This is a genomic window from Blautia sp. AF32-4BH, assembly GCF_003460565.1.
In the GTDB taxonomy this organism is placed as follows: Bacteria; Bacillota; Clostridia; order Lachnospirales; family Lachnospiraceae; genus Fusicatenibacter; species Fusicatenibacter saccharivorans.
Genome location: NZ_QTVL01000002.1, coordinates 243,280 through 300,462, shown reverse-complemented (window position 1 = coordinate 300,462; position 57,183 = coordinate 243,280). Strand labels below are relative to the sequence as shown.

General features: G+C 44.0%; 65 protein-coding genes and 2 pseudogenes (2 of these 67 cut by a window edge). 57 read left to right on the top strand and 10 right to left on the bottom strand.

Features of this window, described 5'->3' with window-relative positions; translation table 11 throughout:
• The 3 genes in view from DWZ44_RS04225 to DWZ44_RS04215 are tightly spaced (each overlapping or abutting the next) and all read left to right on the top strand, a layout consistent with a single transcriptional unit that may run on beyond the window.
• A protein-coding gene (locus tag DWZ44_RS04225) for a DUF3849 domain-containing protein (protein ID WP_117804284.1) crosses the window boundary here: on the top strand, positions 1–2,822 show its 3' portion. It extends 1,921 nt beyond the left edge of the window; the window shows 2,822 of its 4,743 coding nt (coding positions 1,922–4,743); its start codon lies off the left edge, out of view; the stop codon is at positions 2,820–2,822.
• Positions 2,819–3,052 carry a transposon-transfer assisting family protein gene (locus DWZ44_RS04220; RefSeq protein ID WP_117804283.1) on the top strand — a complete coding sequence of 78 codons (234 nt, stop codon included), beginning with the start codon at positions 2,819–2,821 and terminating at the stop codon, positions 3,050–3,052. Before DWZ44_RS04225 ends, DWZ44_RS04220 begins: the two co-directional genes overlap by 4 nt.
• The gene (locus tag DWZ44_RS04215; protein WP_117804282.1) at positions 3,049–3,873 is read left to right on the top strand and encodes a YodL domain-containing protein; all 825 of its coding nucleotides are present in this window, start codon (positions 3,049–3,051) and stop codon (positions 3,871–3,873) included. Before DWZ44_RS04220 ends, DWZ44_RS04215 begins: the two co-directional genes overlap by 4 nt.
• 62 nt (positions 3,874–3,935) lie before the next feature.
• Here the strand turns inward: DWZ44_RS04215 and DWZ44_RS04210 are convergent, their stop codons facing one another.
• Positions 3,936–5,606, bottom strand: a complete 1,671-nt coding sequence (locus tag DWZ44_RS04210; protein ID WP_117804281.1) for a relaxase/mobilization nuclease domain-containing protein — start codon at positions 5,604–5,606, stop codon at positions 3,936–3,938.
• On the bottom strand, positions 5,578–6,015 hold the full coding sequence (locus tag DWZ44_RS04205; RefSeq protein ID WP_117804280.1) for a plasmid mobilization protein: 438 nt from the start codon (positions 6,013–6,015) through the stop codon (positions 5,578–5,580). The genes DWZ44_RS04210 and DWZ44_RS04205 overlap by 29 nt, the downstream gene beginning before the upstream one ends.
• 360 nt (positions 6,016–6,375) lie before the next feature.
• Between DWZ44_RS04205 and DWZ44_RS19455 the strand changes: the two genes are divergently transcribed.
• A complete protein-coding gene (locus DWZ44_RS19455) occupies positions 6,376–6,549 on the top strand; it encodes a winged helix-turn-helix domain-containing protein (RefSeq protein ID WP_117804279.1) in 174 nt (57 codons plus the stop codon).
• A gap of 306 nt (positions 6,550–6,855) precedes the next feature.
• Here the strand turns inward: DWZ44_RS19455 and DWZ44_RS04195 are convergent, their stop codons facing one another.
• Genes DWZ44_RS04195 through DWZ44_RS04170 form a run of 6 tightly spaced genes read right to left on the bottom strand, consistent with a single transcriptional unit; the run spans position 6,856 to position 10,277 of the window.
• Entirely contained in the window at positions 6,856–7,203 is a 348-nt protein-coding gene (locus DWZ44_RS04195) for a response regulator (protein ID WP_117804278.1), read from the bottom strand.
• Between the two features lie 13 nt (positions 7,204–7,216).
• Positions 7,217–7,699 (bottom strand): anti-sigma factor, encoded by a 483-nt coding sequence (locus DWZ44_RS04190; protein ID WP_117804277.1) that lies wholly within the window; start codon positions 7,697–7,699, stop codon positions 7,217–7,219.
• Between the two features lie 10 nt (positions 7,700–7,709).
• Complete coding sequence (locus DWZ44_RS04185) at positions 7,710–8,006, bottom strand: hypothetical protein (protein ID WP_117804276.1); 297 nt, start codon at positions 8,004–8,006, stop codon at positions 7,710–7,712.
• Positions 8,007–8,010: 4 nt separating this feature from the next.
• On the bottom strand, positions 8,011–8,775 hold the full coding sequence (locus DWZ44_RS04180; RefSeq protein WP_117804275.1) for an ABC transporter permease: 765 nt from the start codon (positions 8,773–8,775) through the stop codon (positions 8,011–8,013).
• A gap of 15 nt (positions 8,776–8,790) precedes the next feature.
• Positions 8,791–9,516 (bottom strand): ABC transporter permease, encoded by a 726-nt coding sequence (locus tag DWZ44_RS04175; protein WP_117804274.1) that lies wholly within the window; start codon positions 9,514–9,516, stop codon positions 8,791–8,793.
• A complete protein-coding gene (locus tag DWZ44_RS04170) occupies positions 9,513–10,277 on the bottom strand; it encodes an ABC transporter ATP-binding protein (protein ID WP_117804273.1) in 765 nt (254 codons plus the stop codon). The genes DWZ44_RS04175 and DWZ44_RS04170 overlap by 4 nt, the downstream gene beginning before the upstream one ends.
• A gap of 153 nt (positions 10,278–10,430) precedes the next feature.
• Between DWZ44_RS04170 and DWZ44_RS04165 the strand changes: the two genes are divergently transcribed.
• The 13 genes from DWZ44_RS04165 (at position 10,431) to DWZ44_RS04105 (ending at position 23,831) form a co-directional block, all read left to right on the top strand.
• Positions 10,431–11,132 (top strand): response regulator transcription factor, encoded by a 702-nt coding sequence (locus DWZ44_RS04165; RefSeq protein WP_117804272.1) that lies wholly within the window; start codon positions 10,431–10,433, stop codon positions 11,130–11,132.
• A gap of 4 nt (positions 11,133–11,136) precedes the next feature.
• Positions 11,137–12,495 (top strand): sensor histidine kinase, encoded by a 1,359-nt coding sequence (locus DWZ44_RS04160; protein WP_117804271.1) that lies wholly within the window; start codon positions 11,137–11,139, stop codon positions 12,493–12,495.
• Positions 12,496–13,390: 895 nt separating this feature from the next.
• Positions 13,391–13,534, top strand: coding sequence for a lacticin 481 family lantibiotic (locus DWZ44_RS04155; protein WP_117804269.1), 144 nt, complete (start codon positions 13,391–13,393; stop codon positions 13,532–13,534).
• Between the two features lie 16 nt (positions 13,535–13,550).
• Positions 13,551–13,694: a lacticin 481 family lantibiotic gene (locus tag DWZ44_RS04150; RefSeq protein WP_117804269.1), complete on the top strand. Its 144-nt coding sequence runs from the start codon at positions 13,551–13,553 to the stop codon at positions 13,692–13,694.
• 171 nt (positions 13,695–13,865) lie between these two features.
• Entirely contained in the window at positions 13,866–16,607 is a 2,742-nt protein-coding gene (locus DWZ44_RS04145) for a type 2 lanthipeptide synthetase LanM family protein (RefSeq protein ID WP_158565823.1), read from the top strand.
• Positions 16,608–16,624: 17 nt separating this feature from the next.
• Positions 16,625–18,691, top strand: coding sequence for a peptidase domain-containing ABC transporter (locus tag DWZ44_RS04140; RefSeq protein WP_158565822.1), 2,067 nt, complete (start codon positions 16,625–16,627; stop codon positions 18,689–18,691).
• Between the two features lie 508 nt (positions 18,692–19,199).
• On the top strand, positions 19,200–19,871 hold the full coding sequence (locus tag DWZ44_RS04135) for a DUF6973 domain-containing protein (RefSeq protein WP_117804266.1): 672 nt from the start codon (positions 19,200–19,202) through the stop codon (positions 19,869–19,871).
• Positions 19,872–20,003: 132 nt separating this feature from the next.
• Positions 20,004–20,378 (top strand): helix-turn-helix domain-containing protein, encoded by a 375-nt coding sequence (locus tag DWZ44_RS04130; RefSeq protein ID WP_117804265.1) that lies wholly within the window; start codon positions 20,004–20,006, stop codon positions 20,376–20,378.
• Between the two features lie 16 nt (positions 20,379–20,394).
• Positions 20,395–21,123, top strand: a complete 729-nt coding sequence (locus DWZ44_RS04125) for a LytR/AlgR family response regulator transcription factor (RefSeq protein WP_117804264.1) — start codon at positions 20,395–20,397, stop codon at positions 21,121–21,123.
• Entirely contained in the window at positions 21,110–22,417 is a 1,308-nt protein-coding gene (locus tag DWZ44_RS04120; protein ID WP_117804263.1) for a sensor histidine kinase, read from the top strand. The genes DWZ44_RS04125 and DWZ44_RS04120 overlap by 14 nt, the downstream gene beginning before the upstream one ends.
• 100 nt (positions 22,418–22,517) lie before the next feature.
• On the top strand, positions 22,518–22,952 hold the full coding sequence (locus DWZ44_RS04115) for a hypothetical protein (RefSeq protein ID WP_117804262.1): 435 nt from the start codon (positions 22,518–22,520) through the stop codon (positions 22,950–22,952).
• Positions 22,953–23,092: 140 nt separating this feature from the next.
• Positions 23,093–23,242 (top strand): cyclic lactone autoinducer peptide, encoded by a 150-nt coding sequence (locus tag DWZ44_RS04110; protein ID WP_117804261.1) that lies wholly within the window; start codon positions 23,093–23,095, stop codon positions 23,240–23,242.
• Between the two features lies 1 nt (position 23,243).
• Complete coding sequence (locus DWZ44_RS04105) at positions 23,244–23,831, top strand: accessory gene regulator B family protein (protein ID WP_117804260.1); 588 nt, start codon at positions 23,244–23,246, stop codon at positions 23,829–23,831.
• Positions 23,832–23,987: 156 nt separating this feature from the next.
• On the opposite strand, the gene DWZ44_RS04100 is transcribed toward DWZ44_RS04105, so the two are convergent.
• Positions 23,988–24,350: a helix-turn-helix transcriptional regulator gene (locus DWZ44_RS04100; RefSeq protein ID WP_117804259.1), complete on the bottom strand. Its 363-nt coding sequence runs from the start codon at positions 24,348–24,350 to the stop codon at positions 23,988–23,990.
• A gap of 613 nt (positions 24,351–24,963) precedes the next feature.
• On the opposite strand from DWZ44_RS04100, the gene DWZ44_RS04095 reads away from it, so the two are divergent.
• The 18 genes and pseudogenes from DWZ44_RS04095 (at position 24,964) to DWZ44_RS04005 (ending at position 39,260) form a co-directional block, all read left to right on the top strand.
• Positions 24,964–25,374, top strand: a complete 411-nt coding sequence (locus DWZ44_RS04095) for a sigma factor-like helix-turn-helix DNA-binding protein (protein ID WP_117804258.1) — start codon at positions 24,964–24,966, stop codon at positions 25,372–25,374.
• 7 nt (positions 25,375–25,381) lie between these two features.
• The gene (locus tag DWZ44_RS04090) at positions 25,382–25,621 is read left to right on the top strand and encodes a helix-turn-helix domain-containing protein (RefSeq protein WP_117804257.1); all 240 of its coding nucleotides are present in this window, start codon (positions 25,382–25,384) and stop codon (positions 25,619–25,621) included.
• A gap of 379 nt (positions 25,622–26,000) precedes the next feature.
• Entirely contained in the window at positions 26,001–26,150 is a 150-nt protein-coding gene (locus tag DWZ44_RS04085; RefSeq protein WP_117804336.1) for an SHOCT domain-containing protein, read from the top strand.
• 69 nt (positions 26,151–26,219) lie between these two features.
• Positions 26,220–28,007 (top strand): recombinase family protein, encoded by a 1,788-nt coding sequence (locus DWZ44_RS04080; RefSeq protein WP_117804335.1) that lies wholly within the window; start codon positions 26,220–26,222, stop codon positions 28,005–28,007.
• A pseudogene (locus DWZ44_RS04075) lies at positions 27,943–28,299 on the top strand (23S rRNA (uracil(1939)-C(5))-methyltransferase RlmD); the annotation flags it as partial. The gene DWZ44_RS04080 and the pseudogene DWZ44_RS04075, both read left to right, overlap by 65 nt.
• 119 nt (positions 28,300–28,418) lie before the next feature.
• On the top strand, positions 28,419–29,240 hold the full coding sequence (locus DWZ44_RS04070; RefSeq protein WP_055228680.1) for a ParA family protein: 822 nt from the start codon (positions 28,419–28,421) through the stop codon (positions 29,238–29,240).
• Positions 29,197–30,123 carry a ParB/RepB/Spo0J family partition protein gene (locus DWZ44_RS04065; protein WP_117499051.1) on the top strand — a complete coding sequence of 309 codons (927 nt, stop codon included), beginning with the start codon at positions 29,197–29,199 and terminating at the stop codon, positions 30,121–30,123. The genes DWZ44_RS04070 and DWZ44_RS04065 overlap by 44 nt, the downstream gene beginning before the upstream one ends.
• Before the next feature lie 12 nt (positions 30,124–30,135).
• On the top strand, positions 30,136–30,411 hold the full coding sequence (locus tag DWZ44_RS04060; protein ID WP_006775625.1) for a DUF5720 family protein: 276 nt from the start codon (positions 30,136–30,138) through the stop codon (positions 30,409–30,411).
• A gap of 23 nt (positions 30,412–30,434) precedes the next feature.
• Positions 30,435–30,626 carry a hypothetical protein gene (locus DWZ44_RS04055; protein ID WP_006775626.1) on the top strand — a complete coding sequence of 64 codons (192 nt, stop codon included), beginning with the start codon at positions 30,435–30,437 and terminating at the stop codon, positions 30,624–30,626.
• Positions 30,627–30,693: 67 nt separating this feature from the next.
• Positions 30,694–31,563, top strand: a complete 870-nt coding sequence (locus tag DWZ44_RS04050) for a DUF6017 domain-containing protein (RefSeq protein WP_110104043.1) — start codon at positions 30,694–30,696, stop codon at positions 31,561–31,563.
• Positions 31,564–31,597: 34 nt separating this feature from the next.
• Positions 31,598–32,344: a BRO family protein gene (locus DWZ44_RS04045; RefSeq protein ID WP_117499049.1), complete on the top strand. Its 747-nt coding sequence runs from the start codon at positions 31,598–31,600 to the stop codon at positions 32,342–32,344.
• A gap of 22 nt (positions 32,345–32,366) precedes the next feature.
• The gene (locus DWZ44_RS04040) at positions 32,367–32,678 is read left to right on the top strand and encodes a DUF5720 family protein (protein WP_025487374.1); all 312 of its coding nucleotides are present in this window, start codon (positions 32,367–32,369) and stop codon (positions 32,676–32,678) included.
• 12 nt (positions 32,679–32,690) lie between these two features.
• A complete protein-coding gene (locus DWZ44_RS04035; protein ID WP_055658165.1) occupies positions 32,691–33,110 on the top strand; it encodes a DUF4313 domain-containing protein in 420 nt (139 codons plus the stop codon).
• Between the two features lie 84 nt (positions 33,111–33,194).
• Entirely contained in the window at positions 33,195–33,695 is a 501-nt protein-coding gene (locus tag DWZ44_RS04030) for a PcfB family protein (protein WP_117499047.1), read from the top strand.
• Positions 33,692–35,521 carry a VirD4-like conjugal transfer protein, CD1115 family gene (locus DWZ44_RS04025; RefSeq protein WP_117804255.1) on the top strand — a complete coding sequence of 610 codons (1,830 nt, stop codon included), beginning with the start codon at positions 33,692–33,694 and terminating at the stop codon, positions 35,519–35,521. The genes DWZ44_RS04030 and DWZ44_RS04025 overlap by 4 nt, the downstream gene beginning before the upstream one ends.
• 219 nt (positions 35,522–35,740) lie before the next feature.
• On the top strand, positions 35,741–35,881 hold the full coding sequence (locus DWZ44_RS04020) for a Maff2 family mobile element protein (protein WP_007037419.1): 141 nt from the start codon (positions 35,741–35,743) through the stop codon (positions 35,879–35,881).
• Between the two features lie 641 nt (positions 35,882–36,522).
• The gene (tet(W), locus tag DWZ44_RS04010) at positions 36,523–38,442 is read left to right on the top strand and encodes a tetracycline resistance ribosomal protection protein Tet(W) (protein WP_002586627.1); all 1,920 of its coding nucleotides are present in this window, start codon (positions 36,523–36,525) and stop codon (positions 38,440–38,442) included.
• Positions 38,443–38,492: 50 nt separating this feature from the next.
• On the top strand, positions 38,493–39,260 hold the full coding sequence (locus tag DWZ44_RS04005) for a class I SAM-dependent methyltransferase (protein ID WP_002586626.1): 768 nt from the start codon (positions 38,493–38,495) through the stop codon (positions 39,258–39,260).
• Here DWZ44_RS04005 and DWZ44_RS19450 read toward each other — a convergent pair.
• Positions 39,229–39,765: a hypothetical protein gene (locus tag DWZ44_RS19450; RefSeq protein WP_431833130.1), complete on the bottom strand. Its 537-nt coding sequence runs from the start codon at positions 39,763–39,765 to the stop codon at positions 39,229–39,231. The genes DWZ44_RS04005 and DWZ44_RS19450 overlap by 32 nt on opposite strands.
• A gap of 82 nt (positions 39,766–39,847) precedes the next feature.
• On the opposite strand from DWZ44_RS19450, the gene DWZ44_RS03990 reads away from it, so the two are divergent.
• The 22 genes and pseudogenes from DWZ44_RS03990 to DWZ44_RS03875 all read left to right on the top strand — a co-directional run.
• Positions 39,848–40,045: a helix-turn-helix domain-containing protein gene (locus DWZ44_RS03990; protein WP_001909500.1), complete on the top strand. Its 198-nt coding sequence runs from the start codon at positions 39,848–39,850 to the stop codon at positions 40,043–40,045.
• Positions 40,046–40,176: 131 nt separating this feature from the next.
• A complete protein-coding gene (locus DWZ44_RS18615) occupies positions 40,177–40,368 on the top strand; it encodes a hypothetical protein (RefSeq protein WP_000841357.1) in 192 nt (63 codons plus the stop codon).
• A 573-nt stretch (positions 40,369–40,941) separates the two neighbouring features.
• A complete protein-coding gene (locus DWZ44_RS03975) occupies positions 40,942–41,340 on the top strand; it encodes a plasmid mobilization protein (protein WP_002602094.1) in 399 nt (132 codons plus the stop codon).
• Positions 41,312–42,934, top strand: coding sequence for a relaxase/mobilization nuclease domain-containing protein (locus DWZ44_RS03970; protein ID WP_002602093.1), 1,623 nt, complete (start codon positions 41,312–41,314; stop codon positions 42,932–42,934). The genes DWZ44_RS03975 and DWZ44_RS03970 overlap by 29 nt, the downstream gene beginning before the upstream one ends.
• A gap of 186 nt (positions 42,935–43,120) precedes the next feature.
• Entirely contained in the window at positions 43,121–43,312 is a 192-nt protein-coding gene (locus tag DWZ44_RS03960) for a hypothetical protein (RefSeq protein ID WP_006058351.1), read from the top strand.
• Positions 43,302–44,060, top strand: a complete 759-nt coding sequence (locus DWZ44_RS03955; protein ID WP_117804254.1) for a phage replisome organizer N-terminal domain-containing protein — start codon at positions 43,302–43,304, stop codon at positions 44,058–44,060. The genes DWZ44_RS03960 and DWZ44_RS03955 overlap by 11 nt, the downstream gene beginning before the upstream one ends.
• Positions 44,057–44,914, top strand: coding sequence for an ATP-binding protein (locus DWZ44_RS03950; RefSeq protein ID WP_002605635.1), 858 nt, complete (start codon positions 44,057–44,059; stop codon positions 44,912–44,914). The genes DWZ44_RS03955 and DWZ44_RS03950 overlap by 4 nt, the downstream gene beginning before the upstream one ends.
• Positions 44,911–45,093, top strand: a complete 183-nt coding sequence (locus DWZ44_RS03945) for a transposon-encoded TnpW family protein (protein ID WP_002605634.1) — start codon at positions 44,911–44,913, stop codon at positions 45,091–45,093. Before DWZ44_RS03950 ends, DWZ44_RS03945 begins: the two co-directional genes overlap by 4 nt.
• A 100-nt stretch (positions 45,094–45,193) precedes the next feature.
• Positions 45,194–46,804, top strand: a complete 1,611-nt coding sequence (locus DWZ44_RS03940; protein ID WP_002605633.1) for a recombinase family protein — start codon at positions 45,194–45,196, stop codon at positions 46,802–46,804.
• Positions 46,805–46,891: 87 nt separating this feature from the next.
• Positions 46,892–46,990, top strand: a pseudogene (locus DWZ44_RS19080) (Maff2 family mobile element protein); the annotation flags it as partial.
• Between the two features lie 69 nt (positions 46,991–47,059).
• Complete coding sequence (locus DWZ44_RS03930) at positions 47,060–47,929, top strand: VirB6/TrbL-like conjugal transfer protein, CD1112 family (protein ID WP_004797480.1); 870 nt, start codon at positions 47,060–47,062, stop codon at positions 47,927–47,929.
• Between the two features lie 20 nt (positions 47,930–47,949).
• On the top strand, positions 47,950–48,402 hold the full coding sequence (locus DWZ44_RS03925; RefSeq protein WP_117453430.1) for a PrgI family protein: 453 nt from the start codon (positions 47,950–47,952) through the stop codon (positions 48,400–48,402).
• A complete protein-coding gene (locus DWZ44_RS03920) occupies positions 48,362–50,764 on the top strand; it encodes a VirB4-like conjugal transfer ATPase, CD1110 family (RefSeq protein WP_117804253.1) in 2,403 nt (800 codons plus the stop codon). Before DWZ44_RS03925 ends, DWZ44_RS03920 begins: the two co-directional genes overlap by 41 nt.
• Entirely contained in the window at positions 50,764–51,144 is a 381-nt protein-coding gene (locus DWZ44_RS03915; RefSeq protein WP_431833779.1) for a DUF3851 domain-containing protein, read from the top strand. The genes DWZ44_RS03920 and DWZ44_RS03915 overlap by 1 nt, the downstream gene beginning before the upstream one ends.
• Positions 51,137–52,873 carry a C40 family peptidase gene (locus tag DWZ44_RS03910; RefSeq protein WP_117804251.1) on the top strand — a complete coding sequence of 579 codons (1,737 nt, stop codon included), beginning with the start codon at positions 51,137–51,139 and terminating at the stop codon, positions 52,871–52,873. Before DWZ44_RS03915 ends, DWZ44_RS03910 begins: the two co-directional genes overlap by 8 nt.
• A 28-nt stretch (positions 52,874–52,901) precedes the next feature.
• Complete coding sequence (locus tag DWZ44_RS03905; protein ID WP_002576231.1) at positions 52,902–53,159, top strand: DUF4315 family protein; 258 nt, start codon at positions 52,902–52,904, stop codon at positions 53,157–53,159.
• Positions 53,149–53,913 (top strand): DUF4366 domain-containing protein, encoded by a 765-nt coding sequence (locus DWZ44_RS03900; RefSeq protein ID WP_117804250.1) that lies wholly within the window; start codon positions 53,149–53,151, stop codon positions 53,911–53,913. The genes DWZ44_RS03905 and DWZ44_RS03900 overlap by 11 nt, the downstream gene beginning before the upstream one ends.
• Positions 53,910–54,104: a hypothetical protein gene (locus tag DWZ44_RS03895; protein ID WP_004797798.1), complete on the top strand. Its 195-nt coding sequence runs from the start codon at positions 53,910–53,912 to the stop codon at positions 54,102–54,104. Before DWZ44_RS03900 ends, DWZ44_RS03895 begins: the two co-directional genes overlap by 4 nt.
• Positions 54,101–54,784: a hypothetical protein gene (locus DWZ44_RS03890; RefSeq protein ID WP_004797797.1), complete on the top strand. Its 684-nt coding sequence runs from the start codon at positions 54,101–54,103 to the stop codon at positions 54,782–54,784. Before DWZ44_RS03895 ends, DWZ44_RS03890 begins: the two co-directional genes overlap by 4 nt.
• Positions 54,771–56,879, top strand: coding sequence for a type IA DNA topoisomerase (locus tag DWZ44_RS03885; protein WP_117804249.1), 2,109 nt, complete (start codon positions 54,771–54,773; stop codon positions 56,877–56,879). Before DWZ44_RS03890 ends, DWZ44_RS03885 begins: the two co-directional genes overlap by 14 nt.
• Positions 56,876–57,154: an immunoglobulin gene (locus tag DWZ44_RS03880; protein ID WP_117500159.1), complete on the top strand. Its 279-nt coding sequence runs from the start codon at positions 56,876–56,878 to the stop codon at positions 57,152–57,154. The genes DWZ44_RS03885 and DWZ44_RS03880 overlap by 4 nt, the downstream gene beginning before the upstream one ends.
• Before the next feature lie 6 nt (positions 57,155–57,160).
• On the top strand, positions 57,161–57,183 hold the 5' portion of the coding sequence (locus tag DWZ44_RS03875; RefSeq protein ID WP_117804248.1) for an LPD28 domain-containing protein. Its footprint extends 3,346 nt past the window's final position; 23 of the gene's 3,369 nt are visible here — the first part of the coding sequence; the start codon lies at positions 57,161–57,163; its stop codon lies beyond the right edge, outside the window.

Genomic DNA, 57,183 nt, shown 5'->3' with positions numbered 1-57,183 from the left:
GGCATCCAAAACAGGAAAATATCGCAGATGGACAAACAAGTTTTTCGCCGTTATATATTCATAGTCTGACATATGCAATGGAGCATGGGGAAGCAGATGCGTACCTTGATTCAAGGAAACTTAATATTGAATGTAAAGGTGCGATTGAAGAAACAATCCGTCAAAACTTTGATGGTATGCATTTGAACCGTAATGCGGCGGATTCTGTTCTTGAAAAATATGGATTGGAGAGATGCTCTTTTATACTTGCCTGTACAATACAGGAAAAATCGTGGGATGGACGTTTTTCCGGGAAAAATAAAGAATGGGCAGAAACTATTTTTGTGCCTGAAAATATCAACCGTGGGGTGAATGCGAATCTTGATTATGTAGTGGAAAGTCATCCGGCAATACTGGATGGTTTTACTGATCTGGTTCGTGAAAAGATTGCAGAACTTGAGAAAATAGAAGTATTTATTCGCAGGTATTATGTTGTAAGTGATATAGAAGGTACAGAAACAGGACAGCAGTACCGGTATTTTGTGGATATAGAAGAAGCAATTCAGGCATATCATCAGTTACCAGGGCATCTGAACAAATATCTTGGTATAGAAAGTACAGAGAAATCTCCGATGCGAAGAAATTTGCTCTCTTGTGAAAATGGTATTGATGAAGTGGAATATATTGGTTTTAATCCTCCGAGTGAGAAATGGATGAATCCGGAAATGGAAGAAGCTACGGAAAAGGTGCAGATATATCTTCAGACATGTGATAAGGATGCTGCATATTGGTTAGAGAACGAAAGAAAATATTTATATGTGCAAACGGTATCGGATGGATATGACTATACGTTTTATGATGAAGAATATAAAGAATTGGATGGCGGTTTATATTCTGATTCCGAACTGACATTTAAAAGTGCTTTGCAGGAAATCATGCTTGATGAGTTTCGTTCATCTATTGATGAGTGTAAGGTCATTAACAGTGAGGAATTTCTGGAAAAAGCAGAAGAAATTGCTGAGAAAAAGCTGCTTGAACAGGTGGAGAATATGGAACACACAAAACAAGAAAAAAATATTACAGCAGATACCGTGACCAATCTGCGGGGAAAAAGCCGGGAATATGATTCCAGTTCAAGAGAAAGCATTTATACATTTGAGTGTTCCATCAATGGTAATCCAGGAGTACTTACATATACAATAGGAAAGAGGGAGTATTTTTATAGTCCTTTATCTGATCGAGGTAAAATGGAGGACATTTATTCTATTCACACAGATGGCGATGATATATGGGATCAAATGTCAGAAGCAGAATTATCTAAATTAGAAATTAGATTAGCTGGTGAAGCAGAAGTATTCGATTTTCAAGAAAAAAGTAAGCAGGCAGTTTCCGTATATGATTTAAAAGAAATCAGCTTTGAGTTGATGGAAAGAGAAAAGAGTTCTATGACCAAAGAACAACGAGAAAGGGTTTGGGATGGGCTTTCTGAAAAAGGGAATGAATTATTGGCAGTTGCTATTGCGGGTGCAGATAATAGAGTGAAACTGCAATTTGCTCAGAATCTTCTCATAGAAGCACAGGGTATTTTGAAAGAATCGCAGTATGATAACTGGAAATATGTCATTAATAAAAGGGAAATAGAAATGCCGGCAATATCAAAACCACCACTTATCTCAGAAAAGACTGAACCGGAAAAAGCATTTGCAGGAAAGAGTTGTGCTGAAATAGAAGAAACGGTCCTCTGCCTTGCACAGGCCCAACTGGAAGAAATGGGATTGGAGAATGAAGTGGTGCTGCTTGGGGCACGAGTTTATGGAAGCCGGACAAGAGAAGGACTATATACCGATCATTCAGATTTGGATGTTGTTCTTTCTTATGATGGAAACATCAGGGAAGATACATTTTTTAATTGCCTGAATGAAGTTGGAATGTCTGTAGCCGGCTTGAAACTGGATATTAACCCGATTTCGGAAGAAAAAACTGGTACACTGGAAGATTATTTGAAAATAGCAGAAAAATATCTGGATGATAAAGAAGTGGAAAAACTGGCGGCTGACATAGATCAGTTTTCCTATGACTATGACCAATATGAATATGATGATTCTGTTACGGATAGAGATAAAAATGTAAGAAGTATATATACGGCACTTACGACGGGGAAAGCAGATGGTATCAGAGAATGGCTTGCGGAAATTGCCGCAGACGAGAATGATGATCTTCCGGAAAATGTAAAAGATGCAAAAAAATTGATAGAAAGAATGGATCAGGTTCAGGAAAATAGCAGTGTAGAAATAAATCATGAAATGAAAAAAACAGAAGCAACAATTTCATTTTATGCAGCAGAATGTATGGAATTTCCAGTGTTGGGAGAGTACCATGAGAATCTTACTTTAGAGGAAGCACTGGCTGTTTATGAAAAAATACCGGCAGAGCGGATGAATGGAATCAAGGGAATTGGTTTTGTCTTACACGATGGAAGTGCTTATGATAATGCAGAGTATGAGCTGATGTCAGCTGGACAGATCAGGACAGACATGATTGAGCTGATTCCCCATTATAAGGAGAGCCTCCTTGTACAAAAAGCTGTAACAGATGTAAAAACGTATCTTGAAAATCAAACGACAAAGGAAACTGATAAAAATTTGTCGAAAAACAAGGAAAGACAGACGGTGATTGAGAAAAATGAAGTAGACAGACAAGAAATTCCACAACAGAGAAATAACAGCAGAAAGGAATCCGTTCTGCAGGCACTCCGGGAACGTCAGGCAAAGCTAAAGGCACAGGAACAGGCAAAACATAATGAAAAATCGCATACGAAAAAGAAAGGGGAACAGGAGTTATGAGAAACGTAAAATTTGAAGAAAACGAGCTGTTGGTTATGGCAATGTTTGATGCAGGAAACCGCAGAGAAAGTATGGAGAGGATTGAAGAAATCATTCCCCATGTGGAAGAAGACCAGGAAATATATTCTCTTGTTCTCCAGACCATTGAGAAATTGAAACGGATCACAGATATGGATTATCATAGGATTGATCTGGAGGAGTATAAGCAGGAGCCGGAGGAGGAAGAATGAAGTTAAACCAGTTTGCAGTTTATCAGTTGAAACAGGATGCACAGGGCAGAAAACTTGCTTTCCGGTCTTATCAGAGTATAAAGGAACAGGGAATTGCTGTACGTGTAGAGTATTATGATCAGGTTTATCTGACAACAGCTCTTCCACATGATACGATAGAAGCTATCTGGAAGCGGCTGTCTTTAAAGATGCCGAAGAATTTTAAAGGATACCATTCCCCGAGTACCAGTGATGTGATTGTGTATAATCATGAAGGGACTGTTTCTGCTTATTATATAGATAAAGAGAGATTAGTGCCGATTGCAGGATTTATACGGCTGCATTCTTCCAGTACTATGGTGTCTATGGAAACGACAGATTTTCATGTGGAAGGTAAAAAAGGAAACTGGATTGCTGCAGATGAAATTATTATTGACGGCAGACAGTTCTTTTTGATGGAGAGTGATACTTACAAAAATTCTGCACAATACCTGGTTGTATCACAAGAGGGAGAAATTGTTTCCCAGGAGAGCAGGGGATTTGATGAGCAGACAATCCAGCAGATCAGAAAATTTCTTAACTCTTCACATTCAGAAAATTTCATAGAAAAGCCGAAGCTGGAAACGTATCAGAAATATTATGAGAATGGCGAGTATCTTCGGAGTGCGGAACTGACAGAAGAACAAAACTATAATATGATTGACGGCAGGATAAATAATATTTCCGGAAAGAAAAAACAGGAACGGGAATCCGTATTAAGAAAATTGCATCAAAAGCAAAAGGAGATAGCTGCCAGAAGCGGAAAACAGCAGCTACAGGATTTGGAGCGTAACAGGAAATAGTGGATACCCCAGTCAGCAGATTCAAGGTTGCTGGCCGGGGTGTTTTCATATTATGAACTCTTCTATAATTCAGATGCTTTCCATTTTTCCTGGGTTCTCACTGGTTCTTTTCCTAGAATAGTATCTACATTGGTACAAACAGTACGCAGCTCTTGCTGGTAATCTTTAAAGTAACGGTAAGTATCATACTGAGCATTTTTCTGTGTGAGTAGTTTCTCCTTTTCTGCTTTTAAGTGTTTCATAGATGGCATTTTTCCATCAGGGTTTTTGGTTTTTAAGTATCTGGCAGCGGTTTCATAAGTTTCGATTTCGGTTAGATGTTCTTGCCGGAATCTTTTTTTGTTCTTTGACTGTAGCATTTGAGTAAAGACAGATTTGTTGGAAAAATACTGACCGGTGTAGTGAATCTGTTCATTGATGTCATGCAGGTCAGCCTCAGTTTTTTTTACAGTACGCCTTGCCTGAGATAGCTGTATGGTAATATCATCATATTCATTCTGTAGATTGGCTCTTGTATCAAAATGATGTTCCTCTATATAGGCAACGGTCTTTGCCATTTGCTGAAGATTGGAAATTTTTACTTTTTGTGCGTATGCCTGATTTTGTTGAGCCTTTATGCAGTTCTGCAGATCGACGACAAGCTGGAGGTCAGATTTGATAAATAATATTTTAAGTGTTTCGGTATCCATTTCTTTTTCAAAAGAAGATCTCAGGAAGTCGGCAGGCATGGAATCAAAACCTTTCTGACAAGGATTTTGTTCAGAGGGAATTATTTTTTTGCGGATTTCAGGACGAACAGTATGAGCTGCGAATACTTCAAGTAAATGTGCTTTTCCATAATCGTTTCCCAGTGTTCGCTCCGAAATATGTTTTTCACGTTCTGGATGTCTATAACTGAAACGTCCTCTTTTATCAAATACTTCAATTTCATATTTTTCCCATAATCGTCTCTTGAAATCGGAGAAGGAGTGGACAGAGGTAGAAATATCATCGACAGCCTCACGGATAAATTGTTTCTGTGTAAGGTAGCGGGTATTCATTGGTGTTAAACCATCGGCAAGGATTTCCTGATTCAGTTTATTCAGGGCTTTTTGCCCCTTTCTGGACGCCCAGTATTCTTTTTCTGTAATCTTCTTGGAAGCAGGAGAGAGCAGATCCACCTGATACAGATTTTCACGCTGGCATATATCCATAAGAGACTGTTGGAGATATTTCAGATAATCTTTTGTCAAATGATGTTTATATCCGGCACGGCTGTCACAGGTACGTTCCATAAAAGGCTGTGGCTCTACATCCAGTTTCCGCAGACTGTTGATTATGATATGTACATGAATATTGCCACTGTGGTTATGTCCATCTGTGTGTGTACAGACAAGTGCCTGATGTCCGGAAAAGTTTTTGCTGGCAAATTCCATACCGAGAGCCTGAGCCTGTTCTCCAGTCAATCCGTGATCTGCACAGTCTTGCGGATCAAAACTGAGGATATAATGATGTGACTTGATTTCATTATAAGAGTGATTTTTGTGATACTGCATATTTAGTTCTTTACATTCTATGTCAAAAGTAAAAGGATCACAGTTTATTCCTTCAAGATAGTATTCTTTACGGGGAATCAGCCGTCCGCTTTCATCAAGAACCGGTTTGTTTGTATATTCATCGTATTGGAAAAGAAGGTAGCGTTGGGCTTCTCCGTAATCTGCATTTTTACTTGCTATGTGTTTTAGTATTGCCATGTGAGTTTTCCTTGGAATGATTTTGGGCAGGTGATGAAAAGGCAGTAAAGTCTCCAGTCATTTTTAAAACTTTATATTTCATTTCATAAATATCAGCAATGCATTGGTTGATTTCTTTCCGCATTTCCTGTGAATGAATACCGCCAAAGTTGAAGTAACGGGCGATTTGGTTTAAATTACTGCCGATTTTTCCAAACTCTGCAATCAATTTTTTTATTTCTGGAAGATCTGCTACAATTTCATATTTCACAATCACTTTTTTATTCATAAGCTGTTTCCGGGCATATACAGCCAATGGAAGCTGTGCGTTTTGGGCATTGGTTGAAATCAGTTCGTATTCTATATCTGTGAGACGGAGCATAATCTGATGATGATGTTTCAATTCCTTTTCTTTTTTTGGTCTTGCCATTTTTATCCCTCCCCCTACTAATTTAGTGATATATATAAATAAGCCAATTGGAGAATTGTGTGGGGAAAGGTTTTATAGAGAAAATGTTTCTGATTTTCCGTGATGGAGACAATCACGCTGCGACTATTTTTATAGGAGCTAATCTGCATATTTGAAAATGTGCACTGTTCGAGGGAATGGGGAGCGAAATCCCCATCAAGATCGCCAGGTAAACAAAAATCACGAAGTGAGTTTTGAGTTACTCGGGCGAATCTTGCTCTGGTTTAGAAAAAACTGGAATTGATTCCCGGAAGTCAGCATTATATTCGCATCATAAAGAGTGTTGATACGGAATTAAACTCGAGTGACGTTATTATCTAGATTTTAAAGAGCGGGGGATGTAAATGCGATGAGAAAACTGAACTGACAGTGGACGAATATAGACTTCTGCGTCTACTGATGGAAAAGTCTGGAGAGGTGCTTCCCTCAGGGCAAATTTGGGCAAAACTTTGGAACTGTAGGGATGATTATGTGGATAGCAATACGCTAAGATAAAGATGTTACAGGAAATGAATCAGCTGGATTTCCAAAATAGGACAGCAGATACGGATTTATACGGTAATTCGTTTATAATGAGTTCTCCATTAGAAAAAACATCTGCCTAAAGGTCAGAACCGCTGTAACCGTAACCGAAAAAATTCGCACGATAGGTCATAGGCCAACGTGCGAATGTGAAAGTTCTATGTAGTTTTATTGTACATGTGCTTAGACGAGACAGTGGCATGTTAGTGATAGGAAAAAGGTACCGCGAGACCGTTGCAAAAAATGCGACATGTCAGTAAATAATAGATTACATTTGTCTCAGCTATTGACTAAAGCGTTTATTTTTTTAACTAAATCAAAATCTGTTTTGCAGCAGAAATCACCATAGTACCGTTTGACTTTTTGTTCTAATGTCTTACTGTCATCGCCAGACATAAGCAGAAATGGTGTTTTTAAACCATTTTGACGGATTTTTTCAAGTAAATCCAATCCTGTTCCATCTTTCATATTAAAATCGCAACAAACGGCATCTATTGTGGTTGTTTGAAGTACATCCAATGCGTCCTTGACACCCGTGACCTTAATCGTATCAAATTTACCCGATAATACGGATGATAGGATTTCCAGATATTCCGTGTTATCATCTACTATTAATATTCGTTTCATATCATTCTACCTCTTATTCCACGGTAATATGGATAGCTCCTGAATAGTCTGTGCCGGTGATTCCGATGTAGTTTGCTCCTGTTTGAAGCTGAACGGTAACGCTTCCGCTGGCAGATTCAGAAAGCACTTGTTCCTTCAAGTTTGGGGAGATGTAAATGAGCTTACAGTCCCCATCAAGAGAATCAAACTTGTATCGGATCACAATTTTACGGCACTCATTTTCTTTGAGTTTAGTGTCTGCAACTAAAATATCCTGTCCGTTAAATCCAGTTACAGAAGCGTTATAGGTGGCTCGAAAAGCATCGTTGTCCGAAGTCCGGCTACCCTCAAAGGACTGATAAGGCGTTATGAGAGCATTGCTTATCCCGATCACCACATCGTCACTTAACTGCTCTGCTCCATCCTTGAGATTTTCACTTAACCTATTGAGGCCGGAGCAGGCAGTACAGGATAACAAAGAAACAGCAACCAGGCAGCATCCGATAATTTTCCGCATAGCAATTTTCTCACTGAACGAAAGTAAGGAACATGGCAAGCGCAACAATTCCCACCATCAGCAGCGCCCAAAAAACGCTGATCGCTGTGGATGCGATATTGATAACGCTGCGGCTTTCCTTGCTCCGCACACATACCACCGAAAGGATCAGGCCCAGCAGGACAAAAACGATATTGGCCCCGGCCCAAGCGGTTCGGATTCCGTCCGATAGCGAAAGGTGCAGGAACGACGGGGCAAGAGCTGCCAGCGGAAGGATGCTCACAATAAGCGCAGCGATACTAACTGATTGAAGTTTTTTCTTTTCCATAGTCTTACCTCATTTCTTTTTTCCCAAATTGGGTGACAGCCAGCGCGAAAAACAGACCAAACACGACTATCGCGCACGGCAGGAACGGAAACATTGAGAAAGCGGCATCGGAAGTTTCTGCTGTAAAGTCATGGAGAGAGCAGGAAACGAGATAACCGCTGTAACAGTACGGGTAGACGATCCACAGCGGCGTATTTGCAACCAATACTCCGGGAATCACAAGCAGCAAATTCAATCCGACAGAAAGAAGCGGCTTTTCAAACAGCACGGTGATGGCCCACATAGCTGCAATGCATGGCAGCATGGTTAGAAACAGCCCTAAGCACCATTTCAGAAGATACAGGAGTGGCAAGGTTTCTGTTACTCCCATTGTCTGTGTTGCAATCAATCCAGCAATTACAAACACGACAAGAAACACTACCATCTCCATGAACAGATAAAAGGTAAGTACACAGAATTTAGCAATGGAAAGTGTGTAGCGACTGATTGGCAACGCCAACATTTTCAGAATCCCGTTATTTCCTGTTTCACGCCCTGTGATCATTACACAGACTACAATCATGCTGAACGGCAGCAGATAGTAGGCATAAACAAGCGCACTTTGAATGAACATGGCAGGCCATGCATTGGTGTATTCTGGTGTAAAGTAATTGCTTAAACTCGCAACACCGGAAACCACCACTAATAAAGGTGCAATGAAAATCAGGGGTATGATTTTGGAACGTTTTACTTTCATAAACTCGATTTTAAGTAAATCCCAAAAGCTCATTTTTATTATCCCTCCTTACTCGTAGCGTTTGTACTTTGCCAGCCACAAGCCCACAGCAAGGAACAACAGTGTTTCCGACAATGCGACAAGGGCAACCGTTGGATCAGGCTGGGCGTTCATGGCAACCGCGGGTTTCAGAATAATCACAAAAGGATGCACCAGCAAAAGCGCTAGCCCCGAATTTGCAAGGGCCATACCACTTAGAAAACCGGCGACGCCAATTCCAAGCGGCACCCACATATTTTCAAAGCGCGAAGAAATCAGCAGCATAAACGATAGTACCGGCATGGATGTGAGAAAAGAATATCCGGCAAAGCGTACCAGTGTACTCATTTCAAATGTTCCATTTGGCAAATCTGTCATGCCAATCTGTGCAAGTGCTAGGTTTTGCAGCATGATTGCAATCAAAAACATGACTGTCAGAATCAGGAATTTGCACAGATATATGGCCGGGACGCTGACGGGAAGCATATACATCTTTTTTACGGCACTTCCCTTGAACTCCATGTTATAGATCATGCAAGTAGCAACCACGATACCGAACAAATTCAGCACCATAATCATACCATAGAGCTGTGTTAATAAGACATCCATCGGGGCCAGAGGCAGATTCAGAAGTGTGTCTTTCCGCACGAGGAAGTTGACAAATGCGTAGGCGGCTCCCAAGATACCAACAGCTAGCAGCACGGGAATCACGCCGGTTCGCTTTTCTTTCCGAAGTTCGATTAACAGTGTTTTCATAATTTTGCCCTCTGCTTTCTGCTCATGTTGTCTTTCTCAATCATAGAAAGGAACACATCTTCCAGATTGTCTGCAGCGAAGCCAGATTGCATGGCGTATTGACGTAGATCATTCATGCTGCCCTCAAACAGCAGCCGCCCGTGGTTGAGGATTCCAATGTCATCCGCAATCAATTCAATTTCAGACAGCATATGGGATGAAATCAGCACCGTGCAGTCGTAAAGGTCGGGCAAGGATTTTACCAAATTACGGATCTCGTGGATGCCGGACGGATCAAGGCCGTTGGTGGGTTCATCCAAAATTAGAATCGGTGGACGCCCCAGCAGCGCCCCGGCAAGGCCCAATCGCTGCTTCATTCCGAGCGAATACTTCTTTGCCAGCCGGTCGCCAAATTCGGTCAGTCCTACCAGCTCCAGAGCATCTTCCACATCGGCTTTCGAAAGTCCCAAAATGCGGCGGATAATATCAAGATTTTCCCGCCCGGTGAGATTTGCGTAGAAAGATGGCGCTTCGATAAAAGAGCCGATCTCTTTAAGAATAGCAATCCGATCATTCGGAAAATGTTTCCCATCAATGGTAAAGCTGCCCTTTGTCGGTGCGGTTAGGCCCAGTAGCATTTTCATGGTCGTGGATTTTCCCGCACCGTTGGGGCCGAGGAAACCATAAATGCTGCCCTTGCGAATGTGAAGCGAAACACTGTTGACTGAAGTAAAGTTCTTGTATTTTTTCGTCAACTGCTCCGTTGTAATAATATAATCCATAAAAACATCTCCTTTCGGTGTTATTATGATATAACTTCAACCTGACATTTACATTCTCTTATCCTTACTTTTACCTTACTTTTTGCAGGACGAATTCGCAGGATGATCTTATTGTGATATAATTGAGAAAAAATGATGAATGGAGAGAATGCTATGGATAATTCTTTTTTGCATAGTAAAAGACTTCTGTTAGTAGATGATGAGCAGGAGTTATTGCATATGGTAACAGATATATTGAAAGATGCGGGATTTGAAACTATCCTAACCGCTATGTCGGTAAAAGAAGCCGTTATGACAGCAAAAAATGAAACTCCTGATTTGATTGTTTTGGATGTTATGCTGCCGGATGGGGACGGTTTTTCTCTGATGCAGCAGCTCCGCACTTTTACCAATGTGCCGATCATTTTCCTAACAGCAAAGGACGAGGCAGCAGACAAATTATCAGGATTGGGGCTTGGGGCAGACGATTACATTTCAAAGCCCTTTATGCCGCAGGAATTATTACTGCGTATCTATGCGGTGCTGCGGCGAACCTACAAAGAGGATTCGCCTCTGCTTGTTTTAAATGGGTGTACGATTGATTTCAGCCGGGCCGAAGTCCATAAGGACAGCGAGATTATCTCCCTGACAGCCAAAGAACACATTTTACTTGAAACGCTTGCTCGTAATGCTGGAAAGATTGTTACCGTAGATGCGCTTTGTGAAGCCCTCTGGGGAGACAATCCTTTTGGTTACGAAAACAGCCTCAATGCCCATGTCCGGCGCGTCCGGGAAAAGATTGAAACCGATCCATCAAAACCCGTGTCCCTGATAACCATTAAAGGTTTGGGCTATAAGCTGATAGCAAGGAAGTGATGCCATGAGATCATTCGGAAGTTATATATCTAAATATCTTGTGTCGTTCGCTGTCTTTATCTTGATACTGCTGTTTCTTAACGCGGTGATATTCGGTCTGACATTTCAAAAGATCGTAACCGAGGATTATGGAGATTCATCCCCGCAATTTATGTTGGAAATGACTGCTGCTGCCGCTACGCCGGAACAATTATCGAATGATGTAGTGGAAAAACTCCGGCAGAATCATATTTGGGCAATCTACCTGAACGCAGATGGACAATGTTATTGGTCGGTTGATTTGCCGGACAATGTGCCAGAAAGTTACACCATTCAAGATGTCGCACTATTTTCAAAAGGGTATATTGAGGATTACCCGGTTTTTGTATGGAACACCGATGATGGGCTGTTGGTGTTGGGTTATCCCACAGACAGCTATACAAAACTCACCAGCAATTACTATTCCATTGCGGCACTTCGACGGCTTCCCATCTTTGTTACGGGAATGCTGGGATTGGATGTGCTATGTTTCTTCTTAGCTTATTACTTTTCCAAACGCAGAATCGTTCACAATACCGAACCGATTGTATCCGCTGTGGAAACTCTGGCAGACGGAAAGCCGGTTTCACTTCATATCAGCGGAGAACTGTCGGAAATTGCAAACAGCGTAAACAAGGCTTCTTCCATTTTGAATAGGCAAAATGAAGCAAGGGCGAACTGGATCAGCGGCGTTTCCCATGATATCCGTACACCGCTCTCCATGATTATGGGATATGCGGGCCGTATCGCAGAAAGTGAAGCTGCCAGCAAGAGCATTCGGGAACAGGCGGAAATAGTACGGAAGCAAAGTGTAAAAATCAAAGAGCTGGTACAGGATTTGAATTTAGTATCGCAGTTGGAATATGAGATGCAGCCGCTTCATAAAGAGGTGATTCGCTTATCGAAGCTGTTGCGAACTTATGTGGCAGATCTATTGAACACGGGAATCCCTGATAGCTACAATATAGAAATTGAGATTGCCCCTGACTCCGAAAATGTCGTCTTGGAATGTGATGCCAGATTGATTTCACGGGCTGTGAACAATCTTGTCCAGAACAGCATGAAACACAATCCGCAGGGCTGTGATATCTGTCTTTCTCTTGCAGTGTCAAAAAGTCAGCTTATCTTGTCGGTTACAGATAACGGAACAGGGTTATCTGAGGAAAAGCTGCAAGAGTTGGAAGAAAAACCGCATTATATGGAAAGCATAGATGATCGGCTTGATTTGAGGCATGGGCTTGGATTGCTGATTGTCCAACAAGTTGCAGCAGTTCATAATGGTAGTTTTAAACTTGCTAATGTTTCTCTACATGGATGCGAAGCTGCTTTAATTTTTCCGCGCTGAAAAAAGGGAGATTTTAAATTCCTGTAAAACCAATCTTCCGAGATAAGCAAAAAGATTAAACCCTTCATCACAACCTTCAAAAGGTCAGATTATACTTAAATATGGATTAATTTTGCATTTTTTATTAAACTGGTTATAATAGTTTATTCTTAGATTCTTGAAAACAATACCATTCTTTAAAGATATGGTATATTGCTATGAGCATGAAATGTGCAAAGAGTATTGCCTTTCGTCATAGAAATTATTAACATTCAGAATACAATGTACGATAAACTTTAAATGTCCATTAGGAATGCCTCCTATACTAAACTCTGAGGTTGCTTTACAACACCACTCTCAGTTTAGTATAGGAGGCGTTTTATATGATACTACTAATGCTCCTGATTCTTCTATTCTCTTTAGTATAGCCCCAAAATTAGAATTCAAGTTAATTGAACGTGAACCGCTTGACAGAATTGCCATAATTTCTGTTTGAAAACTAAGCAAAAAACGTTTTGATGAAATTCACATGCCGGTAAATGGACTTTTGGGTAATCAAAGAGCATTCTTAATAATCTTTATAAACCATTGAAATTCTTTAAGGAAACACATTCAGAAAATAGGAACAGATTTTGGAGAAGACATGTTCTCATATGCTATGCAGACTGAATTGTTGAATAGTATCCATGGAATAATCACAATCACTTTTTGTGTGCAAGTTACGGATTCGGATACATTTCAGCCTAGAAATAGAATACCTCATTTAAACGATGTGCAATGATTGCAGTAGTAGATTTTACCTTTTAAGGAAAAAGTTACATGAAAATAAGATAATATTACACTATGCAAATCTAGCTCGATGTATATGTTACTATATTGCCAGAATCTTATTTGAGAGATGAAAGGAGAAGAAAATATGAGAAACGATGTATTAAACCTTACCAATCCTATGGAGGAATCAGAACTGGAGCAGATTCTGGGTGGCGGCGATGGCGTCTTCAGAACAATTAGTCATGAGTGCAACATGAATACATGGCAGTTTATTTTTACATGCTGCTAATAAGGAGGAAAAGAATATGAGAAATGATGTATTAAACCTTACTAATCCTATGGAAGAATCAGAACTGGAGCAGATTCTGGGTGGCGGCGATGGCGTCTTCAGAACAATTAGCCATGAGTGCAACATGAATACATGGCAGTTCATTTTTACATGCTGCTAATAAAACCTGTATCATAATAATACTCAAATAAGATTTAACTAGCAGGTCGCTTAGAAAGACAGTAAATCTAGGCGACCTGTTGAATTAATGGCATAAGTTTTCCTGAAACGTATATGCCTTAGATTTTTTATGTATTTAATATACGACAAAATTTATTTTGGAGGTAAATATATGGGTAAGAGATTTTGCGGTGTCTACATTGATCATATTTTCGAGTTCATCATAAGTACATTACAAAAAAATAAAAATGTGAATATAAATAGCAATAATATTATCTATTTAAAAAGGATAATTGAGAAAGAAATATTTCAAAAAGTCTTTAAGTCATTGGTTTATTGCATGAATGTTAAACGCTTGGATGGGGAGTTGATTGGAAATACGCCTGAAGAGCGTTATTTGTATTTTAGTGAAACTGAACAGTGTATCAATGTAATGAATGAAACATTTCCTAATATGAAAGAACAATTATACACGGAATTGGCAGGAAAATGTATATATATTTCTGAAATTTTAAATGAGCTTCAACTCGATAAAGAGAAGATATATCATTATTTTTTTATTTCAGATGATGATATATTAGTCGAACTTAAGAATGGCGGAGATTGGCATAATGATAAATGTGTATTAATTTTCAAATTTGAATCTGGGAAAAAAATTGTATATAAACCAACTAGAGGCGATAATATAACTTTTCTAAAAGGTATTATGGCTTACTTCTTTGAAAATGAATATGTTGACAAGTATGACACTTTGGCTGGAACAAAAGGAGCATGGATAAAATTTGTAGAACATATTGAACTAAAGGATGAATATAAAATAAAAGAATTTTACTATAATTATGGAAAATTATTATTTATAGCCTATATTTTAGGAATGAATGATCTACATTATGAAAATCTTATTGCATGTGGAAAATATCCTGTTATTACTGATGTTGAGACCATTTTTTCATCATATTTATTTTTCGAAACACATGAGTTTAATTACAATGCTCAATATAAGGCAGTTAGAAAACTTTTATATGGAATAATGGCAACTGGCATGGTTCCGATTTTTTCGATGACAGAATATTTCGGAGGAGATGTAAGTTGTTTATCCAATAAAGGTATAAAAGTGCAGATTGAAAAATTAAAAAATGAATATCGTGATGACATGTATATTTATTCTGAATATGAAATTATAAGAGAATATAAACATTTACCATCTCGTAACGTGGAACCTATGTGTTTTAGCAATCAAATAGCTGAAGGCTTCAAAGAAGCCATGGACATTTTTAATAAAATAAAGGTAGAACTTATTAATTATATTCTAGATAATATGGAAATAGTTGAATCTAGAATAATTCTTAATATGACAAAAGGGTACTCGAAAATTTTAAGAATTAAGAGTGATCCAAGATACAGAAATAATCCTAACTTATTTGAAAGGTTATTAATTACCTTAAAACAGAATAATCAATTTAATAACAATGTTTATGAACATGAGGTAAAGGAATTACGTAGAGGAAATATCCCAAGCTTTTATTGGAAAAAAGAGATTAATGGTGTTTATGGATATTTAAATGATAAGCTTGAAAGAATCACAGATTTACAAGTATTTACAACAGAAAGACTTCATCAAATAATTCAGTATCAAACAATGAACTCTGTACTTGTAGAACAAATACAACTTATATTTGATTCTATCAATACAAATATTGCTTTAGGAATTGAATATAAAAATTTGGATCAAAGTATTAAAAAGTATATGACTGATCATAAGAGTCCATTACTTCTAGAAAACATAAATAAAACTTGCATTGATGGGAATGATGGGACGATTAGTTGGATAGGTCTGATGGTTAATGACAAAGAGCAATTAGAGTATGCTATTTTAGATTGGTCGATATATTCAGGAATTATCGGCGTTGGTTATATGTATCTTTCAGAATATGATAAAAATAAAAGTCCACAAATTAAGGAAAAAATAAATAGGATTTATTATACAATCGTTAAGGCTTTTAATGCTGGTGTTTTCGATACATATGACATTTCTTATTTTTGTGGGCTTACAGGAATCTATGCATTTCTAGTACAACTTAAAGAGAAAAATATAATTGACACTTATGAAATAGAATACTTTATTGAAAAAATAGTATTTCTCATAAAAAATAATATATCAAAAACAAGTATTTATGATACTCTTTCTGGAATCCATTCGGCAGTTATCTACTATTATGGTCGATATAAAATAGATGATAATGCAGGGAAGATCATCAGCCTCATTAGGGATTTTTTTGAAAAAAAGTTTGAAATTGATTTAATGAGAAAAAATTTTAACTTTGCCAGTTTTGCACACGGATATTCAGGTGTTTTGACTTCTGTTATGTGTATGCATAAAATTAAAAAAACGATAAAAACAAAGAGTCTTATATCAGAACTCGTTAAAGCCGAGGAAACATTACATGTTAATAATTTTTTGTGGAAGGATATGAGAAGTAATGAGCAAAAATATTCTCACTATTGGTGTCATGGATCGTTAGGTATTATGTATTCGCGTTTGATATGGAAAAACCTGAATCTTACCGATGAATTAAATATAGGAGAATCTAATTTTACCATGATTTTGGAACAATACAAAAAACAGATCACTTCCGGAGTTTTGGATTCACAGAATTACTCATTATGCCATGGCAATTTTGCTTTTGTAGATTTCCTTATTTCCTATATGAAAATATTTGGCTATGATCAAAAAATAAGCGATTACATATCAAAAATAAAAAATAAAGGGGAAAAATATGGATATAGCTGTATCGGTGCTCCTGGTGCAATAAATTCTATCGGATATATGGTAGGCGAGGCTGGGATTCAATATTTACTTAATAGAATTGAAAACTTAAACAATCCTTCAATTTTGTCAATCGAAACTATTTAGAAAGGTGTGTGATTCTTTTGAAAGTTATATTACAAACAAATCAATCTGATTGTTTATTAGCTTGTGCTGCCATGATAATGGAAACATATGGTTGTAAGATTCCGGTTTATAAACTAGTAGAAAAAGTTGAACTTTCTATGGCTGGAAGTACAGTATTGCAATTGAAGGAGACACTAGAAGAATTTGGATTCACCGTCAATGGATATAGATTGGATAAAGAAAAATTAAATCAAACCCAATTTCCGCTAATTGCATATGTAAATAATGGGCATTTTATAGTGATCAACAAAGTAAGAAAAAACCGTATAATAGGAATTGATCCTGCAATAGGGAGAATAGGGTATACAATTGATGAGTTTAGCAAAATGTACAGTGGGGTAGTTATAAAAATACAAAAGTCTAATTTAACTAGCACCCAGGTAAAATCATATCAGACAAATATTTTGTCTCCTTTTAAAAATAAAAAAATTGTCCGCATACTAATTGGTTTGTTCGTAGCATCCATTTTTACACAAATTGTAGCGATGTCTTATTCTTATATGTATTCTGTAGTGGGTGAGGGTGGGACATATTATGAACTTGTTGTTTTAATATTATTGGCAGTTTTATTACTTGGTGTGGGCAGTGTTTTACAAGGAATTCTTACAAAAAAATTTAATATACTTTATGAACAAATTTTTGGTAACAATTTGATTGATAAACTAATGGATAAAAATTTCAAGTTTTTTTCTTTTAGAAGTAATGGAGATTTATTATACCGTATAAATGCAAGAGGCACTATTAAGGATGCTTTATTACTGAAATTAGTTCCCTCTTTTATAGCTCTCTGTACTATTGTCTTTGTTCAAGGAATACTATTTGTGCAAAGCTTTTTTTTAGGCACCATTTTTTTATTGGCCGTTCTTTTGTATTTGTTTACCTACATCGGGATCAGTCGAATTGCGTATATGGAGAGTAATAAATATACGCAAAAAATAATACAACTCAATACGACAAGTGAAAATATAATTCGGGGCATTTCGACGATCAAGGTATTAAATGTTGAAAAAATATTTATGGATAAATGGCACAACGAAAATCAAACGCAAGCAGAGTGCTATGGACAATTGGTTATTATACAAAGTATTCAGAGTGTTATAACCAATATCTTCACATATATAGTTCCTATAGCAGTAAGTATAATTAGCATTATTAGTAATGAAGATAAAAGTATTTTTAGTCAGATTGCTTTGCTCCCTTTACTCTATTTAGTAGTTCAAAATGTTGTGGTTATTGGTCAGGCTTGTAATTCAATTTACACTGTTTTACCTAATATAGATAAAACAAAAGAATTAATAGATGATGAGTTTATGAGAGATAATGAGAGACATTTCAAAAATCTCAATAATAATATAGAAATTCAAGTAAAAAATATGTTTTATCATTACGGAAGTTTTAAATGCCTTGATAATGTAAATATAACAATTGAAAAAGGGAAAAAATATGCTGTTGTCGGAGTGTCTGGAAGTGGAAAATCCACATTGCTAAAAATATTAGCAAATCTCTTAAATGATTATCAAGGAGAGGTGTCATTTAATCTAAGCAGCACTCAAAAACCTATATATTTGGATCAAGATACGACAATTATGGATGGAACAATCTTGGAAAATGTATTGTTGGGACAAAAATGTACAAATGAAAGATTGCTAGCAGTTAGTAATGCTACAGGAGTAGATGAAGTAGTGAAAATGCAACCACATAACTGGGGAACCGAAATATCAAAAGGCAAAAATCTGTCTCGTGGTCAAGAACAAAGGGTATGTCTTTCTAGATGTTTAGTTAAAAATGCAGATATATATCTATTAGATGAAGCGACCAGCAACATTGATGTAGTTGATGAGGAACGTATTATGAAAGCGCTTATTGGAGAAGGAGGATTATTAGAAAAAAAGACAGTACTAATTTCAACTCACAAACTCAATATGATCAATTATGTTGACGAAGTTATATACATAAAAGATCGGAAAGTCTATCAAGGATCTCATGAACAGTTACTGGAGAGTCTACAATCATACAATGCATTTATAAATGGTAAAGTTAAGTAATTTAATCTATACTGATTGGCACACTTCAGATGTAAATGACTGAATCCGGATTTCATTGCAGCTCATTTGATGTCAACTATTTTTTGGACAATGTTAACCGCACATTAATTCATTAATAAATAGCTGAGTTTTTTCCCTTATTCATTAGGAATGATGTTATGAGTTTCAAAACTCCAATCCAATTAAGTGAGTTTAATGAGTGCCCAGAAAATTATTATAGAGCTTCAAATGGTTGGTCTGTTAAGATATGTGATTATATCACCAGACAATCTCAAGGGATTTTTTCATGTTTTTTAATATTGCGAATTATAACAAATGATTTTGTTATCCCAGCAAGATGGAATAATTAAGGAGATACCTTTTGGAAATAATTACAATAGTTCTCGATAAAATTACATGATTAAAAAAAAGAGTAAAATACAAGATATAATAATGAACAGATTAAAAAAAGTGACACTTTCAGTTTTGAAGTGGTATTTGAAGTAAGTGAAAGGAGTAATTGGAAACTATGAAGAAAAATCTATTACTTATTTTGGCATTAGTTGGAACACTGGGAATTGCCTCGCCGTTAACAGTCTTTGCAAGCAATGGTAATCAGAAATTAACTGTGTCTGATAGCATAAGTCAATCCGCATTCGAAGAAATGATTAATGAAATCGAAACTATCAAATCTGAGAATCCTGGATTATCTGAGGATGAAATCCTGGAATTGATGGACAATAGGCATTCATCTTCTCTTGAAGAGAGAGGAATCATAGATATATGGAATGCTCTTACGGATTCTGAAAAAACTCTTTGTATTCGTTATCCTTTTGATGCATTAAAAGTGAACACTGCAAGAAATATTGCAACAGAGCAGACAGAACGAAAATTTGGCTGTAACGGTTTGGGCGATCGGAGCGATGCATTTCGACATGGAATTTGGAATGCAGAGATGACAGTCCTTATCGGATCGGAAAAGGCTGAATTATTTGCGACTGCTCATGAAGATAAAGATGTCACCGGTAATGAATCGGATGGATATCCTAAAACAGCACATCGGGATATGGATTTACATAACAACGAAGTGGGAAGAGCAATAGGAGAAGAGAATAGTGAAAGGTCAGAAGATGAAATGGCAGATATTATTTATCAGGACATCTGTTCTGAAGAAACACAATTTATATGGTTGCATGATTAGGAGGTGAGCAGTGCGTTAGCGCTGCTCATTTTTGTTCGATAAAATGATGTAATTGAATACCTCTATTATTTGTATTGTTGTCGGCTAGTTAGGGTAGCATATAACTACAATATGATTAAGAGGTAATCAACTATGGAGAGTCGAATCAAACAGCTTCGTCAGAAACGGGGAGTAATACAGGAAATTCTTGCGGCAGAATTAGGAATAACACAGCAGATGCTTAGCAAATATGAAAGGGATGTTACTTTAATTAAGGTGGATATTCTTAAGAAGATAGCTGCGTATTTTAATGTGACGACAGATTATTTGCTGGGTGTTTCAGATGTAAAAAGGGATATAAAGGGACAAATGAAAGTAAATGAAACACTGGATGCATACTATGATCTGGTAGAAGTCTATAAGGACTTAGATTCATATGATCAGGAAATGATATGGTCAATTATTCAAACAGTTAAAAAAACAAGTGACAAGCGAAAAAAGGATAATATGCAGACAGTAGAGAAATAGAAGAGAGTGAATAGGAATGCTGAACATAGCAATTTGTGACGATGATATTCAAATAGCAGGGCAGATGGAAATGATGATCCAGAATATTGCAAAAAGAAATTATGTTGATACAGATATAGAGGTATTCTGGAATGGTAAAAGTCTAGCGGATACCGTGGCATCAGGCGATAGTTTTGACATTATTTTCTTAGACATTGAAATGGATAAAGAAGATGGGATTTCAGCAGCGAAAAGGATTCGGATATATGATAAAAATGTTTTGATAATTTATGTTACTAGCCATGAAAACCACATGAAGGAATCTTTTACGGTCCGGCCGTTCCGGTTTCTGGTAAAGCCGGTAAATGAGAACCAAATGGAGGAATGTTTTAAGGATGCCTACGAAGACATATGCAGTGAAGATTTTTACTTCCGTTTCAGTTACCAGCGTATCAACCATAAGGTGCTCATCCGGGATATCTTATATTTTGAGAGTGATAAGCGGAAAGTGCATGTTGTGACGGAAGATGAGATTTTTGAATTATATGGAAAATTGAACGAGATAGAGAATAGTTTAAAAGAATGTAAAGTATCGTTCCTGCGTGTCCATCAGTCTTATCTTGTAAACTATAAACATGTAAAGGGACAGTCTTATGATTTTGTAGTTATGGATAATGAGAAGAAGATTTCCATTAGTGAGGATAGAAGAAAGATGATTAGTGAGCAGTATTGCTCGATGGAGGATACGTTTTATGTGGGTGAATAGCATTCTAGGTTATGGGGCCGATATATTACTGAGCTTTTATGCAGTATATCTGTTCTTTTGCTATTTTGACATTTTTTTCAAAAGAAAAAAAGATAAAAGATTATCAGTAATTGGTTTGGTGGTATTTGTTTTATGGCAGATGGGAATATCTACAATTATCAACTTTCCCGTGTATGTTAATATTGTGGTTACGATTATTGTTACATGGTTCGCAGTTTTAATTGTTTATGAAGGGATGTGGTGGAACAAGTGTGTGTTTGTGATTGCTTTCAATGCAATCTGGATGTTCATGGAAACGCTGTGCAATTACATCCTGATGATTTATTGTGAGAAATATGCCTATGTTCAGCCGCTTGGATCACTGATATCAAAGACCTTTTTCTTAGTATTGATTATTGCGTTGAAAGCAGTATTTATGGACGATGAGATAAAAGAACTCCCGGTCAGAAATAGTATCATGCTCGTTTTAATTCCGATAGGAAGCATCTATATTATGAACAATATATTTATGCTTGGTTTTTCGGTAAATAATAATCAAGCCCGCATTAATTCCGCAATTACAGTAATCATTTTGTTGGGGATGAATGTGTTGATATTCTATATTTATATGAAACTGGCAGATGATCTGCGACTGAGAAGGATGACAGCAGTATATGAACAACAACTGGATCTGTGCGAACGGCATCAGCAGGAAAGGGAACTTTCTACTCTTCAGCTGCGGGATGTACGGCACAATATGAAGAACAATCTTGTATCAATCCTTGCTTATGCAGAAAATGGAGATTGTGAAAAGATTATTGGTTTTGTCCATGAAGTCTTGGGTGAGAGTGGAATGAAAATTGCCACCGTTTCGAATAGTGGGAATATTGTAATTGACTCGTTGCTTGGTTATTGGTATGTAACCGCTCAGAAGATGGGAATAGATTTTAGGGTTGATATATGTATCCCCATGATCATGCCGTTTAGGGGAGCGGATATTTGTCTGATTCTTGGAAATTTATTGGAAAATGCTGTAGAAGCGTCACAAAAGGCAGATGGAAAGAAATATATAAAGGTCAGGATGAAGTATGACAAAAATAATCTGTTGATATTTGTGACGAATAGTTATAAAGGTAAATTGATCAAAACAAAAAACCAGAGACTGAAATCAACAAAACTTGATGCAGGAAATCACGGCGTTGGACTGTCCTCTGTATACCGAGCGACTGCAAAATATAATGGAACTGTAGTGATTGATGATTCAGTGTCTGAGCGGTTTGGAATCCGCATATTACTATATGGAAACCAGGAATAATTACATCAACACTCGTAATTATTACATGAAAAATTGTAAGGGGGGAAAAGTGGTAATATAAAATAATAGATTGGTGTTTTGGGTATTGTGGGGATTTAATATGGAGACAGTATTGTTATTTTGTGATGATGAGAAATTATTTGATATTACAAAACGAATAACAGAAGGAAAATATAAGTTGGTAAGGCGGACTTATCACAATTTGAAAACAAACAGGTATCCATTTGCGGATGTTGTTATTATGTACTTTGACAGAGCAAAGATGAAAAAAAGCACTTTTGAATTTATAGTAAAGGTAAAAGGGGAATTGGGACAATTAGTACCAATTCTTGCAGTTATAGAGGAAGGAAGTGCGCAGGATATTTTTTCAGTACTGGAAGCAGGGATCTTTGATTATATAGAAGTAACGGACAACTTACAGAAGTATGCAAAAAAGATAGAGGAACTTTTTCTATGGGGCTGGTATTTGAGAAAATATGAATTTTTGGAAAAAAGGGGCTGTCGGGAAATAGATAACCTCAAACAGGAGCAGTGATCTGGATAGATCATTGCTTTTTTCGTATAAATATATTTTTAGGAAAAAATTACATGAACACTCGTTTTTTTTACAAGAGAAAAAAGATATGAATCTTTTGTGTTAAAGTATTGAATATCAAATGAAAGGAGATTTCTATTATGAAATTAAAAAAAGTAAAGAATCAGTCAGCAAAAGCATTGGCTAATGTATCCCTGAAACTTGGTAAAATGTCAGCAGACAGCGCATGCTGCTATATCTATCATCAGCCAAAGATGCCGGAGGCGCTGAAAAAGATGAAGCGTTTTTAATATGAAGCGTCTATCGGAAAAACTGACGGCGTATGTTATCAATGCCGGTGTAGTTTCTGAGGAATTATATGCAGTATATCAATATGGTTTTCAGATAGGGCTGGAAATGTTGTGCTGCTTTGCATTCTGTTTAGGCATAGCGATATATCTGCATATGATTTCACAATTTATTGTTTTTACCGGGATATTTATGTTGTTGCGCACCTATGCAGGAGGGATTCATCTGAATAGCTTTGGTGCATGTTTTTTCTGTTCGGTGGCTGTACAGACGGCGGCTTTGCTGGTTAGCGCTAGGTTCCGGTTCCCTATATGGGGAGCATGGACTATCATTATAGTAATATTTATTTTGATTTGGAAGCTGGCTCCGGTAGACAGTATCAGCCGAGAACTTGACAGCGAGGAGAAGATACATTGCAAAAAGGTGACAATGAAAATTATTGTTGGAATTTTGATATTTACAGGATGTTGTACTGTCTGTAGAATGGATGAAATTGTGTCCCTGATCGCATTGACAGCATTAGTTGTATTTATCTCCCAGTGCATGGGTATAGTAAAATATGGTGTAGAAAAAAATAGTATCAAAGAATAACCTGGATTCTTTTCAAAGTATCGGGGTTATTTTTCATGCAAAGCATTGTTTGGTTATGTGACAGATTGTAAAGAACTGTAATCTAAAAAACTTCGATAATGGGATATAGAGCAAAGGAAACTAGAAGTAACAAGATGAGTCTTTGCCCTACTGGTTTCACTCTGAATTATCACTGTGATTATGCTGAAGCGTTAGGAGTTGCTCCGCCAGATAATCCAGTGTGCTTAATAGAATTTTGCGGTTTTCAGGGATACAGGCTTGGAATTTTCCTATGAACCGCTGGATCTCTTCGTCCGTATCAGATATTTCCGGGTTAAACAAAGTATTGGCAGAAATACCAAGACGTTTGATTAAGGGATAGAGAATCTCATAGGAAGGATTTATTTTTCCTTTTTCAATCATTTGGATTGTTTTAATCGCCACATGGGACTGATCTGCGAGATCTTGTTGCGTAAGATTACAATCCTTTCTTGCCTGACGAATACAGTTTCCTAGATAATTCAGCTTGTCTTTCGGCATAATCATTCACCTCATATCTATTTTATCTTGCCGATTTTGGTTTTAACATAACATAATGTTTCGTATATAATAGGCAATATTATGCCGATATAAAAAGAAATAAATGTAGCCATGCGGAAGGCAATAAAAAAAAACGGCTTTTCACAGCATGGCTTATTTGTATTTCATGGCCATCTATGTTCTGCCGTTGGAAGGAATATAGGTGGTATTTGTTTTAAAGAAAAGGCAAAGTCTTAGTCTAAATAAAGTATTAAAAAAACTCTGTCTGCGGGTGGGCTGCCTTATATCTTTCAAAGAGTATTATTATACCTATTTTGTTGGCATAAAATTTCATGTGTTCAAAACTTAGTAAGCAGCGCCAGGAAGCTTAAAAAACTTCCTGGCGTTATTTTTTGTCGAAATTTGTGGAACTTTCTCCATAAACCACGAAACCGTGGGCCTCCAATCATCAGAGAAAAATTCTGATGAAAGGTTTTGGAGAAGTTGGAGAAAAATTTTTTAAAATATTTTTTCGCTTTTTCGATTTTTTATCGGTTTCTCTTCTGTCCTCGCTGTGAAAGGGAGGATCAGGAGTCTTTTACTACGGCTTTAAGCAGAAGGGAGGTGATCCCTTTTGAAACTGAACCGTCAGGAAAAAGAAATCGTGCAGAGAAAATTTTGCACTTATTGCATCAAAGTTCTGCATGGAGAGGCACTGAATTATCTTGATGAGCTGGAACGACAGAGAGAACGGGAAGTGACTTTTTCTGAACTTCTGCAGAAAGATCTGGATGCTCTGTATAGCTGTGACGAGTATGATATGGCAGATTATTTCACCGTTATGGGCAGGCAGGTGCCTGTCCGTGACGAGTGGATCAGCATGGCACTAAAAAAACTTCCTGTAAAAAAGCGGGAAATTATTCTGATGCTTTATTTTCTGAATATGACAGAGAAAGAAACCGCTGATTGTCTGAAATTGGTACAGAGTACCATCCATTATCATAAAGATGATTCTTTAAGGCTTTTGAGAAAATTAATGGAGTGATTTACATATGAAATCAAAGCAATACAGAAAGATGCCGGAGTTTGAAGTTATCCAGGCAGCTATCGAAGGTGATGCCGAAGCAATCAATCAGATACTTTCCTATTTTCAGCCATTTATCAAAAGTGAATGCAGGAGAGAATACAAGGATGAATTTGGGAGAATCCATTATGTGACCGATGAATATATGAAAAGGCGGCTGGAGACAAAGCTGATTACGAAAATTTTGGATTTTAAAATCCGGCTTTAAGTTGAAAGGCAGGAATATTCCCTTTCTATTCCTGCCTTTGAAGGCGTTGTACCTTGATAAGTGAATATTTTAACCTGCAGGACGTAAAGAAACAGTGGAGCCGGGTAGCAGATACGCCAGGATGATTCAACATCAATGCTTACTTTGCGACATCATGTCGTAAAGTTTGTACATATAGACAGGAGAGAAATTGAAGATGGATAGGAGCGAGAAAATATCATGCTATGAGCAGAGGGTGGGAACTTTGTGGCGAAGATTCTGTTTCTAATAATGATACTTCCGGAGAGGCTGTTCCGGTCTGAAAAGATGGTGAGATACCAATGAGGCTGTTCCCCCACAGCCGCCTGCAGGATTTTTTGCGATGAAAGGGGAGAATGAAATGGATACAAAAAAATTACTGCGATATACAATGCAGTTGGCTATGTTAAAGCAACTTTTAACAAAAAAATTGATAGACGAAAATGAGTATTTGTTGATACAGAAAAGACTGATGAAAGATTATGGTGTCGTTTCCAATATTACCGCTTGACGAATCGTTTGTGCTGATCTATAATAAACTCAACACTACGATAGGAATACAAAAATGAAGGAGCGGAAAATGGAAATAGAGTTGATTAAGGCAAATGACTTTTCTGACGGTTCTTCCAGAAGGCGTATAGAACGGTTGAGGGTTGCTGCCTATTGCCGTGTGAGTACGGATGATGAGGATCAGATAAAAAGTTATAATTCTATGGTGAGATATTATACAGATCTCATTCAAAATAACAAAGAGTGGGTTTTTGCAGGTGTTTATGCCGATAAAGCTATTACAGGAACTAAAACGGATAAAAGAGATGAATTTCAACGGCTAATTCAAGATTGTATGGATGGGAAAATTGATTTAATCATCGCAAAAAGTATCCCACGATTTGCTAGAAATACGCTGGATACTTTAAAATATGTCCGTATGCTAAAAGAGAGAAATATCGCAGTCTACTTTGAGGTAGAAAAAATCAATACCTTAAAAGATGGTGAATTTCTAATGACAATCCTAAGTTCTGTGGCACAGCAGGAAGTCGAAAATACTTCTGCTTATGTGAAAAAGGGATTAAAGATGAAAATGAAACGGGGAGAGCTTGTTGGTTTTCAGGGGTGTATGGGATATGATTATGATGTGGCTACAAAATCTATTTCCATTAACGAAGAAGGGGCAAAGGTTGTCCGCTATATATTTGAACGTTATGTAGCGGGAGCTGGAAGCACTATGATAGCCAGAGAGCTAAATGAACAGGGGATAATGACAATAAAAGGAAATCCCTGGGTGTCATCCAGTATCATGGGAATTATAAATAATGAAAAATATAAGGGCGATATTTTGCTGGGAAAAACATTTACAGTCGATCCTATCTCAAAAAGACGATTAGAGAACTTAGGGGAGGAAGATCGGTATTACATACATAATCACCATGAACCGATTATTTCTGAAGAAATGTTTGCGAGAGCACAGGAGATCAGAAGCCGCAGAAACGGAAACCGTAAGCATGGTGCTATACCGGGGAAACGGGAGAAATTCAGCCGACAGTATGCTTTCAGCTGTTTGTTGGAATGTGGGTTCTGTGGGGGAAATCTTTCACGCAGACGTTGGCACAGCAATTCAAAGTATAAGAAAACCATATGGCAGTGTGTGAAGGCCACCAAAGAGGGGAAGCGGTTCTGTCCGGATAGTAAAGGAATCCCGGAGCAGGTAATAGAAGAAGCTTTTGTGGAATCATATCGGATGCTTTGTAGAGATAATAAAGATGTAATAGAAGAATTTCTGAAACGTACGGAAAAAGCGCTTGAAGAAAATTCTACAGAGGATCAGTTGAATAAGCTGCAAAAAAAGATTGATAATCTTTCATATAAGAGAAAGAAGCTCTTGGATAATTATTTGAGCGGCATTGTTGAAAAGGATATTTATGAAGAAACAGATGTAAACCTTAAGACAGATTTAAGCAATACAAAAGCTAAGTTGGTGTATTTTCAACAGCAGGCGGATGAAGAAGGTTCTCTGCAAAGGAGAATCGCAGATTTTAAGAAAGCACTGTCTCAAAATGAGGTGTTAGAGGAGTTTGACAGAGGTATATTTGAGAGTATAATTGAAAAGGTAATCGTTGGCGGTTACGATGAATACGGAGAAAAAGATCCCTATAAAATTACTTTCATATATAAAACAGGATTTAAAAACGAAATTGGAAATGCAAAAAAGCGGTTTGGAAAATCTGCTGGTGTCGTGGACAAAGCGAAAAAAATGTGTTCCGATGTCAGTGACAAGGTAAAGGATGTGTATTCCAATGTTAGTGACAACACATGTGGAGACGGTAGTTCTTTTATCCCACAAAAAAGCCGACAGTTATATCCACATTGATGTGGAGTTTGGAGAGGGCGAGGGCAAGATTCCGGTAGATAGTATTGCTAAAAGAGCCGAAGCGTATAAGCCCAAAGAAAAAGTGACCTACAAAATGATTAAGGAGTACATAGAAGCGAAATACGGCTTCAAGGTACATACCGCATATATCGCAGAGGTAAAGCGAAATTTGGGATTGCCGATGTATGATGCTCCTAATGCGGTAGAAGAATTGAAACAGCCGAGGAAACATCCGACACCAGAAAAGGTAGAAGCAATCAAAGATGCACTTCGTTATTTTGCAGTGATATAAAACTTTACTTACAATCGAATATTTCTTACATAGCCGTTTATTCATTTATTTGAGTAAGCGGCTTTTTTCATCCCTATTTTTCGGAATAGGGATATTTTTTGTAGAAGGAGGAGGTTTATTTGAACACGCAAATCATCGCCATCGCCAACCAGAAAGGCGGCGTTGGCAAAACAACAACCTGTGCGAACTTGGGAATAGGTCTGGCACAGGCCGGAAAGAAAGTGCTTCTGATCGACGGGGACCCACAAGGAAGTCTGACAATCAGCTTGGGAAATCCGCAACCGGACAAGCTGCCATTTACACTGTCGGATGCAATGGGCAAAATTCTGATGGATCAGCCTATACGCCCCGGAGAAGGTATTCTGCATCATGCAGAAGGCGTTGACCTGATGCCTGCGGATATTCAGCTTTCCGGTATGGAGGTTTCTCTGGTAAACGCCATGAGCCGTGAAACGGTTTTACGGCAATATCTGGACACACTGAAGGGACAATATTCCCATATCCTGATTGACTGTCAGCCCTCGTTGGGGATGCTTACGGTCAATGCGCTGGCGGCTGCGAACAGGATCATAATTCCCGTTCAGGCAGAGTATCTGCCCGCCAAAGGACTGGAACAGCTTTTATCTACGGTCAGCAAGGTAAAACGGCAGATCAATCCAAAGCTCCAGATTGACGGTATACTGCTGACGATGGTGGATAACCGCACCAACTTTGCCAAAGAGATTGCTGCTTTGCTGCGGGACACCTATGGAAGTAAAATCAAAGTCTTTGGAACGGAGATTCCACACTCTGTCCGTGCAAAGGAAATTAGCGCAGAGGGAAAAAGCATTTTCGTCCATGACCCTGGCGGTAAGGTGGCAGAGGGGTATCGAAATCTGACGAAGGAGGTGTTGAAACTTGAAAAGCAGCGCGAAAAAAGTAGAACTGGCATCGGTAGATGATCTGTTTTCTACGGAGGAGAGCCGTGCCGATGCTCAGAGAGAAAAAGTAGTAGAAATCCCGCTGTCGGAACTGCACCCGTTCAAAGGGCATCCATTCAAAGTCAAGGATGACGAAGCCATGATGGAGACCGCAGACAGTATCAAGCAGTATGGCGTTCTGGTTCCGGCGATTGCTCGACCGGACCCGGAGGGCGGTTATGAGCTGGTAGCCGGACACAGGCGGCACAGAGCCAGTGAGCTGGCAGAAAAGGAGACCATGCCGGTCATTGTTCGGAATTTGGATGATGATGCCGCCACGATCATTATGGTTGACAGCAACCTGCAACGAGAAAGTCTGCTCCCCAGTGAAAGAGCATTTGCCTACAAGATGAAGCTGGATGCCATGAAACATCAGGGAGAGCGAGTTGATTTAACTTCGTCCCAAGTTGGGACGAAGTTGAGAGCCGATGAAATATTGGCTCAGCAGGCTGGTTCAAGCAGAAATCAAGTTCAGCGCTATATCCGTCTGACAGAGCTGATTCCTGAATTGATGGATATGGTGGATGAAAAGAAGATTGCCCTGAACCCTGCCTATGAGCTGTCCTTTCTCAAAAAGGAGGAACAGGTAGACCTGTTGGACGCGATGGACAGCGAACAGGCTACCCCTTCTCTTTCTCAAGCTCAGCGGCTCAAAAAATACAGTCAGGAGGGGCATCTGACCCTCGATATGATGCGTGTCATCATGGGTGAGGAAAAGAAAAGTGATCTGGACCGAGTGACATTTACCTCCGACACTTTGCGGAAATATTTCCCCAAAAGCTATACGCCCCAGCGGATGCAGGAAACCATTATCAAGCTGCTGGAGGCATGGCAGAAAAAGCGTCAGAGAGACCAGGAACGATGAAAGGAGCCGCCTATGAGGGATATTTCAGCCCGTGAGCTGAAAGGACACAACATTCTCGCCGTAGAGAGGTTTTGGGATAATACCCGCTGGATGATCGAGTTTTCCGTCCTGCGTCCCAGCACTGCTTACGGCAGCCCCGGAGATGAAATGCGGTTGTTTTTGACTGAGGACGGGTATCAGGCCGCCCTGCAAAGCCAACAGCGCCGGGAGATCAAAATCAAGCGTTACGCTCGTGTGATTGAGGGACATATCCTCGATTTCAAACCGGGAAAACGCCGCCGCTCATAAACCCATACAACGAAAGGAAAGGAATGACTATGTGTACGGTAAAGGAAATTCAAGAAGCAATCCGGGAAGATTGCAAATCTCAGCATGACATGGATTCAACGGATATTGACCGCGTGATGCAAACACTTCCTTTCGCCCAGGAGGAGCCATTTACAGAGGCGCGTCCCCAAAAGCCGCTGTTTTGGTTCTATGCAAGAAAATTTGAAAAGCGCTGAACACCGCAATTCTTTGAAATGAGGATTGCGGTTTTTTTGTACCCAAAATTCGGAAGGAGTGAGGTCGATGGCCGTTTTTCGCATTGAACGGACCCGTGATTATACCGTGATGAGCAATCATCATTTACGAAATGCAAATCTGTCGTTAAAAGCCAAGGGGCTGCTTTCCATGATGCTGTCTTTGCCAGAGGACTGGAATTACACTACCCGTGGCCTTGCAAAGATCTGTAAGGAAGGCGTGGATGCCATCGGTGCTGCCCTGCGTGAACTGGAAGGAGCCGGATATATCGTGCGCCATCAGAGACGCGATAAAAGTGGGCGGATTACAGATACCGAGTATGTCATCTATGAACAGCCCCAGCCAGATATGTCCCAGCCGGATACGGCTTCACCAGATACGGAAAACCCGGATATGGTAAGACCGGATATGGAAAAGCCCGCAGAATTAAATATAGAGAAATCAAATACAGAAAAATCAATTACTTATGGATCAAGTACCGATTCCATTCCCTTCCGGGAAACAGCGGCGGCAAGACCGCCGGAACGGAAAGGAAGGGATGCGATGTCTGTCACAGAGATAGAAAATTATCGGGAGTTGATTTTGGAGAATATCGAGTATGACTGCTTGAAGCAGCGTTATCCTCTCTACCTGGATGACCTAAATGAGATCGTAGAGCTGTTGGTCGAAACGGTCTGTGCCAAACGAAAGACCACCCGGATCTCTGGGGCAGACTTCCCTCACGAGATCGTGCGTTCCCGTTTTTTGAAACTGGACAGCTCCCACATCGAGTTTGTCATGGACTGTCTGCAAAAGAATACCACCCAGGTACGCAACATGAAGCAGTACCTGCTTGCAGTGCTGTTCAATGCGCCTACCACCATGAACAATCACTTCACTTCATTGGTCAACCACGATATGCACGCAGGCGGCTGGTAAAGGCCGCCTTTTATCATGCAAAAGGAGGCACGACATGAACCAGATGGAAATTTTCAAAAACCCGGAGTTTGGCAGTATCCGGGTCATCGAAGAAAACGGCAAATACCTGTTCTGCGGAACGGATGTGGCCGCTGCGCTGGGGTACAGCAATCCCCGCGATGCAATTATCCGCCATTGTAGGTATGTCGTGAAACGCGACGCACCTCACCCACAAAGCCCCGACCGCAAAATCAGTATGACTTTTATCCCCGAAGGAGATTTGTACCGCCTGATCGTTCACAGCAAATTGCCATCGGCAGAGCGGTTTGAACAGTGGGTATTCGATGAGGTCCTGCCTACTATTCGTAAGCACGGGGCCTATCTCACAAAAGAGAAGCTGTGGGAGGTTGCCACTTCCCCGGAGGCTCTGATGAAGCTCTGCTCAGACTTGTTGGCTGAGCGTGAAGCGAATATTTCTCTGCGTAAGGAAAATGCACAGCTGGAGGGCAAAGCCGCTTTCTATGACCTGTTCATCGACTTAAAGCACAGCACCAATCTCAGGACTACCGCCAAAGAGTTGGATGTCCCGGAGCGCCGGTTTGTTCGGTTTCTGATAGAACGGCGGTTTGTGTACCGCACGGCATCCGGCAATGTGCTGCCTTATGCCAATGTGAAAAATGCAGGGCTGTTTTGCGTCAAAGACTACTGCAACCACGGTCATACCGGTTCCTACACGCTGGTCACGCCCCAGGGCAAGCTCTATTTTGCTCAGCTGCGGGAGATGATCTTGCTGGTCTCATAAGAACGGAAAGGAAGTGGGTTTTATGCAGGAAGGTAAAACAATCGGGCAGCTGATGGAGGAAATGCGCCAGAAAGCCGGGGCGCAGAACTATCACGGTCATGACTACATGGATCTCCAGCGATTTGCGGAGAACACCCGGCACATGATTATTTTTGATGTACTGACGCATGACTCCCCGGTTGGCTGGAAAGGAGAACGCACCCGCCTGTTTTTGTCAGATATAGGCTATGAAAAAGCTCTGGACAGTCAGGCAAATGGGCAGATCAAGATTCTCAGCCATGCAAAGGTCAGAAATGGAGATTTGTTTTATGACCACAAAGAACAGATACGATAGGAGGAATCCGATATGAATGAGGAAAAGAAAGTACCCTTTAAGTGGGAATATGGGGAAGAAACCATATCGCTGCAACTTGGAATGTATGCGAATAATCAGCGGCTTTATATCGGCATGATTACCCATACAGAAGATGGAGCAGAGGCGTTTGCAGATATGACGGTGAACCTACCAGGATATTCCCTGGACCCCGGAGAGGCGTTTATTTCCGGTGACATCAGCAAGGATTTGCTGCGATTCATCAAAGAGAACAAATTGGGGAAGGTGCTTCCCTATCAGGTTCAGTCCGGTTATGGAAAATATTCTGCTGTTGCCTTTGATCTGGAGAAGCTGAAGGCATTTGACCCCAAAGGTGTGGCAGAGTTCCGGAAAGAGTGGAATCTGCCGGATAAGAAGCCGGTAAAGAAAAAGAGCCGCGGGATGGAGCGATGAAAAAATACCTCCTCCGGCGGCTGGTGGTTCCGCCTTAGCAAAAAAAGAGATTCCCTGCAAACTTCGTGGAAAGGAGGCGAGAAAATGCAGGAAGAAGTGGAAAACAGAACTTTGACGCTGGTTGTCAGTGGAACAAAGTTTACCGGCAGAATGTTTAAGGCTGCCATAAGCAAGTACATGGCACATCGAAAGGAAAAGAAGCTGGAAAAACAGAGAAGCCGTGATGCGCCGGTTGTTCCGCATGGAAAACAGACTGTGAAGCAGCTTGTCGGGCAGAATCAGGGAATATCCAACATTGAGATCACAGACCCCTCTATCAAGGAGTTTGAGAAAATCGCCCGGAAATATGGTGTGGATTATGCGGTGAAAAAGGACCGCAGCAGTTCTCCGCCAAAGTACCTAATTTTTTTCAAAGGCCGTGATGCAGATGCTTTGACAGCAGCTTTTACAGAGTACACCAACAAAAAGGTCAAAAAGGCAACGAAAACAGAGCGCCCGTCCGTACTGGCAAAACTTAACCGGTTCAAAGAGATGGTTAAAAATGCTGTGGTGGATCGCACCAAGCGAAAGGAGCTGGAACGATGAAAAAGACATTGGACATCAAAAAGCTCATTTTGCTGAATATGCCGTATATCCTGATGGGACTGTTTGCTACCAATTTTGGAGAGGCATGGCGAATGGCACAAGGGGCGGATGCTTCAGAAAAGTTTCTTTCGCTGATTGCGGTTCTGCCTGGGGCGCTGCAAAGTTTCTGGCCAAGCCTGCATCCATTGGACTTGTTGGTAGGACTGTGTTGTGGAGGCAGTCTGAGGCTGGCGGTGTATCTTAAAAGCAAGAACGCCAAGAAATATCGACATGGTTTGGAATATGGTTCGGCCCGCTGGGGAACCCGTGAGGATATTGCACCTTACGTTGATCCTGTATTTCAGAACAATGTGATTCTGACGAAAACGGAGAGCCTGACCATGAACAGTCGCCCCAAGGACCCCAAGACTGCCAGAAACAAAAATGTACTGGTGATTGGCGGCTCCGGTTCCGGTAAGACCCGATTCTGGCTGAAACCAAACCTGATGCAGATGCACAGCTCCTATGTTGTGACGGACCCGAAAGGAACAATTCTGGTGGAGTGCGGAAAAATGCTCCAAAGGGGTGCGCCCAAGCTGGGGAAGGACGGAAAGCCCATGAAGGATAAGCACGGCAAGGTCATTTATGAGCCGTACCGAATCAAGGTCCTAAATACCATCAACTTCAAGAAGTCCATGCACTATAACCCCTTTGCATACATCCACTCGGAAAAGGATATTTTGAAGCTGGTGACAACGCTGATCGCCAATACCAAAGGCGAAGGCAAGGCCGGAGACGATTTCTGGGTAAAAGCAGAAACCTTGTTGTACTGCGCGCTTATTGGCTATATCCATTATGAGGCTCCGGTGGAGGAGCAGAACTTCTCTACCCTCATTGAGTTCATCAACGCCATGGAAGTCCGTGAGGATGACGAGGAGTTCAAAAACCCCGTAGACCTGATGTTTGATGCACTGGAAGCCGAGAAGCCAAATCACTTTGCGGTGCGCCAGTATAAGAAATATAAGCTGGCCGCCGGCAAAACAGCCAAGTCGATTTTGATTTCCTGCGGCGCTCGCCTTGCCGTGTTCGACATTGCAGAGTTGCGTGAGGTCACGGCTTATGATGAGCTGGAGCTGGATACTCTGGGAGACAGGAAAACTGCTCTGTTCCTCATTATGAGTGATACGGATGACAGCTTTAACTTCCTGATCTCCATGTGTTATACCCAGCTTTTCAATCTGCTCTGCGAAAAAGCCGACGATGTGTATGGCGGCAGGCTTCCGGTTCATGTGCGCTGTTTGATTGATGAGTGTGCTAACATCGGGCAGATTCCGAAACTGGAAAAGCTGGTGGCCACCATCCGAAGCCGTGAAATCTCTGCCTGTCTGGTGTTGCAGGCACAGAGTCAGCTCAAGGCGATCTATAAGGATAACGCAGATACCATCATCGGTAACATGGATACATCCATCTTCCTGGGCGGTAAAGAGCCGACTACCCTCAAAGAGCTGGCTGCCGTGCTGGGCAAGGAAACCATCGACACCTACAATACCGGAGAGAGCCGTGGGAGGGAAACCTCCCATTCACTCAACTATCAAAAATTGGGGAAAGAGCTGATGAGCCAGGATGAGCTTGCTGTTATGGATGGAGGCAAGTGTATCCTCCAGCTGCGCGGTGTGCGTCCTTTCCTTTCGGATAAGTACGACATCACCAAGCACCCCAATTTCAAGTACACTGCCGACGCGGATGATAAGAACGCTTTTGACATTGAAGCATTCTTGTCTGCAAGGCTGAAACTCAAGCCCAATGAGGTCTGCGATGTATATGAAGTAGACACAAAGGGCGCTTAATTTCGTTCCGCTTTAGAAGGGAGTGATCTTATCTATTCGCCGCACCTGCCCTCTATGGGCCATTGGCGTACAAAGCGGACAATCGCGAGAAAAAATAATGAAAAAGGAGGACAGCCGGAATCATGCCCCCGGAAACCGGGCGGCAGATTGTTCCGGCTTTTGTATGCCTATGAAACATGACAAACATATTTTTTAATCAGATTCCGGCTAACAAACTATATGGCATTTTTTGAACAGGCAATCACCGTTCTTCAGACCCTCGTTATCGCGCTCGGTGCCGGTCTCGGTATCTGGGGCGTTATCAACCTGCTGGAAGGTTACGGCAACGACAACCCCGGCGCCAATGCTCATGTACGGTAAAGAAGCAAGCAACCGAAAACAATAGATAGACCGCCAGCACTACACTATTCCGAACCAAAGACCAAAAGATAAGCATTGTGGGAAAATCTAAACTTTTGGATTTTCCTACAATGCCAACTACGGCGGAATCCCTCCCACTCCTTATATCTTTCTGTATACATTGAATTTGTATTTAGTAAAATGCAGACAACACCACGGATCGGCTTTTGGTTGGACAATTCCAACCAAACACCACAGCAGACAGCAGAAAACATTCTGAACGCTAGGAAGCCGGTATGATTGTTACATATAAGGGGAAGAAAAATTTCTTTTAGGTACTTGCTTTCCTAAAACTGATGTGATATAATAGCTTCATTCCAGAAAAGGAGTAAAAAATATGCGGCAAGGTATTCTTAAATAAAACTATAATCAAATAGTGGGAACAAAGGATTATGATATCTCCTTTTGTAGGGGCTTAGTTTTTTGTACCCAATTTAAGAATACTTTTGCCTTATCAATTTTGACATATCCCCAAAAACAGCAATCACAAACAGGTGTATGCTGTATATGTGTATGTCCGCAACTTATAATCCCCAGTGGTAAAAGTATTTTACTGCTGGGGATTTTTATGCCCTTTGGGGCTGTAAAGGGAGGACAATCACATGAAAATAATCAATATTGGAATTCTTGCCCATGTAGACGCTGGAAAGACGACCTTGACGGAGAGCCTGCTATATGCCAGCGGAGCCATTTCAGAACCGGGGAGCGTCGAAAAAGGGACAACGAGGACGGACACCATGTTTTTGGAGCGGCAGCGTGGGATTACCATTCAAGCGGCAGTCACTTCCTTCCAGTGGCACAGATGTAAAGTTAACATTGTGGATACGCCCGGCCACATGGATTTTTTGGCGGAGGTGTACCGCTCTTTGGCTGTTTTAGATGGGGCCATCTTGGTGATCTCCGCTAAAGATGGCGTGCAGGCCCAGACCCGTATTCTGTTCCATGCCCTGCGGAAAATGAACATTCCCACCGTTATCTTTATCAACAAGATCGACCAGGCTGGCGTTGATTTGCAGAGCGTGGTTCAGTCTGTTCGGGATAAGCTCTCCGCCGATATTATCATCAAGCAGACGGTGTCGCTGTCCCCGGAAATAGTCCTGGAGGAAAATACCGACATAGAAGCATGGGATGCGGTCATCGAAAATAACGATGAATTATTGGAAAAGTATATCGCAGGAGAACCAATCAGCCGGGAAAAACTTGCGCGGGAGGAACAGCAGCGGGTTCAAGACGCCTCCCTGTTCCCAGTCTATCATGGCAGCGCCAAAAATGGCCTTGGCATTCAACCGTTGATGGATGCGGTGACAGGGCTGTTCCAACCGATTGGGGAACAGGGGGGCGCCGCCCTATGCGGCAGCGTTTTCAAGGTTGAGTACACCGATTGCGGCCAGCGGCGTGTCTATCTACGGTTATACAGCGGAACGCTGCGCCTGCGGGATACGGTGGCCCTGGCCGGGAGAGAAAAGCTGAAAATCACAGAGATGCGTATTCCATCCAAAGGGGAAATTGTTCGGACAGACACCGCTTATCAGGGTGAAATTGTTATCCTTCCCAGCGACAGCGTGAGGTTAAACGATGTATTAGGGGACCAAACCCGGCTCCCTCGTAAAAGGTGGCGCGAGGACCCCCTCCCCATGCTGCGGACGACGATTGCGCCGAAAACGGCAGCGCAAAGAGAACGGCTGCTGGACGCTCTTACGCAACTTGCGGATACTGACCCGCTTTTGCGTTGCGAAGTGGATTCCATCACCCATGAGATCATTCTTTCTTTTTTGGGCCGGGTGCAGTTGGAGGTTGTTTCCGCTTTGCTGTCGGAAAAATACAAGCTTGAAACAGTGGTAAAGGAACCCTCCGTCATTTATATGGAGCGGCCGCTCAAAGCAGCCAGCCACACCATCCATATCGAGGTGCCGCCCAACCCGTTTTGGGCATCCATAGGACTGTCTGTTACACCACTCTCGCTTGGCTCCGGTGTACAATACGAGAGCCGGGTTTCGCTGGGATACTTGAACCAGAGTTTTCAAAACGCTGTCAGGGATGGTATCCGTTACGGGCTGGAGCAGGGCTTGTTCGGCTGGAACGTAACGGACTGTAAGATTTGCTTTGAATACGGGCTTTATTACAGTCCGGTCAGCACGCCGGCGGACTTCCGCTCATTGGCCCCGATTGTATTGGAACAGGCATTGAAGGAATCGGGGACGCAGCTGCTGGAACCTTATCTCTCCTTCATCCTCTATGCGCCCCAGGAATACCTTTCCAGGGCTTATCATGATGCACCGAAATACTGTGCCACCATCGAAACGGCCCAGGTAAAAAAGGATGAAGTTGTCTTTACTGGCGAGATTCCCGCCCGCTGTATACAGGCATACCGTACTGATCTGGCCTTTTACACCAACGGGCGGAGCGTATGCCTTACAGAGCTGAAAGGATATCAGGCCGCTGTCGGTCAGCCGGTCATCCAGCCCCGCCGTCCAAACAGCCGCCTGGACAAGGTGCGCCATATGTTTCAGAAGGTAATGTAAAGATACATAATCGTCAAGACGGCAACAATCAGAAGTTATGGAGGGTAACAATGGAATATAGTAAGGAAGATTTAATGGAAGCAAAAAAGCAAATTTGGGGAGTGGGAGAGAACATGGGAACAGAGGAAAGTAAAAAAATCTGGGAGGAGAACGCACAATTTTGGGATAATGCAATGGGTGACGAATCTAATGAATTTCACAGAGAGGTAGTGCGTCCCAAAGTAACGGAACTTCTATCTCCTAATCCTGCGGATTACATTTTGGATATTGCGTGTGGCAATGGAAATTATTCTTCGTATCTTGCACAAAGAGGCGCTTCGGTTGTCGCTTTTGATTACAGCAAAAAAATGATAGAATTGGCTAAAAGACGGCAATCACAATATGCAAAACAAATTGAATTTTGTGTGGCGGATGCGACCGATAGAAAAAGTATATTAGAATTAAAAAGAAATCGAGCCTTTACGAAAGCAGTTTCTAATATGGCAATTATGGATATTACGGATATTGAACCACTTCTTATGGCTGTTTATGAACTGTTGCAGGAAAGCGGAATTTTTGTCTTTGCAACGCAACACCCTTGTTTTGTCACGTTGACTGAAAAATATATGACACCGCACAGTTACTATGATATAGCGATTGAAGGGCAACCGAAAGAGCAGATTTATTATCATCGTTCCATACAAGATATTTTTAACCTTTGTTTTAGAGCTGGATTTGTCATTGATGGATTTTATGAAGAATGTTTTAAAACCAACAAAGAAATTCCTATGGTAATGATAGTAAGGCTTAAGAAGGTAAAACGTGATAGCTTAAAATAAATTCAAGTTTGTCGGGTAAATAGCAAACCCAGCCGAGCCAGTCAACGGTCAAGATGAACGGCGCATATGCGCAGCCGTTGACAGCCCCGCCCGCCTTTGCTGGTAGGCAATCAAGGGGCGACAGCAAGAAGTGCCACCGCCCCGCACTATTATTCAGAGAGGGGGAATTTCCATGACCGAAGATGAAGCCTACAAGGTGCATATCCAGTACACATTCAATGCCTTTTGCAAGGTAGTCATTCGTCACGCAGCCATAGATAAAATCTTGAAGCTGCGCCGGAGGTGGGAACGGGAAGTTTCCCTTGATTATCTGATGAGTGAAAAGTTTGTCCAGCTTGCCGAGCCGGAGTAGCTTGAAGAATATCTTTTTACCGCCTGCGGCCAGACCGCCGTTCTGTATCATGCGGAGCTTGCCGCCGCCCTTGCCCTTTTGCCGGAGCAGACGCAGGAAGAAATTTTTCGTTACTATTTCCTGCGCCAGCCGCAGCGAGTGATCGGCGTACATATTGGCCGGACACGCAGCACAGCGGGGCGGCATATCCGGCTTGCCTTGCAGCGGTTAAGGCGGCTCATGGAGGGAAATGACTATGAGTAAACTTCTCCCCTATGAAACAATCGTCAAAGCCCATGAGGGCGACCCGGACGCAATCGACACCATTCTTTCCCACTATGCCGGATATATCCGCTACTGTTCCAAAGTACACGGGAAAGTCAACGCCGAAGTTGAGGAACATATAAAGCAACAGCTCATTGCCGCCCTGTTCAAATTTCGCTTTGACCGATAAACAAAGAACAAACACTGGCTGTCATTAGCGGTTTCACTCCAGCCAGTTTACAATTCATCTATTCCTAAAGGAAGCAGGTCATAGTATAATAGAACCAACGACAAATATACTTTTAGGGGAGATATAGCAATATGAAAAGTAATAAATACTTAACTATTGGCTTATTAACAGGATTTATTGTCGGTGGTTGCATAGGTGTGTTGGCATGGGCGTTTTTGCAAAATCTTTTTGCTATTTCTATTTGTGCAGGTATCGGAATGTTGATTGGAATTGTTATAGGTACATTGATTGATTATGAAAAAAATAATCATCAAGAGAAATAGAAAAAATGCACAATGCCTTAAAGGGAAAACAGGAATTTATTGTGCTATCCATCATCGGGCCAACCTGACCTGAACTTTCAAAACTGAATATCCACCGCCCATCGGCGGCCAGCGAAAGCAGTAAGTCTGAAAAAGATTTGCTGCTTTTTTCTTTATCCGTTTGGCAAAATCGCAAAGTCATCCGTAGTAGGTAGGTGAAGCCGGAAACAAAAAATTTTCTGCGGCGGTAGCCAAATCTGCATTTTCTGTATTTCTAAGGCAAAGGAAAATTTGAGAAAATTCCCGGCAAGCGGGTAGCTGGCGGCCTTTGAAATGTATCTTTAGCGGAAAGAAAGAACTGCGGGTAAAAATCGCCCCACGCCGTAAGATTTTTGCAGAAATCCGGCCAAAACAGGCGGCAGCTATACGAGTAGTAAGTGCAAGGGGAAATCTACGGCTTACTTAGAGCAAGATTCTACCGAGGTGCCAAAATTCGCTCTCCGCTTATTTTTGCCCCTGCGGGAATCTTGTTGGGGAGTGCCTTCCCCAAACCCTGCTATGCGCCCTGTCGGGCGAGAAAGGAGGTCACAGACCATGCGAAAGAAATACAATACGCCCCACCGCCGTCATGTGGTAAAGACCCGCATGACCGATGAAGAATACGCCGACTTCACCGGGCGGCTGGCGGCTTATGAAATCAGCCAGTCCGAGTTTATCCGGCAAGCCATACGGAAAGCGACCATACGCCCCATTGTCACCGTTTCCCCGGTCAATGACGGGCTGCTTGCCGCCCTCTCCAAGCTCACGGCAGAGTACGGGAAAATCGGCGGCAACTTAAACCAGATTGCCCGGAGCCTGAACGAATACGGAAGCCCCTACCGGGGGCTGGAAAAGGAAGTGCGGGGAGCCGCCGCCGACCTTGCCGCCTTGAAGTTTGAAGTCTTGCAGAAAGTAGGTGAAGCCGTTGGCGATACTCAAACATATCAGCTCTAAAAATGCCAACTACGGGGACGCTGAAAAATACCTCACATTCGAGCATGACGAGTTTACCATGAAGCCCACCCTTGACGCAGACGGGCGGCTCATACCGAGGGTAGACTACCGCATATCCTCTCTGAATTGTGGCGGGGAGGATTTTGCCGTTGCCTGTATGCGCTCCAATCTCCGCTACGGCAAGAACCAGAAACGGGAGGACGTAAAGAGCCACCACTACATCATCAGCTTTGACCCACGGGACGGCCCGGACAACGGCTTGACCGTTGATCGGGCGCAGGAGCTGGGCGAGAAGTTCTGCGCCGAGCATTTCCCCGGACACCAGGCCCTTGTCTGCACCCACCCGGACGGACACAGCCACACCGAAAATATCCATGTGCATATCGTCATTAACAGTCTGCGGATTGCGGAGGTTCCCATGCTGCCCCACATGGACAGGCCAGCGGACAGGAAAGCAGGCTGCAAGCACCGCTGTACGGACGCAGCTATGAACTATCTGAAAGCCGAAGTCATGGAGATGTGCCACAGCGAGGGGCTTTACCAGATAGACCTTTTGAACGGCAGCAAAGAACGCATTACCGAGCGTGAGTATTGGGCGCAGAAGAAAGGACAGGCTGCCCTTGACAGAGCCAACGCCCCTATTGCTGCGGACGGTATCGCGCCCCGGCAGACCAAGTTTGAAACGGATAAGGCGAAGCTGCGCCGGACTATCCGGGAAGCCCTTGCCGCTGCTTCCGGCTTTGATGAGTTTGCCGCCCTGCTTCTCCGGCATGGTGTGACCGTCAAGGAGAGCCGGGGGCGGCTAAGTTACCTCACGCCGGACAGGACGAAGCCAATTACCGCCCGGAAGCTGGGGGACGATTTTGACCGGGCTGCTGTCCTCTCCGTTTTGGAGCAGAACGCCGCCAGAGCCGCCGAAAAACCCGCAGCCATAGCGGAATACCCCGGCAGTATCAAAGACCGCTTACGGACGAAAAAAGAAGCGAAAAACGCCCCGAACAATGACGCTGTACAGCGCATGGTAGACATAGCCGCCAAGCGAGCCGAGGGGAAAGGACGGGGCTATGAGAAGTGGGCGACCATGCACAACCTCAAACAGATGTCGGCTACCCTCATGCTCTACCAGCAGTATGGCTTTTCTTCCCCGGACGAGCTGGACGCTGCCATTTCCGCAGCCAACACCGCCACGCAGGAGAGCCTTGCCGGACTGAAAGGGCTGGAAGCCGCTATCCGGGAGAAAAAGGAATTGCAGCGCAACCTTTTGGGCTATATCGGCACGAAGCCCGCCCGTGACGGTCTGAAAGCGCAGAAATCGGAGAAAGCCCGGAGAGCCTACCGGGAACAGCACGAAAGCGATTTTATCATAGCGGACACAGCCGCCCGTTATTTCCGGGAGCATGGAATAACCAAGCTGCCAGCCAGCAAAGCCCTGCAAAGGGAGATTGAGCAGCTTACCGTCCAGAAGAACGCCGGATATAACGACTACCGGGAGAAACGCCAGCGGGCGCAGGAGCTTCAGACAGTCAGACGCAATATCGACCAGATTTTAAGGGGCGCACCGAGCCAGCAGAAAAAGCGTGAACAGGAGCGTTAAAGACCGCCCCGAAATGATACCGAAACCCTACAAAAATACAGGTATGATATGAACCCTTACCGCAATACTCCCCGACTTCCAAACGGGGCTTACAGGGCAGAAAAAGCCCGAAAATGATACCGAGAACATACAGAAAATGCCCCCTATCCCGCTACACCGATAGGAACGGCAGAAAGGAGCTTACCATTGCCGAGAATGAGCAAGAAGCGGCGGCTGGAATGGTCTTTCTTCCTCAACCACCGCAACCGTATCACTTACAACGACCTATGCCGGGGCTGCACCCGTGACTGCAAACAGAGCTTCCGGGCGGTTATCATACTATGCCCTCGCTATTATTCCAAACGCTGGAAAAAGGAGGACGCAGCCTATGGCAGATAACCGCAAATATTACTACCTCAAGCTGAAAGAGAGCTATTTTGACGATGATGCAATCGTTCTGCTGGAAAGTATGCAGGACGGCGTTATCTATTCCAACATTCTCTTGAAGCTGTACTTGAAATCGCTGAAAAACGGCGGGAAATTGCAGCTTGACGAGAATATCCCCTACACCGCCCAGATGATTGCGACCATTACCCGCCAGCAGGTAGGTACCGTAGAGAGAGCTTTGAAAATCTTTATGAAGCTGGGGCTTGTGGAGCCTTTGCCAAGCGGCGCACTCTACATGAGCAACATTGAGCTTTTAATCGGCCAGTCCTCTACCGAGGGGGAGCGCAAGCGCAGGGCGCGGCTGGCTTTGCAGGAACAAAAAGCCCTGCCGCAGACAGGGGCGGACAAATGTCCAACATATCGAGCGGACATTTGTCCACCAGAGATAGAGATAGAGAAAGAGATAGATATAGAAATAGAAAAAGAGAGAGAGTTAGAAACGGGACACCCCGCCCCCGCCGCCTATGGCAGATACCACAATGTCATTCTTTCCGATACGGAGCTTGACGGGCTGAAAACAGAGCTTCCCGGCAAGTGGGAGTATTACATTGACCGCCTATCCTGCCATATCGCTTCCAGCGGGAGGAAATACAAGAGCCATGCAGCCACGATTTTCAAGTGGGCGCAGGAGGACGCAGCCAAGAAAGCCCCGAAAAAGGGCATACCCGATTATACCTGTAAGGAGGGCGAGAGCTTATGACGAATGGATTTGATGAAATGATTTTGAATATGACCGACACCACGCCGGAGCCGGAGGACTACACCGGCGAGGACGGGCTTTTATACTGCGGGAAGTGCCACAAGCCCAAAGAGGGCTATTTCCCCAAAGAAACCGCCGCATGGCTGGGGCGTGACCGCCACCCGGCAGAATGTGACTGCCAGCGGGCAGAGCGTGAGGAACGGGAAGCCGCAGAGAAACAGCGCAGTCACCTTGAAACTGTCGAGCGGTTGAAGCGGCGGGGCTTTACAGACCCGGCTATGCAGGGCTGGACGTTTGAGAACGACAACGGCAAGTGCCCGCAAATGGAACACGCCCATTTCTATGTGGAGAACTGGGAAACCATGAAAGAGCGCAACATTGGCTATCTGCTATGGGGCGGCGTTGGCACAGGCAAGAGCTATTTTGCGGGCTGTATCGCAAATGCCCTTATGGAGCGTGAAATCCCCGTGTGCATGACAAACTTTGCATTGATATTGGGTGACCTTGCCGCCAGCTTTGAGGGCAGGAATGAATATATCTCCCGACTTTGCAGCTTCCCGCTGCTTATCCTTGACGATTTTGGAATGGAACGGGGAACGGAATACGGCTTAGAGCAGGTCTACAACGTGATTGACAGCCGTTACCGCAGCGGCAGGCCGCTGATCGTCACGACTAATCTCACGCTGGAGGACTTGCAGCACCCGGAGGACACCGCCCACGCCCGCATTTATGACCGTCTGATTGAAATGTGTTCTCCTGTCCGCTTTACCGGGAGCAACTTCCGAAAAGCCACGGCGCAGGAGAAAATGGGACAACTGAAAAAGCTGATGAACAGAAAGGAGAGCCGCCTATGACCAACACCCCAAAGAATGACCGCAGCACCCGCCGCCCGGATTGCGTGACGGAAATCCGCATAGGTAATTCTGTCCTTGTCGTTTCCGGCTATTTCAAGCAGGACACCACCGCCACCGCCGCCGATAAAATGCTGAAAGTGCTGGAAGCGGAAGCTGCTACACAAAAATCGGCAATTTGACGGGACGTAAAGAAGCAGAAAGGACTGTACAGCCAGCCCCGGCGTGTGGTATGATAGTCATACGGAATAGTGGGGCTGGCTGTCGGAAATGGAGGACACTATGTTAAGACAGACCACCCGAAACCTTATTACCGCCCTTTATCCGAGATTATCCCACGAGGACGAGCTGCAAGGTGAGAGCAATTCTATTTCAAACCAGAAGCGTATTCTTGAAACCTATGCGAAGCAGAACGGCTTTTCCAATCTGCAATGGTACACAGATGACGGTTATTCTGGGGCGAACTTCCAAAGACCCGGTTTTCAAGCCATGCTTGCGGACATTGAAGCCGGAAAAGTCGGCACCGTTATCGTCAAGGATATGTCACGGTTAGGGCGAAACTATCTGCAAGTGGGAATGTATACGGAAATGATTTTCCCACAGAAAGGCGTCCGCTTTATCGCTATCAATGACGGAGTGGACAGCGCACAGGGCGACAATGATTTTGCCCCTCTGCGGAACATTTTTAACGAATGGCTGGTGAGAGATACGAGCAAGAAAATCAAAGCAGTAAAACGGTCTAAGGGTATGAGCGGGAAGCCCGTCACGAGCAAACCCGTATACGGCTACTTTATGGACGAGGACGAAAATTTTATCATTGACGGGGAAGCCGCCCCTGTTGTGCGGCAGATTTACAGCTTGTGCCTTGCCGGGAACGGGCCGACCAAGATAGCCCGTATGCTCACAGAGCAGGAGATCCCCACGCCGGGAACGCTGGAATACCGTCGGACGGGAAGCACCCGCCGCTACCACCCCGGCTATGAGTGCAAGTGGGCGACCAATACCGTGGTACATATCCTTGAAAACAGGGAGTACACGGGCTGTCTGGTAAACTTCAAGACGGAGAAGCCGTCCTACAAGACCAAGCACAGCGTAGAGAACCCCATTGAGAAACAGGCGATTTTCGAGAACCACCATGAGCCTATCATTGACACCCAGATGTGGGAGCGTGTGCAGGAGTTACGCAAGCAGCGCAAACGCCCGAACCGCTATGATGAAGTGGGCTTATTCTCCGGCATACTCTTTTGTGCCGACTGCGGCAGCGTCCTTTACCAGCAGCGTTACCAGAACGCCACCCGCAAGCAGGATTGTTATATCTGCGGGAGCTACAAGAAGCGTACCCGTGACTGTACGGCGCACTTTATCCGCACCGACCTGTTGACCGCCGGAGTGACCGACAATCTGCGGAAAGTCACCAGCTATGCAGCGAAGCACGAAGCCCGGTTTATGAAGCTGCTGATCGAGCAGAACGAGGACGGGGGCAAGCGCAGGAACGCCGCAAGGAAAAAGGAGCTGGAAGCCGCCGAGAAGCGTATCAGCGAGTTATCCGCTATCTTCAAGCGGCTGTATGAGGACAGCGTGACCGGGCGCATTTCAGACGAGCGTTTCACGGAGCTGTCGGCAGACTATGAAGCCGAGCAGAAAGAACTGAAAGAGAGAGCCGCCGCTATCCGGGCAGAGCTTTCCAAAGCGCAGGAAGCCACGGTAAACGCAGAAAAGTTTATGAATGTTGTCCGCAAGTACACCAGCTTTGAAGAACTTACCCCTACCCTTTTGCGTGAGTTTGTGGAGAAAATCGTTGTGCATGAGTGCAGCTATGACGAGAACGGCACACGCAGACAGGACATTGATATTTATTACTCTTTCGTTGGCAAGGTAGACCTGCCCGAATGACCGCCCGACCTATCCGGCGCAATGCGCAAACGCCGGATAGGAACGGCAAAATTTTTTACACTTCTACTACTTCTTTATCACACATCAGCAAAGAGCCAGGGCATGAAGCAGCTCATGGCCGGTGCTGGTGTAGCCGTGGTAGGCATGGTCCTTGTACCTCTGCTCTCCGGGCTTTTCTCTGTCTAAGCGTCTCCGTATGAAATCCTTGCCGCTCCCGCAGTTTTGCGGGGGCGGCGGAAAGGAGGTTGACACCGTATGGATTTCTTACTTGAAGCCCTGACAAATTGGCTGAAAGAAATGCTGGTGGGCGGCATTATGAGCAACCTTTCGGGGATGTTTGACAGTGTAAACCAGCAGGTCGCGGATATATCCGTACAGGTAGGCCAGACCCCACAGGGATGGAATGGCAGTATTTTCAGCATGATTGAGAATCTGTCCAACTCCATCATGGTGCCGATTGCAGGCGTGATCCTGGCTATCGTGATGACCGTAGACCTGATCCAGATGATTGCAGACAAGAACAACCTGCATGATGTGGATACCTGGATGATTTTCAAGTGGGTGTTCAAATCAGCTGCTGCCATCCTCATTGTCACAAACACATGGAATATCGTGATGGGCGTCTTTGATATGGCGCAGAGCGTGGTGGCGCAGGCGGCAGGGATTATCAATTCGGATGCGTCCATTGACATTTCCTCAGTTATGACCGATCTGGAACCGAGGCTGATGGAAATGGATCTGGGACCGCTGTTCGGACTGTGGTTCCAATCCCTCTTTATTGGCATTACCATGTGGGCGTTGTATATCTGTATCTTTATCGTTATTTATGGCCGTATGATCGAGATTTACCTTGTGACTTCGGTGGCTCCCGTTCCAATGGCTGCAATGATGGGTAAAGAATGGGGCGGTATGGGACAGAATTACCTCCGATCCCTGCTGGCGCTGGGCTTTCAGGCGTTTCTCATTATCGTCTGCGTGGCAATTTATGCTGTGCTGGTGCAGAACATCGCTCTGGAAGATGACATCATCATGGCGATCTGGAGCTGCGTGGGCTACACCGTACTGCTGTGCTTTACACTATTCAAAACCGGCAGCCTCGCAAAATCAGTCTTTCAGGCGCATTAAAACGGAAGGAGGTTCCCACATTGGCTTATGTACCCGTACCCAAGGACTTAACAAAAGTCAAAACAAAGGTCATGTTCAATCTGACCAAGCGGCAGCTTATCTGCTTCACGGGCGGAGCGCTTATTGGCGTACCGCTTTTCTTTTTGCTCAGAAAACCTACCGGAAACAGTGTAGCGGCTATGTGTATGATGCTGGTTATGCTGCCCTTCTTTATGCTGGCTATGTACGAAAAGCATGGACAGCCCCTTGAAAAGATCGTGGGCAACATTCTCAAAGTAGCTGTGATCCGTCCCAAGCAGCGTCCCTACCAGACCAATAACTTTTATGCCGTATTAAAGCGGCAGGAAATGCTCGATAAGGAGGTGTATGACATTGTTCACCGCAATAAAAAAATGGCTGCATCGGATGTTCGGGAAAACCGAGGAAAAAACTGTGCAGCCGGTAAAGACAAAGAAAAAGCTGTCCCGCGCTGATAAGAAGCAGATCGAAGCGGCCATTGCCCGCGCTAACCGCACGGACAAAAAAGGAAAATCTGCGCAGGACAGTATCCCTTATGAACGGATGTGGACGGACGGGATCTGCCGCATATCGGACAGCCACTACACAAAGACCATTCAGTTTCAGGACATCAACTATCAGCTCTCCCAAAACGAAGATAAGACGGCAATTTTTGAGGGTTGGTGTGATTTCCTCAATTATTTTGACAGCTCGATTCATTTCCAGCTGTCTTTTTTGAACCTTGCGGCATCGGAGGAGACCTTTGCTAACTCCATTTCCATCCCGCCCCAGAGGGATGCCTTTGACAGTATCCGCGAGGAATATACCACAATGCTGCAAAATCAGCTGGCCAGAGGTAACAACGGCCTCATCAAGACCAAATACCTGACCTTTGGTATCGACGCAGACAGCATCAAAGCCGCCAAGCCCCGTCTGGAGCGTATTGAGACCGATATACTTAATAACTTCAAGCGTCTTGGTGTAGCTGCCAGAACGCTGGACGGTAAAGAAAGGCTTTCTCAGCTTCATGCGGTATTCCACATGGATGAACAACTCCCGTTTCAGTTTGAATGGGATTGGTTGGCTCCTTCCGGTCTGTCCACAAAGGATTTTATTGCACCAAGCTCCTTTGAGTTCCGCACCGGCAAGCAGTTCCGTATGGGCAAGAAATACGGGGCTGTTTCTTTTTTGCAAATTCTCGCACCGGAGCTGAATGACCGTCTGCTGGCTGATTTTCTGGATATGGAAAGCTCGCTCATTGTGAGTATGCACATTCAGTCGGTGGATCAGGTGAAAGCCATCAAAACGGTAAAGCGGAAGATTACCGACCTGGACCGCAGCAAGATTGAGGAACAGAAAAAAGCAGTCCGTGCCGGATACGACATGGACATCATTCCATCTGACCTTGCTACCTACGGCAGTGAAGCGAAAAAACTCTTGCAGGATTTGCAGAGCCGCAACGAGAGAATGTTCCTTTTGACCTTTCTGGTGCTGAACACAGCGGACAATCCCCGTCAACTTGGTAACAACATCTTTCAGGCAGGCTCTATTGCCCAGAAGTATAACTGTCAGCTGACCAGGCTGGACTTCCAGCAGGAAGAAGGGCTGATGAGTTGTCTGCCTCTGGGTCTCAATCAGATTGAGATTCAGCGAGGACTGACCACCAGTTCCACAGCTATCTTTGTGCCCTTTACTACGCAGGAACTGTTCCAGAACGGGAAAGAAGCTCTGTACTACGGCATCAATGCTCTGTCCAACAACCTCATCATGGTGGACAGAAAGCTGCTGAAAAACCCCAACGGCCTGATTCTGGGTACGCCGGGTTCCGGTAAGTCCTTCAGCGCAAAACGAGAAATTGCCAACTGCTTTTTGCTTACCAGTGATGATGTTATTATCTGTGACCCGGAAGCGGAGTACGCACCTCTTGTTGAGCGTCTGCATGGGCAGGTCATCAAGATCTCACCTACTTCAACCAACTATATCAATCCGATGGATCTGAATCTGGACTATTCGGATGATGAAAGCCCGCTGTCACTCAAGTCTGACTTTATCCTCAGCTTGTGTGAGCTGATCGTGGGCGGTAAGGAGGGCTTGCAGCCGGTGCAGAAAACCATTATTGACCGTTGTGTACGGCTGGTTTACAACGAATATCTCAATGACCCAAAGCCGGAGAATATGCCGATTTTGGAGGACCTTTATAACTTGCTGCGGGAGCAGGAAGAAAAAGAAGCTCAATACATTGCAACGGCATTGGAAATCTATGTAACGGGTTCTTTGAATGTGTTCAATCATCAGAGCAATGTGGACATTGATAACCGGATTGTCTGCTATGACATCAAGGAACTGGGCAAGCAGCTCAAGAAAATCGGTATGCTGGTGGTACAGGATCAGGTGTGGAACCGCGTTACCATCAACCGTGCCGCTCACAAGTCTACCCGCTACTACATCGACGAGATGCACCTGCTTTTGAAGGAGGAGCAGACCGCCGCCTATACGGTGGAAATCTGGAAGCGATTCAGAAAATGGGGCGGTATTCCGACAGGTATCACCCAGAATGTCAAAGACCTTTTGAGCAGCCGCGAGGTGGAAAATATCTTTGAAAATTCCGACTTCGTGTATATGCTCAACCAGGCAGGCGGAGACCGTCAGATCCTCGCCAAGCAGCTGGGGATTTCCACACACCAATTATCTTATGTGACCCACTCCGGTGAGGGCGAGGGCCTGCTGTTTTATGGCTCTACAATCCTGCCTTTCGTGGATCACTTCCCGAAGAATACCGAGCTTTACCGCATTATGACCACCAAACCCCAGGAACTGAAAAAGAAGGAGGATGAATGATGATGAACCCCAACATTTTGAATAAAAACCCGCTGATGTTTTTTGACAGGGCGGTAAATGCCCAGCGCAGCCAGTTGCTTACGGTCATGGCCGATGCGGTAAGTGAGTGCCGCACGGCGGCAGATCAGGCAGCCGAACTGAATGAGACCGGTCAGGTGGGGCTTCTCCGTCTGGCAGAGGTCTGGAGCACCATCCGTGCCAAGGAAGGTATGGGCGGCCTGATTCTGGAAGGAACAGAGGCGAAGATCCTTTCCGATGTGGTGGCACAGTTTTATGCCTACCTGTCCGGCTGTATGTTCAACGATCCTGTGGGAATGGCCATTTATGCAGAGCTGCACTACATGATGTCCTCCCTCATGCTGGGAGAATGGTTTGAATAAAGAGCCGCGCCTGCGCTTTACTGATGAGGAACGGTCTGATCCTGCACTGGAAAAGCCGATCCGTAAAGCGGAGAAAGCTGCGGCCAGAGCAGATAAGGCGCAGGCCAATATCCCAAAGAAAAAGGTCAGGCAGACGGTCATTGACCCGGATACCGGAAAAAAGACCTCGAAGCTGACCTTTGAGGACAAGAAAAAGCCACCTTCCAAAGTTTCTCAAGGAGTCAGGGAAGCTCCCGTCCATCTGGTCGCAGGCAAGCTCCACAAAGAGATCCGGGAAACAGAGCAGGACAATGTGGGCGTGGAAAGCGCCCACAAGTCCGAGGAAGCGGTGGAGACCGGCGCTTATCTGGTGCGGGAGGGCTATCGCAGCCACAAGCTGAAGCCGTACCGCAAAGCAGCCCAGGCAGAGCGTCAACTGGAAAAGGCAAATGTAAATGTTCTGTACCAGAAATCTTTGCAGGAAAATCCCCAGTTTGCCAGCAACCCTCTTTCCCGCTGGCAGCAAAAGCAGGCCATCAAAAGGCAGTATGCCGCCGCCAAACACGCCGGTCAGACTGCCGGAAATACCGCCCAGGCTGCATCTAAAACCGGAAAAGCCGCAAGGACGGTAAAAGAAAAGGTACAGCAGGCAGGGGCATTCGTCATGCGCCACAAGAAGGGTTTCCTGATGGCAGGGGTTTTGTTCCTCATTACCTGTATGCTGATGAATACCATGTCCTCCTGCTCCATGATGGCGCAGAGCATCGGTTCCGTTCTCTCCGGCACCACCTATCCGTCGGATGACCCGGAAATGCTGGCGGTGGAGGCAGATTATGCAGCCAGAGAAGTCCAGTTGCAGGAGGAAATCGACAACATTGAAAACAGCCACCCAGGGTATGACGAGTATCGCTATGACCTTGGTATGATCGGCCATGACCCTCATGAGCTGGCAGCATTTCTGTCTGCCGTCTTGCAAGGTTACACCCGGCAGAGCGCTCAGACAGAGCTGGCGCGTGTGTTTGCAGCACAGTATCAGCTGACGCTTACTGAGGAAGTGGAGATTCGCTACCGCACGGAGACCTCCACCGACCCGGAGACCGGCGAGACCACCTCAGAAGAAGTCCCCTATGAGTATTACATTTTGAATGTGAAACTCACCAGCAAGCCCATTTCCGCTGTGGCGTCGGAGTTACTGACCTCGGAGCAGATGGAAATGTATCAGGTTTACCGGCAGACCATGGGCAATAAGCCGCTGTTGTTTGGCGGTGGTTCCCCTGACATGAGCAATTCCGAGGACTTGACCGGTGTACAGTTTGTAAATGGAACCCGTCCCGGAAATCCGCAGTTGGTGGAGCTGGCCAAGCGTCAGGTCGGCAATGTGGGTGGCTATCCTTATTGGAGCTGGTATGGCTTTGACAGCCGCGTGGAGTGGTGCGCCTGCTTTGTATCCTGGTGTTATAACCAGGCTGGAAAAAGTGAGCCGCGCTTTGCAGGCTGTGAGTGGCAGGGCGTTCCGTGGTTCCAGTCTCATGGACAATGGGGTGCAAGAGGCTATAACAATCTGGCTCCCGGAGATGCAATTTTCTTTGATTGGGATTTAGATGGGACAGCGGACCATGTGGGTATAGTGATCGGTACGGATGGCAGCCGTGTTTATACGGTGGAGGGAAATTCCGGCGATGCCTGCAAGATCAAAAGTTATGACCTGAATTATCAAAGTATTAAGGGCTACGGCCTGATGAACTGGTAACAGACTTTGTGGAAAGGAGTGAACGGTTATGGCAAAAAACAAAATTGAACGTATCGACCAGGAAATTGAGAAAACCCGTGAGAAGATTGCGGAATATCAGGAAAAGCTCAAGACCCTGGAAGCACAGAAAACGGAGGCAGAGAATCTGGAAATCGTTCAGATGGTTCGTGCGTTACGCATGACTCCAGCACAGCTGAACGCTATGCTTTCCGGTGGAATGAACCACGGCAGAGATACGGCACTGTCGGAATCAAATAATCAGGAGGCTACCGCTTATGAAGAATAAAAGAATTTGCAAAACACTTTCCGCCATTTGCCTGACAATGGTTGTGGCATTTGGCTTTACGATCCCTGCTTTCGCACAGGGGTCAGAACAGGCTCCGGCGGCACCGGCAGAGGATTCTACCAATGACAGCAATGTGATTGTGGAAGAAACAGAACCGGCACCGGCACTTACACCGGAGGGGAATGCGGCATTGGTGGATGATTTTGGAGGCAATAAGCAGCTTATTACTGTTACGACCAAAGCTGGAAATTACTTTTACATCCTGATTGACAGGGCGAATGAGGACAAGGAGACTGCTGTTCACTTTCTGAATCAGGTGGACGATGCAGACCTTGCGGCGCTGATGGAAGATGGAAAAGCAAAAGAGGAGCCGCCTGCGGTATGCAGCTGCACGACAAAATGTGAAGCAGGGGCAGTCAATACGGCTTGTCCGGTCTGTGCAACTGATAAGAGTAAATGTACGGGCAAAGCACCGGAACCTCCGGCAGAAATATCGGAGCCGGAAAAGGAGAAGCCTGCCGGACTGAATCCGGCTGCGCTGGTCCTTTTACTGGCTCTGCTTGGTGGCGGTGGCGTATTTGCCTATTTGAAGCTCGTTAAGAACAAGCCTAAGACCAAGGGCAATGACAGTCTGGACGATTATGATTATGGCGAGGAAGATTCCGAGGAATGGGAAACCGAAAATGAGGAGTCGGACGAGCCGGACGCTGACGGGGGCAGCACAGAAGAAGATGACGAGGACAGCGTGAAATGACCCGTTTCACAGACAGTCCCTATGAACGCATGATGACACGCAGGCCGGAGGGCGGGAGGGAAACTTCCCGTCCTCCTTCTTTACCCCACAACCACCCCTGCTATGGCTGCGGGAGTTATGGAAGCCCCTGCGTAGGCATCTGCCATCGTGAGATGGAACGCTGGCTCAAAGAAAGGAAACGAAAAAAATGAGTGTTCTGATTATATTTATCAAGCTGATTGCTGTTTTTGACCTGCTGGTGATCGCCGTGTATTTTGGCGGCGACATTCTTTCTACCATGTTAAACAAACTTCGGAGAAAGCCAAAGCAAGATGACCCCTTTGATTTCTCCTTAGATACCGTGACAGTTTCATTGTCCATAGATTCTATCCGTCAGCTTTATTCCGGTGACGCGGCAGAGTTTGTGGAAGAAAAGATCCTGCCAAATGCGGAGAAAACAATGGCCGTTTTGACGGAACAAGAACAGACGGCGACTCGTCTGCTCTTATCTGCTCTGATCGGTTTTCTTGCAGCAGAAGCTCCTATGGATGAACAGAGCTTTCCTTTGATGATGGAACTTCTGAACTGCATGGAAGGGGAAAAAGAAGATGGTTGCCAGGATGCAGTAGATAGTTTACTTGAAGATGCCGCCTGCAATACCCGCCGTCACGAAGAATATTACAGCAATTATCAACGCTACCAGCTGATGCAGGTGGATAAAACCCGTGTCATTTTGGCTTGTCGTATCATCATCAATGACCTGCTGGGGAAACTGTACCGCTATGACTACCGGTTTGGTTATAACCTGCTACTGGATGAGGAAAACAGCATAGAGAAAAAACTGCACACGCCTGTGCGGGAAGAATGGGAGGCTGAAGATGATGAGATATAAACTGGTAATCGCTGAAAAACCATCGGCTGCACAAAGTCTGGCCGCCGTGATCGGCGCGACTGCTCGTAAGGACGGCTATCTGGAGGGGAACGGCTGGCGTGTCAGCTGGTGCGTGGGCCATCTGGCCGGTCTTGCGGATGCAGACAGCTATGACCCCAAGTACGCCAAGTGGCGATATGATGACCTGCCTATTCTGCCGGAGCATTGGCAGATGGTGGTGGGAAAGGATAAGAAAAAGCAGTTTGATATTCTCAAAAAGCTGATGAACGCCCCGGATGTGATGGAAGTGGTAAATGCCTGTGATGCCGGACGCGAGGGTGAGCTGATCTTCCGCAGCGTCTATGAGCTGGCAGGCTGCCAAAAGCCCATGAAACGCCTCTGGATTTCTTCGATGGAGGACTCCGCCATAAGGGAGGGCTTTGCAAACCTGCGCCCCGGTGCGGACTATGACGGACTTAGGGATGCTGCCCTCTGCCGTGCCAAGGCCGACTGGCTGGTGGGGATCAATGCCACAAGGCTTTTTTCCGTGCTGTATCACCGCACACTCAACATCGGGCGCGTGATGTCCCCAACGCTGGCACTCATTGTCCAGCGAGAAGCTGAGATCGACACTTTTAAGCCGGTTCCCTTTTATACCGTGGCGCTGGAGCTGCCCGGTCTTACCGTATCCGGGGAGCGCATGGCGGATAAAGCTGCTGCCGAACAGCTGAAAGAAGCCTGTCAGGGTGCAAATGTCACAATCAAAAAGGTGGAGCGCAAGGAAAAGTCCGAAAAGCCACCTGCCCTTTATGACCTGACTACTCTGCAAAGAGATGCCAACCGCCTGCTTGGATTTACGGCCCAGCAGACCCTAGACTATCTGCAAAGCTTGTATGAAAAGAAGCTCTGCACCTATCCCCGTACTGACAGCCGCTATCTGACCGGTGATATGGCAGACAGCCTGCCGGTGTTGGTGAATCTGGTTGCCAATGCTATGCCGTTTCGCAAAGGGATCGCCATTACCTGTGATCCGCAGACAGTCATCAACGATAAGAAAGTAACCGACCACCACGCAGTAATCCCTACCAGAAATCTCAAGGATGCAGACCTTTCTGCCCTTCCTGCGGGAGAAAAAGCGGTGCTGGAGCTGGTGGCCCTGCGTCTGCTGTGTGCCGTGGCCCAGCCCCATATCTATTCGGAAACCGTTGTGATTGCAGCGTGTGCCGGTAGGGAGTTTACCGCCAAAGGAAAAACGGTGAAGCACCCCGGATGGAAAGCACTGGAGGACGCCTACCGTGCCAAAATGAAGGATGCAGAGCCGAAAAAAGAGGGCGCAGAGAAAGCCCTGCCGGAGCTGACCGAAGGACAGACCCTTTCGGTTGTTGCTGCAATCGTCAAAGAAGGCAAAAGCAGTCCGCCCCTGCACTTTACGGAGGACACTCTGTTGTCCGCGATGGAGACTGCCGGAAAAGAGGATATGCCGGAGGATGCCGAGCGAAAAGGTCTGGGGACACCGGCCACCCGTGCCGGTATTTTGGAAAAGCTGGTATCTGCCGGTTTTCTGGAACGAAAAAAGAGCAGGAAAACGGTGCAGCTTCTCCCTTCCCACGATGCAGTTTCCCTGATCACCGTTCTGCCGGAACAACTGCAATCGCCGCTTCTGACTGCCGAGTGGGAGTACCGACTGGGCGAGATCGAGCGCGGGCAGCTTGCCCCGGAGGAGTTTTTGGACGGGATCAGCACCATGCTGAAAGATCTGGTGGGAACTTATCAGGTCATCAAAGGAACTGAGTACCTGTTCACTCCGCCCCGTGAGGTGGTGGGCAAATGCCCTCGCTGCGGCGGTGAAGTTGCAGAACTGCAAAAAGGCTTCTTCTGTCAGAATGATTCTTGCAAATTTGCAATCTGGAAAAATAACAAATGGTGGGCTGCCAAGAAAAAACAGCCGACCAAGGCTGTGGTGTCTGCACTGCTTAACGATGGCCGTGTCCGTGTGACGGGGCTATATTCGGAGAAAACCGGCAAGACCTACGATGCCACTGTGGTTTTGGAGGACGATGGACAGTACGCCAACTTCAAGCTGGAATTTGATCAGCGGAAAGGAGGCAGCCGATGAAGCTCTCTTTAGTGGAACGGGAAACCATTCTCCTTTATAACCAGGCAGAACCAATGGCTGAGGTCTACACCCACGATCCCCGTCTGATGGAGAAGCTGGAACTGCTGGCAAAAAAGCACCCCGACCAGATCACCCGAAAGGACGCCCATAACTTTACCGTCCCAAAGCGGTGTGTATCAGTCCGGGAGCCATATAGCGTAGAACGCCGCAAAGCCGCCAGTGAGCGTGCGAAAGCTGCCGGATACCAGCCCCCTGTGAGAAAGTCCAGCAGTTAAAGGCACATGACAGAGAATGTATTTGAAGC

Coding starts and splice junctions, on each gene's coding strand:
- DWZ44_RS04195 (WP_117804278.1), bottom strand. CDS start 7,203: ATGAAACGAATATTAATAGTAGATGATAACACGGAATATCTGGAAATC.
- DWZ44_RS04100 (WP_117804259.1), bottom strand. CDS start 24,350: ATGCCGAAAGACAAGCTGAATTATCTAGGAAACTGTATTCGTCAGGCA.
- DWZ44_RS04190 (WP_117804277.1), bottom strand. CDS start 7,699: ATGCGGAAAATTATCGGATGCTGCCTGGTTGCTGTTTCTTTGTTATCC.
- DWZ44_RS04085 (WP_117804336.1), top strand. CDS start 26,001: ATGGATACAAAAAAATTACTGCGATATACAATGCAGTTGGCTATGTTA.
- DWZ44_RS04030 (WP_117499047.1), top strand. CDS start 33,195: ATGCAGGAAGAAGTGGAAAACAGAACTTTGACGCTGGTTGTCAGTGGA.
- DWZ44_RS03940 (WP_002605633.1), top strand. CDS start 45,194: ATGTTAAGACAGACCACCCGAAACCTTATTACCGCCCTTTATCCGAGA.
- DWZ44_RS03930 (WP_004797480.1), top strand. CDS start 47,060: ATGGATTTCTTACTTGAAGCCCTGACAAATTGGCTGAAAGAAATGCTG.
- DWZ44_RS04005 (WP_002586626.1), top strand. CDS start 38,493: ATGGAATATAGTAAGGAAGATTTAATGGAAGCAAAAAAGCAAATTTGG.
- DWZ44_RS04115 (WP_117804262.1), top strand. CDS start 22,518: ATGGAGACAGTATTGTTATTTTGTGATGATGAGAAATTATTTGATATT.
- DWZ44_RS03880 (WP_117500159.1), top strand. CDS start 56,876: ATGAAGCTCTCTTTAGTGGAACGGGAAACCATTCTCCTTTATAACCAG.
- DWZ44_RS04170 (WP_117804273.1), bottom strand. CDS start 10,277: ATGGATTATATTATTACAACGGAGCAGTTGACGAAAAAATACAAGAAC.
- DWZ44_RS03915 (WP_431833779.1), top strand. CDS start 50,764: ATGATGAACCCCAACATTTTGAATAAAAACCCGCTGATGTTTTTTGAC.
- DWZ44_RS18615 (WP_000841357.1), top strand. CDS start 40,177: ATGAAAAGTAATAAATACTTAACTATTGGCTTATTAACAGGATTTATT.
- DWZ44_RS04210 (WP_117804281.1), bottom strand. CDS start 5,606: ATGGCAATACTAAAACACATAGCAAGTAAAAATGCAGATTACGGAGAA.
- DWZ44_RS04060 (WP_006775625.1), top strand. CDS start 30,136: ATGAGGGATATTTCAGCCCGTGAGCTGAAAGGACACAACATTCTCGCC.
- DWZ44_RS03950 (WP_002605635.1), top strand. CDS start 44,057: ATGACGAATGGATTTGATGAAATGATTTTGAATATGACCGACACCACG.
- DWZ44_RS03890 (WP_004797797.1), top strand. CDS start 54,101: ATGAGTGTTCTGATTATATTTATCAAGCTGATTGCTGTTTTTGACCTG.
- DWZ44_RS04205 (WP_117804280.1), bottom strand. CDS start 6,015: ATGGCAAGACCAAAAAAAGAAAAGGAATTGAAACATCATCATCAGATT.
- DWZ44_RS04175 (WP_117804274.1), bottom strand. CDS start 9,516: ATGAAAACACTGTTAATCGAACTTCGGAAAGAAAAGCGAACCGGCGTG.
- DWZ44_RS04090 (WP_117804257.1), top strand. CDS start 25,382: ATGAAATCAAAGCAATACAGAAAGATGCCGGAGTTTGAAGTTATCCAG.
- DWZ44_RS04130 (WP_117804265.1), top strand. CDS start 20,004: ATGGAGAGTCGAATCAAACAGCTTCGTCAGAAACGGGGAGTAATACAG.
- DWZ44_RS04185 (WP_117804276.1), bottom strand. CDS start 8,006: ATGGAAAAGAAAAAACTTCAATCAGTTAGTATCGCTGCGCTTATTGTG.
- DWZ44_RS04020 (WP_007037419.1), top strand. CDS start 35,741: ATGGCATTTTTTGAACAGGCAATCACCGTTCTTCAGACCCTCGTTATC.
- DWZ44_RS03895 (WP_004797798.1), top strand. CDS start 53,910: ATGACCCGTTTCACAGACAGTCCCTATGAACGCATGATGACACGCAGG.
- DWZ44_RS04040 (WP_025487374.1), top strand. CDS start 32,367: ATGCAGGAAGGTAAAACAATCGGGCAGCTGATGGAGGAAATGCGCCAG.
- DWZ44_RS04145 (WP_158565823.1), top strand. CDS start 13,866: ATGGGTAAGAGATTTTGCGGTGTCTACATTGATCATATTTTCGAGTTC.
- DWZ44_RS04080 (WP_117804335.1), top strand. CDS start 26,220: ATGGAAATAGAGTTGATTAAGGCAAATGACTTTTCTGACGGTTCTTCC.
- DWZ44_RS04160 (WP_117804271.1), top strand. CDS start 11,137: ATGAGATCATTCGGAAGTTATATATCTAAATATCTTGTGTCGTTCGCT.
- DWZ44_RS04055 (WP_006775626.1), top strand. CDS start 30,435: ATGACTATGTGTACGGTAAAGGAAATTCAAGAAGCAATCCGGGAAGAT.
- DWZ44_RS04220 (WP_117804283.1), top strand. CDS start 2,819: ATGAGAAACGTAAAATTTGAAGAAAACGAGCTGTTGGTTATGGCAATG.
- DWZ44_RS03945 (WP_002605634.1), top strand. CDS start 44,911: ATGACCAACACCCCAAAGAATGACCGCAGCACCCGCCGCCCGGATTGC.
- DWZ44_RS03990 (WP_001909500.1), top strand. CDS start 39,848: ATGAGTAAACTTCTCCCCTATGAAACAATCGTCAAAGCCCATGAGGGC.
- DWZ44_RS04045 (WP_117499049.1), top strand. CDS start 31,598: ATGAACCAGATGGAAATTTTCAAAAACCCGGAGTTTGGCAGTATCCGG.
- DWZ44_RS03975 (WP_002602094.1), top strand. CDS start 40,942: ATGCGAAAGAAATACAATACGCCCCACCGCCGTCATGTGGTAAAGACC.
- DWZ44_RS04105 (WP_117804260.1), top strand. CDS start 23,244: ATGAAGCGTCTATCGGAAAAACTGACGGCGTATGTTATCAATGCCGGT.
- DWZ44_RS04155 (WP_117804269.1), top strand. CDS start 13,391: ATGAGAAACGATGTATTAAACCTTACCAATCCTATGGAGGAATCAGAA.
- DWZ44_RS04120 (WP_117804263.1), top strand. CDS start 21,110: ATGTGGGTGAATAGCATTCTAGGTTATGGGGCCGATATATTACTGAGC.
- DWZ44_RS04135 (WP_117804266.1), top strand. CDS start 19,200: ATGAAGAAAAATCTATTACTTATTTTGGCATTAGTTGGAACACTGGGA.
- DWZ44_RS04165 (WP_117804272.1), top strand. CDS start 10,431: ATGGATAATTCTTTTTTGCATAGTAAAAGACTTCTGTTAGTAGATGAT.
- DWZ44_RS03900 (WP_117804250.1), top strand. CDS start 53,149: ATGAAGAATAAAAGAATTTGCAAAACACTTTCCGCCATTTGCCTGACA.
- DWZ44_RS04025 (WP_117804255.1), top strand. CDS start 33,692: ATGAAAAAGACATTGGACATCAAAAAGCTCATTTTGCTGAATATGCCG.
- DWZ44_RS03905 (WP_002576231.1), top strand. CDS start 52,902: ATGGCAAAAAACAAAATTGAACGTATCGACCAGGAAATTGAGAAAACC.
- DWZ44_RS04150 (WP_117804269.1), top strand. CDS start 13,551: ATGAGAAATGATGTATTAAACCTTACTAATCCTATGGAAGAATCAGAA.
- DWZ44_RS04215 (WP_117804282.1), top strand. CDS start 3,049: ATGAAGTTAAACCAGTTTGCAGTTTATCAGTTGAAACAGGATGCACAG.
- DWZ44_RS04125 (WP_117804264.1), top strand. CDS start 20,395: ATGCTGAACATAGCAATTTGTGACGATGATATTCAAATAGCAGGGCAG.
- DWZ44_RS04035 (WP_055658165.1), top strand. CDS start 32,691: ATGAATGAGGAAAAGAAAGTACCCTTTAAGTGGGAATATGGGGAAGAA.
- DWZ44_RS04050 (WP_110104043.1), top strand. CDS start 30,694: ATGGCCGTTTTTCGCATTGAACGGACCCGTGATTATACCGTGATGAGC.
- DWZ44_RS19450 (WP_431833130.1), bottom strand. CDS start 39,765: ATGTACGCCGATCACTCGCTGCGGCTGGCGCAGGAAATAGTAACGAAA.
- DWZ44_RS03885 (WP_117804249.1), top strand. CDS start 54,771: ATGATGAGATATAAACTGGTAATCGCTGAAAAACCATCGGCTGCACAA.
- DWZ44_RS03955 (WP_117804254.1), top strand. CDS start 43,302: ATGGCAGATAACCGCAAATATTACTACCTCAAGCTGAAAGAGAGCTAT.
- DWZ44_RS04110 (WP_117804261.1), top strand. CDS start 23,093: ATGAAATTAAAAAAAGTAAAGAATCAGTCAGCAAAAGCATTGGCTAAT.
- DWZ44_RS04180 (WP_117804275.1), bottom strand. CDS start 8,775: ATGAGCTTTTGGGATTTACTTAAAATCGAGTTTATGAAAGTAAAACGT.